The organism is Thermaerobacter sp. PB12/4term (assembly GCF_003403315.2).
Classification (GTDB): domain Bacteria; phylum Bacillota; class Sulfobacillia; order Thermaerobacterales; family Thermaerobacteraceae; genus Thermaerobacter.
The window spans coordinates 864,824-921,443 of sequence record NZ_CP048407.1; the positions used below are offsets into that span (position 1 = coordinate 864,824).

Sequence of the window (56,620 nt, forward strand, 5' to 3'; positions counted from 1 at the left end):
TCCCGTTGCAGGGTCGCGTAGAAACTCTCCGCCATCGCGTTGTCCAGCGCATCGCCCACGGAACCCATTGATCCGGCGATGCCCAGGACCTCCAAGCGGCGGGTGAATGCCAGCGAGGTGTATTGCACGCCATGGTCCGAGTGGTGGATCAGACCGGGCCCCGGCCGGCGACGCCGTACCGCCATGGTGACGGCGTCGACCACCAACTCCGCCACGGGCCGGTCCCCCATGGCCCAGCCCACCACGGCGCGGGAGAAGGCATCCACCACCGTGGCCAGGTACAGCCAGCCTTCCTCCGTGCGATGCTGCGTGAGGTCCGCCACCCACACCCGGTTGGGGGCATCGGGCACAAACTGCCGACCCAGCCGATCAGGGTAGACGGGGCGGCGGGGATCCCGGAGTGATCCCCGGGTCCGGCGCCGGTGCACGCCGGCCAGCCCCATAGCCCGCATCAGCCGGGCGACCCGCTTCCGACCACAGCGGACCCCATGCGTCAACCGCAGCTCTGCATGGATGCGGGGCGCGCCATACGTGCCCCGGCTGCCAGCATGGATGAGCCGGATCCGCTGGCTCAAATCCGCGTCCTCCTGGGACCGTCTGGAGGCACCCGTTGCCGCCATGCGTAATAGCCACTCGTCGAGACGCCCAGGACACGGCACAGCGTGGCCACCGGATGGTGGGCCTTCTCCTGCTCGATGAACCGAAACACGGTCACCGGTTCCGTCGGCTCTCCTGGGCAAAAAAGGCTGCGGCTTTTTTTAGGATTTCACGCTCCTCCCGCAGGATCCGGTTCTCCCGCCGCAGCCGGTTGAGTTCCTCCCGTTCGGCGGTCGTCAACCCGGGGCGCTGCCCCGCGTCGATCCCGGCTTGCCGAACCCACTTCCGCAGGCTGGCCTCCGAGACGCCGAGGTCGGCGGCAATCTGCTGGAGCTTCTTCCCACTCTCCCGGACGAGGCGGACGGCTTCGGCCCGGAACTCGGGAGGATACGGCGGCTTGGTAGCCGGCATGGGGATCACCCTTTCCGGGGCTTACGCCCCAAGTATCGGGGTGTCCACTAAACCGGGGCAAGTCCAGCCTCGTGGTGCTGGGCGGGTTCATCCCCTCGGTGATCTCGGCGACTACACCCCTGACCTACCAGCAGACGGTCACCGTGGAGGGCCAGACGGTCACGCAGACGGTCAAGCTCCAGGAGCAGCTGGACAGCTTGCTGCCGGGGCTGATCCCCATCCTCCTGACCGGCCTGGCCTACTACCTGTTGAAGAAGCGGGGCTGGAGCCCACAAGCGGTGTTGGCCGTTCTCTTTGTCCTGGGCCTGGTGTTCGGGGCCCTGGGCTGGCTGGCTTGAAAGTAGGCGGCCTCACGGCCGCCGCACGAAGTGCCTGGCTGGAGGCGGGCTCGAAGGCTGCTGTGTGAAGGCCGCCGAGCCAGGCCGGTGGGACCGGCAGGAGCGGTGTATGAAGGACGGCGCGGGGGCGGGGGGCGCCCCGTCCCCGCTTGGGGAGGTTAGGCATGTCCAAGTATCTCGACACCATTCTACAGCTTCTGGCGCAGGTTGCCCGCCGCAATGAAGAGGCCATCGGTCGGGCTGCAGCGGTGGTAGCCAGCGTGATCGAACAGGACGGGCTGGTCTACGTCTTCGGCTCGGGCCACTCACAGCTGCTGGCGGCAGAATTGCACATGCGGGCGGGGGGCCTGGTGCCTATTCAGGCCATCTGGGACCCGGGCTTCGGCCGGGCGGAACGGGTCGAGGGCTACGCCCTGTCCCTTCTGGAAGACTACGAGTTCCGCCCCGGCGAGGCCATGATCGTGATCAGCAACTCCGGCCGCAATCCCGCCCCCGTGGAAGTGGCCCTGCGGGCCAAAGAGCTGGGGCTTACGGTCATCGCGGTCACGGCGGTGGAGTACAGCCTGGGCCAGCCGTCCCGACACCGGTCGGGTCGGCGGCTGTGCGAGGTGGCCGACATCGTCCTGGACACCATGGGGGTCCCCGGCGACGCCCTGGTGCCGCTGCCGGGGGGTGGTGCCGCCGGCCCGGCGTCGACGGTGGTCGGCGCGGCCCTGCTCAACGCCGTGGTGGTGGCGGCGGCAGAGGAACTGCAACGGCGCGGCCAGGTGCCGCCCCTCCTGCAGTCCGTCAACCTGGACGGGACGTCCAATGAGGCGGTGCTGCAGCGGTACCGCGGCCGCCTCAGGCGGGTGCTTTAGCATGACGGTGATTCTTGTGGGACACGGCAGCCTGCCGCAGGGCATGCTGGCTGCGGCGGAACTGATCCTGGGCCCGCAGGAGCAGGTCCACGCCCTGGGCCTGGAGCCGGGCGACAGCCCGGAGGTCCTGGCCGGCCGCCTGGAGTCCCTGGTCGCCGGTGCCGAGCGTGGGGTTCTAGTCCTAGCCGACCTCTTTGGAGGAAGTCCGGCCAATGCCGCAGCACGGGTGCTCATGGGCGGCAGCCGGGGGGTGCAGGTGGTGGCAGGCCTCAACCTACCCATGCTTCTTGAGGTGCTCATGGCGCGCCTGCAGGGTGTGGCTGATGCGGCCGAACTGGCCCGCCGGGCCGCCGAGGCGGGGCGGGACGGCGTACGTGACATGCGGCCAATCTTCGGCGGGTGAGCGTGGTGACATCAAATGCCGGTGTTACACGTCCGGATCGATAACCGTCTAATCCATGGCCAGGTGGCCGTGGCTTGGTCCAAGCATATCGGCGCCAAGACGCTCATCGTCAGCAGCGACGAGGTGGCTCGGGATGAATTCCAGGTCGCCATTCTGAAGGCGGTGGCGCCGCCCGGCCTCAAGGTGGAAATCTTGGACGCCGCCGCCACGGTAGCCTACGCAAAGGCTCATCCCGGCGAGGGTCTGTTCCTCCTATGTAAGGGGCCCGGTGACGTGCTAGCTCTGGTGGACCGCGGGCTCGATATTCGGGAGGTCAACATCGGGAACATGGCCTTCGTGGTGGGCGCCAAGGCCGTGACCCGATCCGTTTATGTCACGCCGGAGCAAGCGGCAATTTTCGCGGCCCTGGCGGGCAGGGGGGTGCGGCTGGTCAGCCAGATGATGCCGGCGGACCGGCCAGCGGACTTCATGGCGCTCCTGCGTGACGCGGGGCTGGTTCCCGGTTGATGCATCCGAACTGCGGTGGAGCTTGAGATCAGGGACGAGGAGGGCATCCCCTTGCTGGCCGACCGTTTTGCCGACGGCGTGCTGGAATTGCTTCACCGGCTTCGTGACGAGCAACTGCCCCTCATCGACCAGGCCGCGGCGATGATTGCACGGTCCATCGCGTCGGGCGGAATTGTCCGCATCTTCGGCACGGGCCATTCCCATTTGATTGCCGAGGAAGTGTTCTACCGCGCCGGCGTTCTGGCCCCGGTGGACGCCATCCTGGAGCCGAGCCTCACCGGCCAGGTTGACGTGACCAAGTCGGAGGTGGCGGAGCGCCTTGAGGGCTGGGGCCGGATCATCGTGGAGCACCGGCGGATGGGACCCGAGGACGTCCTCCTGGTGATCAGTAATTCCGGGCGCAATGCGGCGCCCGTGGAGGTGGCCATGGAGGCCAAGGAGCGGGGCATCCCGGTCGTGGCCGTCACGTCGAAGGCCTTCTCCGCCGCGGTGCCGTCCCGACACCGCTCCGGCAAGCGGCTGTTCGAGGTGGCCGACCTAGTCCTTGACAACGGCGCCCCCTTTGGCGACGCCATTTTGAACGTGCCGGGGCTCCCGGTGCCGGTGGGGCCCGTGTCAGGGATCGCGGGGATGTTCATCGTTCACTGCCTACTGGTGCAGGCGGTCGAGCACCCGCTGCGTCTGGGTGTCACCCCGCCCGTGTTGATGTCGGGGAACCGGGACGAGGGCCGCGACTACAACGAGGCGGTGCTGGCCCGGTACTGGGACCGCATTCGCGGGTGGTAATAGGAAGGGAGGCGGCGGGGATGTGGGCCGGCGTGGCAAGCCGGGTCATCACGCCCCACGGGTCCTGGGCCATGGACGGTTATATCCTGCGGGACGGGCCTTCCACCGGGGTCCTTGACGACCTGTGGGCGCAGGCACTCTGGCTGGACGACGGTCAGCGACAGGCGGTGCTGGTCACTCTGGACCTGGTGGGGGTGGACGAGCCCTTCACCGCGCAACTGCGGGCGGCCATCGCGGGGCGGTTCGGGGTGCCGGGGCACCACGTTCTGGTGGCGGCGTCCCATACCCACTCCGGGCCGTCGGGCTTTGTCTCCCTTTGGGATCCGGAGGCGCTGCGGTCACCGCTGCGGGACCTGGTGACCGGTCAGGTGGTGGAGGCGGTGGGCGATGCCCGGCACGGCGCCAGGCCGTGCCGGTGGCAGGTATGCCACGCCACGGTGCGGGGTGTGGGCGCGGGCCGGAACGATCCGGCAGAGCCTTCAGAAGGGGACGCATCCCTTTTGCTTCTCTGGGGTCGTGACGGCACGTTACTCGCGGTGGTCGTCCATTATGCCTGCCACCCCACCGTGCTGGGACCTGACAACCGCCTGATGGCTACGGACTTCGTGGGGCCTATGCGGCGGGCCCTGGCGGCCGCGTTGGCGGAAGCGGGGCTGGGCCGGCCTGCGGTCTTGTTCGTCAACGGGGCGGCGGCCGACGTCAGCACCCGTTTCACGCGCCGCACCCAGACACCAGCTGAGGCCCGCAGGCTGGGCACGCTTTTGGCCGCCCAGGTGCTGCCGGCGGTGCTGGCGGCGCGGTTCGAGGACGCGGAGGAGGCAGTGGCGTCCGGTGCCATCGGGGCATGGGAACTCCAGGTGGACCTCCCGGGGCCCACGGGCGGGGATGCGGCTGCCCAGGTTCTGGGAAGAACCGGCGCGGGTGCAGGTTCGCCCGCCCGAGGTGGGGGGGCACCAGCCGGGGATGACCCGGACATGGAACGGGAGATCGCCCGGGTGCGGGAGGAGCTCGAGGAAGCAAGCCGGTCGGGTGGGGACTCGCACCGCTTGCGACTGTTACGCGCTCGCCTGGAAGGGCTGATGGCGCGGCGTCTGTGGCTGGCGCCCGTGTCCCGGGTCCGGCTGCCCCTTCAAGTGTTGGCCGCAAGCGATCTTGCCTGGATCGCCATCCCTGCCGAGGTGGATCACCGGTTGGGGGATGCTATTCGAGCTGCAAGTCCATTCCAACATACCTTCATCGCGGGGTATGCCAACGGTTATGCCGGCTATATTCTGAACCGCCGCCTCAGTACGGCCGGTACCTACGAGGGCCTGGTGTCCCGAATGGGACCCGGTGCCGGCGAGTTGTTGCTGGGGGCGGCGGTGGACCTCCTGTGCCGGGCCTATGCGGAGCAGCAGCGGTCCGAACCCCGGGATGGGGGTGGGGTGCTGCAGCGGGAGGCGTAGCTACCGCAGAGGTCGCATGGATTTCCGGTAGGTTCTAGACTACGTTGTGATGGCTCCGCTATCCCCCGGCGCGGAGGTGCTAGAAGCCCCGTTGCCCATCGAGGAGGAAACCGTCAAGGAGGCCCTGGATCCCGGGGTCTTCGTGCGGGTCCGGCGGGTCACCGGCGGCCCGGCGCCCGAGGAGGTGCGCCGGATGCTGGCGGCCCGGGGGCAGGTGCAGGCGTCCCCCCGCGCCTGGGTGGAGGAAAGGCGGGCCGCCCTGCAGCGGGCCGAAGCGGAACTGGACCGGGCCTGCCGGGAACTGGCCGCTGACGGCGCTGGAGCCTAGCAACCGGCGGAACCTGTCACCTCCCGCAACGCCCGCCGGTCACCCTCCGGGGTGTTGGTATCGAGGACCACCCTCACCGCGCGTCACGCCCGTCGCGCGCGGCCCGTACCGCTTCCTCGATGACGTCGGGGGACAACCGGGCGGCCGCCACCGCGTTGCCGATGGCGTCGAGAGCGCGCTCGAAGGCGAGCCGGGCATAGGCCTCTTCAATGTTCTTGAGTCGCTGGAATTCCTCGGCGGAGAGCAGGACGGCCTCGCCCGTGCCACGGCACGTGAGGAGGACGGGCTCACCTGTGCGCCGGACCTCCTCCAGGAGACGGCCCAGCTCGCGCCGTGCCTCCTCGACCGTCATCAGCTTGAACATCGGGTTCACCTCTAGATTGATCTCTGGCTCAAACTTGAGATTGTCACGGGGGCGAGTCAAGGGCCTGCCCGGTGGGGCGGTGCGGGCTGGCCGCGCGCGCCGGCCAGGCAACGGGAGGTTCCCGGCCGGTTCCGTCGCACGCCCCAGCGGTCGGGTGCGACCAGCGCCCGGCCGCGCGGGTGGCGCCGAGCGGCGCGTGAGTCCGTCGACCTGGTTGACTCGATTGCGTACACCATGGTTGACGCGTCGCCGTACACTCTATACGATAGCGTCACACACCGCACACAACTCCGGGAGGGAGCCGGCATGCAGACGCTGTCCGTGCGCATCCCCGACGAGCTCAAGCGGCTCTTGGAGGCCCGGGCCAGGGGGCAGCACCGTCAGTTGTCCGACCAGGTGCGGCGGTACTTGGAGATCGCCCTGGTGGCCGAAGACAATCCCGATCTTTCCTTTGCCATGATCGAGGCCATTCTCGAAGCCAAGGCGGAGCTGGAAGCCGGTTTGGCCGAGCCGTACGTCTTCGAGGACGACCATGAACCCGTACGAGGTTGAAGCGGCGCCGCGGCTCAACCGCGACGCCAAGCGCCTTCCGCCGGCCCTCAAGCGCGCGCTGGACGCCGAGATCCGCAAGATTGCCGCCGACCCGCTCCGGGGGGATCGCAAGCGCGGTGTGTTGCGCGATGTCTATGTGGAGAAGTTCAAGGCCCAAAATGACCAGTGGCTGATTGCCTACCGCATCGACGAGAACCGGCGCGTGATCCAGCTGCTGGCCTTCGGACAGCACGAGAACTTCTATCGCGACCTGGGTCGTTATATTCGGTAAGAAGGGCGCCGGTCCCTGAAGAGACAGCCCGCGCCCCTTTCCGCTTCTTGGAGCACTTCGCGTGCTCGCTGGGGTTCCTGCTGTGACGTGATCTGTCAGGGTACGACAGGACCCGTATGGTATCATGGAAACGCCATGGGGCTTGGCTGTTCTGGCGGGATTGTTAGCTTAATTCATCCTATTCCTTCCCACCGGGTATGTGGCCCGCATGACCCGTTTCTTTGTCGACGCCGCTGGTGTCCCGCCGCGGGTAGGCTTGCGACGTGCTCACGGTGGCATACGGCGTCGTTCCGGGGGCCCGTCGGTGGCCGGCAGGGTCCGGCACCGGTGCTTCCATCGCGACGGTTCGGGGGGCGAGATGTTCGTGCACATCACGGTATTGGGCTTGGGCTATGTGGGCGCGGTGGCCGCGGCGGCGCTGGCCCGGGACGGCCATCACGTGCTCGGCGTCGATGTGGACCCCGGCAAGGTGAATCGCTTTCGCCAGGGCGAGGTGCCCTTTCACGAGCCCGGCTTGGACAACCTGGTCCGGGAAGGCGTGAGCAGCGGCCGGCTGCGCTTTGCGCTGGCCTCGGAGGTGGAGTCCGGCCAGCTGGGCGACCTGGTCCTGGTGGCGGTGGGCACGCCGTCGCGCCCCACCGGCGCCGCTGATCTCTCCCAGGTGGAGGCGGCGATGGCGTGGGTGGTCGAGCGGGCCGGTTCGTCCGACGGAGGGGCGGTGGCGGGTGGGCCGGGTGCGGCGGCCGTTTCGACAAGGCCCATCGTGGTCATGAAGAGCACCGTGCCCCCGGGCACGGGGCGGCGCCTGAGCCGGCGCTTCCTGGAGCCGGCGGGCCTGGCTTACGTCTCCAACCCCGAGTTCCTGCGGGAGGGTAGCGCGGTCCACGACTGGTTCCACCCGGACCGGATCGTCATCGGCAGCGAGTCGGCGGAGGCCGCGGCGCGGGTCCGTGCCCTGTATGAGGACTACGGGGCGCCGGTGCTGGCCACCGACATCACCACCGCCGAGATGGTCAAGTACGGGGCCAACGCCTTCCTGGCTACGAAGATTTCCTTCATCAACGAGCTGGCCAACATGTGCGACCGGGTGGGCGCCGACGTGGAGGAGGTGGCCCGGGGCATCGGGCTCGACCCGCGCATCGGGAGCCAGTTCCTCCGCGCCGGTCTCGGCTACGGTGGCTCCTGCTTCCCCAAGGACGTGGCGGCCCTGGACCACCTGGCCCGGGTCTACGACTACCCCTTCGAGCTGTTGCGGGCGGTGATCGCGGTGAACGCGCGGCAGCGGCTGCTGCCCCTTTATGCCCTGCGGGAGGCCTTCGGGTCGCTGGCGGGCGTGAGGGTGACCGTGCTGGGCCTGGCCTTCAAGCCCAGGACCGACGACGTCCGGGAGGCCCCGGCGCTGGACCTGATCCCCTTGCTGGTGGAGGAAGGAGCGGAGGTGCGGGCGGCCGACCCCCAGGCGGTGGAACGGGCCCGGCCCCTGCTGCCGGCCGCCGTGCATCTCACCCCGTCGGCTCTGGAAGCCCTGGAGGGCGCCCAGGCCGTGGTGCTGGCCACGGAATGGGATGAGTTCGTGCGGCTGGATTGGGAAGAGGCGGCCCGGCGGATGGCGGAGCCGCGGCTGGTGTTCGACGGGCGCAACGCCCTCGACCCGGAGCGCATGGCGGCCCTGGGCTTTCGCTACCGGGGCGTGGGCCGCGGGCGGTTCACCTCGCCGTGGGCGGCTGCGGTGCCGGCCGGACAGCCTGCGGTGGATGGGTTCGGCCGGGACGGTAAAGCGGCGGCTAGGGGCGGGGTGCCGGGAGCGGCGGTGCCCGGGGCCGCGGCGGGTGGATCGGCGTCCAAGGCTGCGGCCGGCGATGTGGCGGTGCACGGCGCTGTATCAGCCGATGGGGCGGGCCCGGGCGGTGCGGCACAGGGTGTGCTGGCGACCCCTGAGGCGGTGCCCGGTGTGGCGGCGGCCCGCGACCGGGATTGAGTTAGGGAACGCAGGGGGAGGGCGATCCGGCTCGTGCGGGTTCTGGTGACGGGTGCGGCAGGATTCATCGGCTCCCATGTGGTGCAGCAGCTGGTAACGGGGGCGGAGTGTGGGGGTGCGGCCGGGGGCGCAGCGGCCACGGGTGGGCCCGGCGCCTCAGCAGCTGGGGGTGAGGCTGGCCCGGCGGAGCCGGGGGGTGGATCTGGCCCGGTGGCCGGAGCAGCAGTTGGCGCGGCACCGGCCGGCGGAGGAGATGAATCCCCGGGTGCCGGCGCTCCCCAGGCCGGCATGGAAGTGGCCTCCGCCGGCGAGGCGAGGGCGGCAGCGGCTGGCGGCGATGGAGTGAGACTGGGCGGCGAAGTCGAACCCGTCGAAGTGCTGGCCGTCGACGACTTCTCCGCAGGCCGGGTCCGGCGCATTGCCGGCGTGACGGTGGAACGGCTGGACATCACCCAGGCCGGCGAGGTGGCGGCGGTCTTTCGTGACTTCCGGCCGGAGGCGGTGATCCACCTGGCCGCCCAGGTCAGCGTCGAGCGCTCCCTGGAGCGGCCGGACCAGGACGTGGACGTCAATGTATACGGCACCCTGAACCTGGTGCGGGAGGCGGTGGCCGCTGGGACGCGCCGGGTGGTGTTCGCCTCGTCGGCGGCGGTGTACGGGGATCCGCAGCGACTGCCCGTTGACGAAGACCACCCGCTCAAGCCCCTGTCCGTCTACGGCCGCTCCAAGCTGGCGGCCGAGTGGCTGATCCAGCAGTACGCCCAGGGAACGGGGCTGGAGGCCGTGATCCTCCGCCTGGGGAATGTGTACGGGCCGGGCCAGCGGCCCGAGACGGGGCCCGTGGTGGCGAGGTTCTTCCTGGATGCCTTGAGCGGCCGGGGTCCGGTGATCCACGGCGACGGCCAGCAGACCCGGGATTTCGTGTACGTGGGCGATGTGGCCCGGGCTTTTGTCCTGGCCCTGACGGGGCCGGCCGGCGTGGTGGCGAACATCGCCGGCGGCCGGGCCACGGCCATCGGCGAGCTGGCCCAGCGCATCGGCCGGCTGGTGGAGGGCTCGCCGGCGCCCCGCTACGGCCCGCCGCGGCCTGGGGACATTCGCCACAGCGTTTTGGCCAACCACCGGGCCCGCCGGCTCCTCGGCTGGGCGCCGCGGGTCAGTCTGGAGGAGGGTCTGGCCGCCACGTATCAGTGGTACCGGCGGCAGGTGGCCAAGGCCGTGCAGCCGGTGGCGGGGTGAGGTGCCGTTCCGGCCTTGCGGTTCCGGTCTTCGCTGTTCACAGCGCCCCACGAACCGTTTACCGCCGCCTTCGGTGGCAATGAACGCCTGTCGCCGGCCCACTCATCGTTCTGAATTAGGCCCACTTGCACGGCTGCCTTGTACACCTGCGTTTTCCGGAACCATTCGAGCGTCTGGCCCTTGGCCCGAAGCCACCGCATAAATTCCTCGCTCTTGTAAGGCGGCAGAAGCCACCGCTGGCGAAGCCAATCGGCGTTCTCCTGACTTGCGTCCGGGCTAAACACGCTGGTCATCCCCCTCAGGAAGTTCCTTCGCCCACGCCGGCGGTTCGCGCTTGGTCACCTTGCCCTGCCGAGCGGGCTTGGCTGCCGGTCACCGGCTGGCGGCAGGCCTTCAAATGCGACCGGTATACCAAGCCACGACGAAGCCGATCACGGCGAGCGCCAGGCCGAGGAACAGGATCAGGGTTTCGCGCATGAGTTGCCAGTTCTCTGGGTTGATCGCCGCCTCCCCCGGGGAATCGGGCGGCTCACCCACCAGGAAAACCTTCTTAAGGGACTCGACGATCACCCGCCAGACCTTCTTCATGCTCGCTCTCCTCACCATGGGGGCTCCAGGATTCGACCCGCAGCCGACCGTGTGCTGTCATCTTTTGTCGAACCCCGTCGATGGAAGACACTTCGGTGTCCCGAAGTGGATCCCTGTAGCCACAGCGGCTACAAAAGCCCGGGCCGTTGGAAGATCCCGCAGGCGGCGTGAGGGCGGGCGATGTTGGCGTGTGGTGAGGGCAGCGGCGCGGTGGTGAGGACAGTGGCAAACCGTGGCAAGGGGGCTGGGCTCGCGGGCCCACAAAAGGGACGGTGCCCCTTCAGGCCCGTCCCTCGAAGCGGGTGCCGTCTGTTTCTTGCGAGGCCTGCCGGGCTCTTTCGGCGCTTTGCTGCAACCACTCGCCAATAGCCCGAGCAGGTTCTGCTGGCAGAAACACTCGTGCAACGACGGTACGCCGCAGGCGGTCGGGTTTCTTCGCTTCCTCCCTTGCCGTTCCGTCTTCGTAAATCGTCACGGTTCCCTCGGTCGGCTGGGCCCAGCTTTCAACGTAGAAATTGACCACCACTTCCCCGCGCGGTCCCACCCCACCGTAGGCGCCATGGGCGTAGATGACTGGTGCAAGGCCCTCGTTTTCCAGAACGAATCTGAGTTCGGCTACCTTTCTCTCACGAGCGGATTCGGCCACTGTATATCACGCCTCCATGTCCATAGTCCGTAATACTCTTGGTCCGAAAGTAAACAGGCCGGCTAGATGTAGTTTCTGGTGTCGATTCGAAGTGAATATACGTTCGCGGCGCAGACTCCCGACCAATGTTGTAATGGAGCGCGTTTACGATCTGAGAGTTCAGGCTGATCCGGTTTCGCTTCGCCATCAGCGCCAAGCGACGATGCAGCGTCGGCGGCATTCTTAGCAGGACTTTTCCGCTATAGTTTTCGACGGTACTCGGCTCGGGAATCTCCTGCCCACGCTGTTTGGCCGATTCGATCCAGGCGTCAATCATTTCGGCCAGCGTTTCGATCAGTTCGTCGAGTGTTTCACCGGCCGCAGCGCATCCGGGGAGGTCGGGCACCTCCGCTTCCCAATACACGCTACCGTCCTCTTCTTCCACCTGTTCCACAATGAACGGATAGCGTATACGGATTTGCTTACTCATCAACCGTCCCTCCCCATTCCTCGAGCCATTCTTGTGGAATCAAATCATAGATGAGTTCGGCAAACTGTCGAACATAAACTCTCTTGATTTGCCTGGTTGTTGGAATCGTCACCTCGCCGAACCGGTTCGGACGGTAAAAAGCCATTGCATGTTTGGATAACTCACGGTACTGAACTTCGGGCGCGAAATAGTTTGCCACGGCGACAAGCTCCTCAAGGCGGGTGATGGCCTGAGGGTTCCGAAGCATCTTAAGGACCAGCTTCTTCACCCTCATGGGGGCCATCCCGCAACCCTAGTATAGTGCGCCAGTATCATATGTGATACCACGGCTGGCCTGGTTCTCCTTCCCACAGCAGCCCCGCGCGCAAGGGTTCTCGAGTCGTAACCCGCAGGCCGCGCACAATGGGTCCCCAAGGCCGCAGCCACCGCGTCAGAAATGCAGCCGGAAGAACAGGCCCTCGTCCCGCATTCCCACCGCACGGTAGAGCTGGTGGGCCACCTTGCGGTGGTGGCCGGATTCCAGGGTGATGCTCCAGCAGTTGCGCTCCCGGGCCAGTTCCATGCCGCGCTGGAGCAGGGCCTTGCCGATGCCCAAGCCGCGGGCCGATTCCGTGACGATCAGGTCGGGAATCCAGGCCTGGGGCCGCAGCTGATTCAGCCGGTCGCGGAACTCCAGGGACATGAAGCCGACCACGCGCCCGTCCAGTTCGGCCACCAGGGAGGCCGTGTCGGGGCGGTGCAGGTGGCGCAGGTAGACCTCCCGCGCCGCCGCCTCGGCCTCGGGGGGCACGGCGGGGCGGCCCAGTTCCTCCAGCAGGCGGGTGACGGCCTCAAAGTCACGGGGCTCGGCCGGGCGGACGGTCACCCGGGTGCCCTGCGGCGGCTTCGACGGCATCGAATTGACGGCCATGCTGCCATCCCTCCGTTGTTTTCTGGGCCCGGCATCGCGGGGGCGCCCCACCAGCGGGGGCGCTCCGCCGGCATGCCTGTGGCACGCGTCCGAGCTTGCGGCGGCAGCCCGCGCCTACGGCACTCATCCGCCTTCGAACCCGCGCCTCAGCTGCTCTCACCGCCGCCCTCGCCGGCAAGGGCGGCCCGGTACGCTTCCACCGGGTCGCCGGGCGGGTTCCACCCAAAGTGCCGCAGGGTGGCCGTCAGGGTCCGGACGAAGCGCTCGCCCTTCTCGGGCCGGGCGTTCTCGCCCATGTGGCCGGCACGCCAGATGCGCCCGGCGGCGTCGCCCCAGCTGCCGGCCATGAGGACGCTGTGTTCTTCCCACATGAAGCGGCGGATCTCCTGTTCCCGCGGGCGCAGGGCGCCGGGGATGAGCCAGGCGGTGACGGAGCGGGCGGCGGCCTGCGGCGCGGGGTACAGCTCGAGGCCGGCCGCCTCCCCAGCGGCCCGGATGGCGCGGGCCAGCCGCTGGTGCCGGGCCAAGCGTGCCGCCTCGCCTTCTTCCAGGGCGGCGGCGACGGCCGCGTAGAGGGCGTAGACATCGGAGGTCGAGGGGGTGTAGGGGAACTCGCCCTTGTCCAGCCAGAGGTCCTTCCACAGCCGCAGGTTCAGGTAGACGCCGCGGATGGGCGTCCGGCGGCGGGCCATGGCCTCCCAGGCGGCGGGGCTCACGCTCAGGAACGCCAGGCCGGGCGGCGCGGAGAGGGCCTTCTGCGAGCCGCCCAGGACCACGTCGGCGTGCCAGGCGTCGACCTCCAGGGGCTCGGCGGCGATGGCGGAGACGCTGTCCACCACCGTCAGGATGCCGTGCTCGTGGAGCACGGGCAGGATCCGGTCCACGGGGTTGGTGAGCCCGGTGGGCGTCTCGCAGTGGACCAGCGTGGCCACCTTGAAGGGCTTCTGGTCCCGGAGGAACCGGCGCAGGGCGTCCGGATCCAGGGGCTGGCGGTCGGGGGCCTCGAAGACGGTGACCTCGGCGCCGTAGTCCCGGGCGAAGTCGGCGAAGCCGTGACCGTAGAGGCCGTTGGCCAGGGCGAGGACGCGGTCGCCGGGTTCGACCAGCGAGGCGATGGCGGCCTCCAGGCCCAGCAGGCCTTCGCCGGCCAGGATCAGCACGTCGCTCCGGGTGTGCAGGAGCTCCTGCAGCCCGGCGCAGGTGGCGCGGTAGAGGGCGGCGAAGTCCGGGTCGAGGTCCGAGTTGGCCACGGGCAGGGCCATGGCCTCCCGGACGCGGGGCGAGACCTCCGTGGGGCCGGGGGTGAAGACGAGCCGCTCTTCCAGGCGGCGGGCGAAGGCGAGCAGGTTCGGGTCCATGGCGAGCCCTCCTTGTCCTGGCCCCGGCGGGGCGGGAGAGGATCCGGCCCCCGGGGCCGGTCCGGTGGTCCCCATCGAACCCATGTTAGCGCAGAAGATGGGTTGCGGGGGGTATGGGCGCCAGAGCGCGGGGGACTGGCCCCGGGGGGCTTGGGGGCGGCGACTTGCCGGGCCCGTTCCAGGACGTGCCCGGTCCGATCAGGAGGTGCCGGGCCGGCTCAAGGACATGTCCGGTCTGCTCAGGGACTTGTCCGGTCCGATCAAGGGGCCGTCTGACCTGCCCGGTCCCTGCGGCTGGCCCGGCTCGTTCGGTCGCGGGGGAGGTGAGGGGGATGCGGCGCTGGCTGGCGTGTGAGAGCGGGTGGTACTGGCTTTACGCGGCGGCGGCTGCGGGGGTCATCCTGCTGCTGTTGTCCTAACATGTGTCCTAACATGCCACGTTCCTGCACCATGGGGTGTTCCGCGCGCAAGGGGAAGGGCGCACCGGGGAGCCGGGAGATCTCGGGTCCGTGATCCAACCGGGTTCAGGGCGCCGGCGGCCGGTTCGTCCTCGATCCCGCGCCCCTGTGACGGTGAGAGGGGTGGTGCGGCGGTGACGACCTTCGACCGGCTGGCATCCCGGGTGTTCGATCTCTACGAGCGCCAGCAATACCGGCAGGCCCTGGATCTCCTTGACAGGGAGGGGGCCGCTCACCCGGAACAGGCCTGGCACATCGGGTATTGGCGGGTTTGTCTGCTGACGCGCCTGAGCGACGGGGAGGCCGCGTTGACCCATTTGGAGCAACTGCTCGACCAGGGCCTGTGGATTCCCGTGACATGGTTGCGCACCGACCCCGACCTGGCCGGGCTTCAGGGCCACCCGCGCTTCGAGCGGGCGGTGGCGGTGTGCGAGCAACGTCAGATCGAAGCGCAACGAATGGTCGTGCTGCGGCGCGTCCTCCTGTGCCCCGAGGGAACCGCTCTACGTCCCGAAGATGCCGCGCTGAGCCAGGGCAGCGGGTCCGCCCCGCCGGGCAGGAGTTCCGCTCCGGTCCTCATCGCGCTGCACGGCAACGCCGAGAACGCCGCCAGGGCGGCGGGTTGCTGGCGCTTCGTGGCCTCCCGGGGATGGGCCCTTCTGGTCCCCCAGTCGACCCAGGTCATGGGTCCGGATGCCTATCACTGGGACGATCTCGACCGAGGTGCACAGGATGTCCTGTACCATTACCGGTCGATGCTCGACGATGCGGCTGCACCGGGGACTTCCCTCGATCCCGAGCGGCTGGTGCTGGCGGGGTTCTCCCGAGGTGCAGCCCTTGCCCTCCACCTCGCCCTGTCGGGGGTCCTGCCTGCCCGGGGTGTCATCGCCCTTGCGCCTCACCTGAGGGATTGGAGCTACATGGAAGGACTTCTGGAGCCAAGCCCTCGCAACCCACGCCTCCGGGCCTACTTCTGGGCCGGGTCTCGGGACGAACGGGCCGTCCGCATGATTGAGGACGTGACCAGGTGGATGGAGGCGGCGGGCCTCACGGTACAGGTCGAGATCGTCCAGGGGGACGGGCACTTCTATCCACCCGATCTGGAGGCGCGCATCGGACCGCTGCTCGCCACATGGCGGTAAAAAAGACCTGGCCCTTTTCCGGCTGGCAGGGGACCTGGGAGCAGGGACCGCGACCTCAGGCCCGTGAGTCGAACACGTCAAGGAGTGCACCCGCACCCGAGCATGGACAGGAACAGCAACGGGAACCGGAACCCGAACCCGAACCCAAACCCAAACCCAAACCCAAACCCGAACCCGAACCGGAACCAGAATCCGAACCCTGGATGAACCCGGCTAGGGGGCCCGCGAAGAACCCCTGGCGCGAAGGACCCCCGGGAAGGGTGACCCGCCGTAGGCCCGGGGAAGGGGCGCCCGGTGAAGGTAACGAATCGTAACGGGTGCTGCAACCTTCGACCAGTGCAGCGGGCCGCGGGGCGCTCCCCGCCGGCCCGTGAGGAGGTATTTCCCTTGGCAGGCCTGGACTACTACCGCGTCGCCGACCTCTTCTCCCCCGAGGAGCGCCTGATCCAGGAGGAGGCCCGCCGCTTCCTGGAGGCCGAGGCGGCGCCCCACATCGCCCGCTGGTGGGAGGAGGGGACCTTCCCCCGCCACCTGATCCCCCGCTTCGGGGAGCTCGGGTTCCTCGGGTCGAACCTGCCCGAAGAGTACGGCGGTGCCGGGGCCGGCAACGTGGCCTACGGCCTCATCATGTACGAACTGGAGCGCATCGACTCGGGCCTGCGCAGCTTCGTCAGCGTGCAGAGCTCGCTGGTGATGTACCCCATCTACCGCTACGGCTCCGAGGAACAGAAGCGGGAGTACCTGCCCCGGCTGGCGCGGGGGGAGATCGTCGGCTGCTTCGGGCTGACGGAGCCCGACGGCGGCTCGGACCCCGGCTCCATGAAGACCCGGGCGCGGAAGGACGGTTCGTCCTACGTGATCACCGGGCGCAAGATGTGGATCACCAACGGCAACATCGCCGACATCGCCGTGATCTGGGCCCGGGACGACGAGGGCGTGATCCGGGGCTTCATTGTGCCCACGGACACCCCGGGCTTCCGGGCGCGGGAGATCCAGCACAAGATGAGCCTCCGGGCTTCGGTGACCTCGGAGCTCATTCTCGATGAGGTACGGGTCGACGCCGCCCAGATGCTGCCCGAGGCCCGGGGCCTGGGCGCCGCCCTGAGCTGCCTGACCCAGGCCCGGTACGGCATCACCTGGGGCGCGGCGGGGGTGATCGACGCCGTCTTCCACGAGGCGCTGGAGTTCGCCCGGCACCGGGTCACCTTCGGCCGGCCCATCGCCGAGCGGCAGCTGGTGCAGGCCAAGCTGGTGGAGATGGTCCAGGCCCACACCCAGGCGCTCCTCATGTCCTGGCGGCTCGGCAAGCTCAAGGACGAGGACAAGCTGACCTACGCCCAGGTGTCCCTGGCCAAGCGCAGCAACGTGCGGGCGGCGCTGCAGGCGGCCCGCTCGGCCCGCGAGATCCTGGGCGGCAGCGGCATCACCCTGGAGTACGCGGCGATCCGCCACATGCTGAACCTGGAGACGGTGGACACCTACGAGGGCACCTACGACATCCACACGCTGATCGTGGGGCGCGACGTGACGGGCCTGGGGGCCTTCTGAGGCTGGGCCTTCTGAGGCTGGATGGAAGTGCGAGCTGCCGGTGATGGCCCGGCAGGGCGGAGGCGCGTTGGTCAAATGCCGGCGGCGGTCACTCGTCCCCGATGAGGCCGAAACTGCCTTCCCAGCGCCGGATCAGGCCGATGGGGCAGCGGCGGTCGCCCTGGCCCAGGGGGTTGTCCCGCAGGATGGCCAGCAGGAGCCGCCAGGGGAAGGGGTGGGAGCTGGCCCGGATGGTGCCGCCGTTGTCATTGATGTCCACGATGTGCACCGGCGCGCCCAGGGCTGCGGCCAGCTCGCGGGCAATGGCCAGGGCCTCGGCCCGGCGCAGGGGGGGCAGCACGTAGCCCTCGTACGGGCTTCCCGCCCGCATGCCGTCCAAGGATCGGGCCCCGGGGCCCGCCACGTGGTAGAACACGCCCCGGATGCCCAGGGGGCGGGTGAGGGCCGCCGCCGCGGCCGCCGCCAGGATGCGGAGCCGGCCCGTCTCCTCGATGGCCACCTGCATCTTGTGGGGGATGGAGAGGCCCTGGCCCCACCCGGTGGGGCGGACGTAGCGGGCCAGCAGGGTGGCCATCCGGCCGGGCTGGACCTGGTGGGCCGGGACCATCCGGCCGCGCACGGCGATGACGGCGGTCTCGCTGATGATGGCGTGGTCGCCCGGCCGCAGGTGCGGTGCCAGGTAGCGGCGCAGGGTGGCGGCCAGGTCTTCCCCGCGCTCGAACCAGTGGGTCCGGATCACCACCCGCTCAAAGGCGTGGGGACCGACCCGCACCCGGGTGATGAACACTTCGCCCGGGGCGGCGGCCAGCGGCCCGGTCTCCGCGGGGCCGGTTCCGGTGTGCCCCGCGGGCGCAGGTTCCTCCCGGGCACCGGCAGGGCCGCCGGTACCGGCGGTTTCGGGCTCGCGGCCAGGATCCCGCACGGGCTGGGCCGGCGTTTCCGGCTCCGGGCGCGGGTACACCGCCGGTTCGACCACTTCGGTGGGTGCCACGATGGTGTCGGGCTCCTCCCGCGGCCAGCGGTCGGGTTCCACGTCGGGCCGCGGCAGGGTGGCGGGCTCGTGCCCCGGGAAGGTGAAGGGTTCACCGGGGAGGCGGCTCTGGGGGACGGTCGCGGTGCCCCTGGCCGCGATGGGGGCGCCGGGACCGCCGGCAGCCGGACGCCTGCCGGGTTCATCCATTGTACGGGCCGTGCTACCCGTGGGTTCGCTGCGCAAGCTCGTTGACCTCCCCCGCCGGTGGCGAAGACCTCCTGCCGGGGGCGCGAGGGGGTGCCCGTCGCGCCCTCCCGGGACCCCGTGGCGCTCTTCATACCCGTGGCGCCCGTCGCGCCCTTTGGGCGCTCCGTTTCCCGGTCGTTGGCCTGGGCCGTGTTTTCCTGGCAGTAGTCTGGGCAGCGTTGCCGGTGGGCATTCGGCCGCCGGCCGGGGCCGGGTGGGGCGCGGCGGGCTTGGGGGACCGGAGGCGGGAGCCCGAGGATGCCGGGAGGCACGAGCCGTGCAGGGTGAGGCACAAGTCCCGCAGGGCACAGGGAGGGCACAGGGCACAAGGGGCGCAGGGTGGAGGGCCCGAGCTGCAGGCCGGAAGGGTGGGGGCCCTCCCGTACGGAGGCATGGGCTATACTGCCAGGAAGAGGTTTTCGTTCCGAACCGGACCTTGGAACGAAAGGAGGACAGGCTCTTGGCCGACGTCGACCCCGTGGTGCAGCCGGCAGGGCCGGTCCGGGCCCGGGCGGACGCCGCCCGGGCGGCGTCCGCGCCCCTGACCCCGGCGGACCCGGCCCCGGATCCGGAGGATCCGGCCCGGCGGGAGGCGGGCAGGCCCCGGCCCGCGGCGGGTGCGGTCCTGACCCCGGGGGAGGCTCCGCCGGTGGCGGGCACGGCCCGGGATTCCGCGGGCGCGGCCCCGGAGGGTGCTCCGGCCGCTCAGGTCCTCGAGGGCCCGGGCGGCCCCATCGAGGCGGTGCTGTTCGACCTGGACGGCACGCTCCTGGAACTGGACATGGACCGCTTCCTCCCGGTCTACCTGCAGCGGCTGGCGGCCTGGGTGGCGGATCTGTTCGACCCGGAAGACTTCCTGCGCCAGCTGGTGCGCGCCACCACCGCGGTGATGCAGAACCGGGACCGCTCGCAGCGCAATCAGGACCTGCTCTGGGAGGTGCTGTGGGCCGGGCTCGACCCGGCGCGCCATCCGGGGGCGCGGCCGGAACGGCGGGACGAGGCCCTGGCGCGTTTCGAGCAGTTCTACCGGGAGCAGTTTCCCCAGCTGCAGTTCATGGCGCGGAGGCGGCCCGAGGCGGCCGCGGTGGTCGAAGCGGCCCGCGCCCGCGGGTGGAAGGTGGTCCTGGCCACCAGCCCCATCTTCCCCATGGTGGCCATCGCCGAGCGCCTGCGCTGGGCGGGGCTCAGCGCGGACCGGTTCGACCTGGTGACGGTGCTGGAGAACATGCACAGCTGCAAGCCCCAGCCGGACTACTATCTGGAGGTGGCACGGCGCATCGGGGTCGAACCCGGCCGCTGCCTGATGGTGGGCAACGACCTGCGCGACGACATCGCGCCCGCGCGGGTGGCGGGCATGGCCGTGTACGTGGTGGAAGGGCTCGTCCTTCACGAGGGCGAGCCGGGGGCCGCGGGCGCGCCCCGGGGCACCCTGGCCCAGCTGCTGCAACTGTTTGTCAAAAACGGAGCAAACGGTAACATTTTTGCAAAGCCCGAGACCTTGCACGGCAACAACGCCGCACTAGAGTAGGAATTGGCCGGACCGGCCGGGTGGCAATGGCCTCATCGCCCTGGTTGTTCGTCATGATCCACCCGTTGCACCCGGCCTCGATCCTGACCAGGTGAACGCCACGGTGCGGCGGTCGGAACCCCCGCCGCGCGGCGCGCGGGCCGGACATGAGCGGAACTGCCCATCCGCTGCCCTCCCCGGGAACCCACCCGGCCCGCCGCACACCCGCCCTCCCCGGAACCCACCGGTGTGCGGCGCCGCGAGTGACCGTCGGCACCTGGTACGAAAGCCCCGCGGGATCCCGCGGGGCTTTTCTCTTCTCGTGTCGTTTTTCCCGCCCGGGGAGAATCCTAGGACCAGCACCGGATCGCGGCACCGGACACCGGCTCCGGCGGGCCGGCGCCCACCCGGGTTGTTCCGGGCGCACGGCCGGGCCCCCCTCCCTGCCCCCTGGCTCGCCACCCGATGGCGGGGACGGGGCTCCCTGGATACGGTGGAGGAGAGGGCCCGAACTCCGGCGGGCCCGGTCCGGGAGGCCCGGGAACATGCCGTGACCCGGGATCGAAAGGGGGCCGGACGGTGGATTCCCTGCTGGCTGCCCGGCTGCAGATGGCCATCTCCCTGGGATTCCACATGATCTTCGCGTCCCTGGCCCTGGGCATGCCGGTGCTCATGCTCATGGCCGAGGGGTTGTACCTGCGGCGGGGCGACCCGCGCTACCTGGAGCTGGCGCGCACCTGGGCCAAGGTGACGGCCATCACCTTTGCCATCGGGGCAGTGAGCGGCACCGCCCTGTCCTTCGAGCTGGGCCTGCTCTGGCCGCGCTTCATGGAACTGGCCGGACCGGCCACGGGCCCGGCCTTCACCCTGGAAGGCTTCGCCTTCTTCACCGAGGCGATCTTCCTGGGCCTGTACCTCTACGGGTGGAACCGGCTCTCGCCCCGGGCCCACTGGCTGGCGGGCATCCCCGTGGCGCTGAGCAGCGCCGCCTCCAGCGTGATGGTGGTGGCGTCCAACGCCTGGATGCAGAACCCGGTGGGTGTCCAAACCCTGCTTGAAGAACCCCACCGCTTCGATCCGGTGGCGGCCCTCTTCGGCAACCCCGCCTGGCCGGTGATGGCGCTGCATTCCACCCTGGCCTGCTATGCGGCGACGGCCTTCATGGTGGCCGCCGTGTATGCCTGGGCGGCCCTGAAAGGCTACCGGGACCCCATGCGGCGCAGCGCCCTGCGCATGGCCATGGCCATGGGCACCGTGGCCGCGCTGTTGATGCCCGTCACCGGCGACGTCAGCGCCAAGTTCGTCGCCCAGAACCAGCCCGTCAAGCTGGCGGCCATGGAGGCCCAGTTCGAGACGGAGGCCGGGGCGCCTCTGCGCATCGGCGGCCTGCCCGATCCGGAGACGGGCCGGGTGGCGTATGCCCTGGAGATTCCCGGCATGCTCAGCTGGCTGGCCTACGGGGACACGGGGGCCGTGGTGGAGGGGCTCGACCGGGTGCCCCGCGACCGCTGGCCCAACGTGCCCCTGACCCACATCGCCTTTCAGGTCATGGTGGTGGCGGGGATCCTGATGGTGCTGGTTTCGGCCTGGTACTGGTGGGCCGTCTGGCGCCACGAACGCGGGGCCCGGGCCGGGACCGCCGTCCGGGCCGGCGCAGCCCACGGCGACGCGACGGCAACCGGCTCCGGAGGAGCGGCGGGGGTGCTGGCCGACCGGCGCCTCATGCGAGGCCTGGTGGCGGCCGGGCCCCTGGGCATCGTGGCCCTGGAGGCCGGGTGGATCGTTACCGAGGTGGGCCGGCAGCCCTGGATCATCCGGGACGTGATGCTCACGGCGGACGCGGTGACGCCGGCCCCCGGGGTGGTGACCACCCTGGTGGCCTTCACGCTGCTCTATGTGCTGTTGAGCGTTACCCTGGTCTGGCTGCTGCGCCGGATCGGCCACAAGGACGTCCCCGGGGAGACGGCCGGGATCCACCCGGCCGGCGCCGGCGATCCGGCCCATCCCGCCGGCCCGGGCGGTCCGGGCGGCCGCCGGCCGGCCACTGCGGAGGCAGGTGGTGCGGGTGCCGGCGGCGGCAGGTGATCCCTTGCCCGAAACGGTGGTGGCGGTGGTCCTGATGCTGGCGCTGACGGCCTACGCGGTCCTGGGCGGGGCCGACTTCGGCGGCGGCGTCTGGGACCTTTTGGCCCGGGGGCCGCGGGCGGAGGCCCAGCGCCAGGCCATCGCCCGGGCCATGGGGCCGGTGTGGGAAGCGAACCACGTGTGGCTGATTTTTGCCCTGGTGCTGCTGTTCACCGCCTTCCCCCGGGCGTACAGCAGCCTGGGGGTGGCTCTCTTCGTCCCCTTTCACCTGGTGCTGGCGGGCATCGTGCTGCGGGGCGCCGCCTTCGTCTTCCGGGCGCCCGCGGCCACGGCGGCCGGTCCCCAGCGGGCCTGGGCCAGCGTCTTCGGTGCGGCCAGCACCATCACGCCCTTTCTCCTGGGCGCCACCCTGGCGGCCGTCTCCTCGGGCGGCATTCGGGTGGCGCCCGACGGCAGCGTGTCGACCAATGCCCTCCACGCCTGGTTCAGCCCTTTCTCCCTGCTGGTGGGGGCGCTGGCGGTGGCCCTGTTCGCCTATCTGGCCGCGGTCTACCTGGCGGTGGAGACCCGGGGTGCGCTCCAGGAAGATTTCCGCCGGCGCGCCCTCGGGGCCGGCATCGCCGTGGCCGTCCTGGCCGGCGCCCTGCTGCCCCTGGCGCCCCGGACGGCCCCCCACCTCTGGGAGCTGGTCTCCGAGCGGGGCCGGGTGCTGGTGGCGACGGGTGCGGCCCTGGCGTTGCTCTCGGGCTGGCTCGTGTGGCGGCGCTACTTCCTGCTGGCGCGGGTGACCGCGGTGGCGGAGGTGGTGGTGCTGCTCTGGGGCTGGGCCCTGGGCCAGTGGCCGTATCTGATCTATCCCGATGTGACGGTGTTCAACGCGGCGGCGCCCGACCCCATCCTGCGCTTCGCCCTGTGGGCCACGCCCGCCGGCCTCCTCATCCTGATCCCGTCCCTGTGGCTGCTGTTTGCCGTCTTCAAGGGGGAGAACCCGCAGGCGGGCGAGCCGCCGGGGGCCTTGGACCCGCGGACGAACCCCGCCCGGCCTGGGGCAGGAATCGCGGCGGGGAGCCCCGCGGCCGGCGCGGCCACGGCCGGGCAGCCTACCGCCGGCCCCGTCCGGGGGGATGGCGGCGGCAGGGGCCGTCCGGCGGGCCCGGCTGGCCCCAGACCCCTCGGGCAGGACGGGGGGCCTGACGGCGCGCGGGGAACCTGAGCGCAGGGGGCGGGACGCGCGGTGGCCGGCGGGCTGCCGGGCAGCACGCCGAGTGGGGGCCGCGGCCCTTGCGGCGGGCGCTGGGGCCGCAGGTCGCGTGGGGGCCGCGGCCTGCGCGGCCGGGCGGCGGGGTAGCATATCGAGTGGGGCCGCGGCCCGCGCGGCGGGGCAGCGGGGCAGCAGGTCGAGTGCGGGCAGCGGCCCGCGCGGCGGGGCAGCCTGGGCGGCCAGGTGGAGGCGCCCTTGGTGGCGGGGGCGTGGCGGCGGCGCACCAGCCAGTACGGCGGGGTCGCGGCGCGCGCGGCGGGACAGCCCGAGGGGCCGGGCGCCCCAGGATGCGGGGCGGCACCGGCGCGGGGCTGGCCGCTCAAATCCAATCAAAGGGCGCTACTGCTCAGGAAGCCCTGCTGCTTAGGGCCCCGCTGCTTGCCGGTGGAACGGCGCCTGGCCGTTGGCCCCGTACGATGCGGGCGGTCCTGGGGCCGGCCCTCCGCGGCGTCCTGGGATCGGCGGCTACGGCCCGGCCGGAGAGCCGGGGGCGGCGCCGGCGGCGTCCCGGGCTTCGTGGGACGAGCTCGGGCCCGGGGCCGGGGCCGGGTTCGTCCCGCCGGGCAGGGAGCCTGGGGCGGTGGCCCGGGCCGTGGTCTCCGCGGGCTCTTTGATGCCCAGCTCGTACAGGACCTGGTTCGTGGCGGGCCAGTCCACCTCGTAGTAATAGATCCCCTTCAGCATGATGCCGTGCCCTTTGACCATCCCCCGGCGGATGCCGTCCAGGTCGGTGTTCCAGGCCAGCCGTGCCAGGGCGACGGCGTCGCGCAGGCCCATGTCCGTCTCCACGTACCGGTTGATGATGGCCAGGGTCCGGGGCACGTCCAGCAGGGTCATGCGCGCCTTCAGCTGCCTGGCCACGTCGATCAGGAACTGCTGCTGGCGGTCGGCCCGGCCGAAGTCCCCGTCGGGGTCGTTGTACCGTTCCCGCAGGTAGGCCAGGGCCAGCCGGCTGTCCATGGTGTGGCGCCCCTTCTCGAGGAACGTCCCGTCTTGCAGGCGGAGATCGTAAGGGACGTCGACCTCCACGGGGCCCAGCACGTCGATGAGCTGCAGGAAGCCCGGCATGTCGATCCGCGCCCAGTGATGGACGGGGATGCCGAAGTTCTCCGCCACGGTGCGGGTGGCCAGCTCCACCCCGCCGAAGGCATGGGCGTGGGTGATCTTGTCCAGGCCCCGGCCCGGGATTTCCACCCGGCTGTCGCGGGGGATGGAGAGCATGGCCACCTCCCGGGTGTCCGGGTCGATGGAGACCAGGATCATCGTGTCGGAGCGGGTCTGGGCGCCCTGTTCGCGGGCGTCAATGCCCAGGAGCAGGATGTTGATCCGCTCCGAACGGGCCGGCCGGCTCGGGGCCGGCTCGCCGGTCGGCGAGGCCGGTGCCGGAGCCGCCGGTTCGGCGGGAGCGGTCAATTCGTAGCCAGCCAGGTAAGCGGCGGCCAGGGCGACGGCCAGCAAGCCGGCGCCGGCCACCCAGGCCAGCCAGCGCCATCCCCGGCGCCGCCGGGTGCTTCCAGGACGAACCATAACCATCCCTCGCTGCCGGCCCTGCAGGAAGCCGGAACCGGCGTCACGAATCTATTCCGGACACTTTTCCCGTCGCAGGCGTTGCAGACGTCCATGGACTTTGTCATTCCTGTGCCTTCCAAACGCCCGGTGGGCATCACAACGGGCTCCGCTGCCTGTCCCGTTGCGCTACGTTTTCGATTGTAACCCATCCAGGCCGCAGTGCGGGTTTGTGCCGGCGGAAGGACGCGCCGGGTGAGCACGTCCAGCGGTTGAGAAGGCGGACCGGAGGCAGCCGGAGGTGCCGGCGGCCGGCGGGTGGGGGGCCTGCCGCCGCGGCGGTTCCGGCAGGGCGGGGCCCGCCTGCGGGCGGGTGGGGAAGCCGCACGGCAAGTGTTGCGCGGGATTCTGGATGTCGGGGGAGTCGCTGCAAGGGGTGGGGTGGCCGGTCAGGGGTCGGACCGGCCGCGCCACCCGACGGCCGGTGGGGAGTTGGGGGGCATGAGGCTGCAAGGCGGGGGGATGGGACCGCGGGGGGATGGTCCCGTCGTCACCCCGGCGGGTGACCGGCAGCGGCCCTGGCAGGGGCCGGTCTGGCCGGCGTTGATTCTCGTTTGGCTGGCTGCGGTGCTGGCGGTGTATGCCGCGGCCGGATGGGTGGAGGTGTGGGTTCTAGCGCCCGTGGCCGGTGTGGCGGCGGCGCGCCGCTGGGGGATCAGGCGGGGAGGTGCGGTGGCGGCGGCGGGCCTTTTGCTGATGGCGGTGGCGCTGCTGGCCCGGCCCGCGGGAGCCACCGGCTGGCGCCTGCTGGCAGCCGAGGCGGCGGCCCTGGCCGGTGCCTGCCTGGTGGCGGCCCGTGGCCGGCCTGCGCCGGCGGCGGCGGCGGTGTCCTGCGGAAGGCCGGCGGCCTGGAGGGAGGCGGCGGCCGCGGAGGCGCTCCTGGGGAAAGCGGTCCCAGGTGACCGGGCGGACCCGGCGGCGCCCGCTCCCGGCGCCGCCGCGGCGGAGTCCGCCCTGACCGAATCCGAGCTGCAGGCGCTGTACGCCTGCACCCATACCCTGAACAAGGTCACCAGCTTGGACGATCTCATCCGGGAGTTCAACAGCCTGCTCTCGGCCCGCCTGGGCTATCCGTACCTAGCCCTGTTGCTGGTGCAGCCCGACGGGTCTTTGCAGCTGGCCTCGGCGCCCCTGTATCCGCCCGAGGTGCAGGGGGTGGTTCTGCCGGCGGGCAAGGGCATTTGCAGCGCCGTCGTGGAGACGGGGGAACCGGTGATCGTCGACGACGTGACCCGGGACCCGCGCTATTACCCCGGCCTCAACGAGGCGCGGTCGCAGATCGCCGTGCCCGTCCTGCACGGGGACCGGGTGGTGGGTGTCCTCAGCGTGGAATCGCCCCTGCCGGCCGCCTTTACGCGCCGGGACCTGCGCCTTCTTCAGGCCATCGCCGACGAGGTGGCCGTCGCCCTGGAGCGGGCCTGGCTGATGGAGCGGGTGGAGCAGCAGGCCATCACCGATCCCCTCACCGGCCTCTACAACAGAAGCTACCTGGTCCAGCGCCTGAGGGAGGAGGGCGAGCGGGCCGCGCGTTACGGTCGTCCGCTGTCCCTGCTCTTCATCGACCTGGACGATCTCAAGCTGGTCAACGACCGGTTCGGCCACGAAGCGGGGGATCAGGTGCTGGTGTGGGTGGCCCGGGTGCTCAAGGAGGCCTGCCGGAGCGTCGACTACGTGGTCCGCTACGGGGGCGACGAGTTCGTGGTGGTCCTGCCGGAAACGGGACCGGAGGGGGCCCGGGCCGTGGCCGCCCGGATCCAGCAGCGCCTGCTGGAAGAACCCAGCCCGGCCGGCTGGGCCTGGGGCAGGCTGGGGGTAGGGGCGAGCATCGGCATTGCCGCGTATCCTGCCCATGCCCGGGACTGGACCGACCTGCTGCGCCTGGCCGACCAGGCGATGTACGGCGCCAAGCGCCGGGCCAAGGCCCGAAGAGGCACGGCCGGTGACGCGCCCGGCCGCGACCGGGGGGGCGGGGACCCGGCGGGTCAGAAGGGCGGTGCGGAGCCGGCGGGAGACGCCGCATCCCACGGGGCCGGGGACGCCGGGACAGTCCGGCCGGGGCAGGGGCTCCGGCCGGACTCCGAGGCGGAGCGGTACCGGGGCATCGAAACGGCCATCGAAACGGCCGAGGAGGGCGATCCGGGGGATCCCCCGGCCGGCGATGAGGAGGAGGTGGGCCCATGATCGTGGCCCTGCAGTCGATGGCGGAGCTCGAACAGGCGCTACGCGGTCCCGCGCCCGTGCTGATCTTCAAGCACAGCACCGCCTGTCCCATCAGCGCCGCTGCCTACCAGGCCTTTCAGCGGTTCGTGGCCGCGCACCCTGCCGGAGCCCGCTACTACCTGGTGAAGGTGATCGAGCAGCGGGCCCTTTCAGGCGAGATCGCCCGGCGGCTGGGGGTGCCTCACGCCTCCCCCCAGGCGCTGCTCTGGCACCGGGGCGGAGTGCGGTGGCATGCCTCCCACTGGGCCATCACGGAACAGTCGCTGGCTGCAGCCCTGGCGGGATTGCGGGTGGGAGGCCGGGCGCCTGCCGCGGCGCCGGGGGCCCGGGCGGCGGGAACCCCAACGGCCGGGGCCACTTCCCCGGCGAGGCCTGCCACGCGATGGGGCGGCCGCCCGGCCGCCCATCAGGAGGCCCTCGCTGGCGGCCGCGCGCCCGCGGACGCCACCGGCCGCCCGGAGGCGGGCCGCGGTGCCCCGGGTGGCCCGGGGAACTGGGGCGCTTCCGGGGCGGGGGGTTGACAAGCCACGCCCGAGGGCTCCGGCGGTGCCGGCGCCTGACCTCCCCAGGCACCGGGGCCCTCACCGGGGCCTTGAAAGGATATAAGCCCGCTCAGGGCGAAGGCGGGCTTATATCGGAACCATACGGTGGTGGCCAGCGGCCGGTGCAGAGCACCTTGAGGGGCGTGGCCGCCTTTGCACCGCCCGCATGGTGGGGCAGTTATTGAAAGCAATTAGACGGGCGGGGACCAATCCCTGCCGTCCGGCGGAAATTCTCTCAAAATTCCAGTCGACCCCGGGCGGGTCCTGCGGCGATGCAGGCCGGCCCGGGGTCGGCCGGAAGCCTGGCGCGGGGGTGGGGCCTTTGGAGCTGGGCTTGCAGGGCAAGGTGGCGCTGGTGACGGCGGCCAGCCAGGGGCTGGGCCGGGCCATCGCCGGGCGGCTGGCCGAAGAGGGGATGCACGTGGCCCTCTGCAGCCGCTCGGCGGAGCGGGTCCGGGAGGCCGCCGAGGAGGTGGCCCGCCGCGGCGCCGGCCGCGATGTGCGGGTGGAGGCCTGGGAGGCCGACGTGGCCGTACCCGAGCAGGTGGTGACCCTGTCCCGGCGGGTGGAACAGGCCTTCGGCCGTCTGGACGTGCTGGTGTGCAACGCCGGCGGCCCGCCGCCGGGCGATTTCTTCGACGTGGAGGAAGCGGACTGGGAGAAGGCTTTCCAGCAGAACCTGATGTCCGTGGTCCGGCTGGTGCGCACCTGCGTGCCGCTGATGGAGCGGTCGGGCGGCGGCACCATCGTGACCATCACCTCGACCTCCATCAAGGTACCGCTGCCGCGGCTGATCCTCTCCAACGTCATGCGGGCGGGCGTCTACGCCCTGGTGAAGAGCCTGGTCCCCGAGCTGGCGGCCCGCAACATCCGGATCCACACGGTGGCACCGGGGCGCATCGACACCGGCCGGGTACGCAGCCTGGACCAGGACCTGGCCCGGCACACGGGGCGCAGCGTGGAGGAGGTCCGGGAGAGCTTTTACCGCCAGATCCCCCTGGGCCGGTACGGCGACCCGGAGGAGTTCGCGCAGGTGGTGGCCTTCCTGGTGTCCGATGCCGCCCGCTACCTGACCGGCCAGGCGGTGTTCGTCGACGGCGGGATGATGCGGGCCCTGTGAGGTCCCGGGCGGGCAGGCCATCCTGATAAGGGGGCCTGGACCCGCTGCCGCCCGGCGGCAGCGGGCGGCCCTCCGGCGGGTGCCGGGTCTTGGCGGGTGCCGGGTGGGATGGCGACTTGACCTGGCCGGGCTGGGCCGAAGCGGCCCTCTGGGCGCTGGTGGCATCCAGCAGCGGGCTGTGCGGTTGCCTGGGTGGCCTGTTCGTCCCCCTGGGGCGCAGGGTGCTGGCGGCGGTGATGGCCTTTGGTGCCGGCGCTCTGCTGGGAGCCGTGGCCTTTGACGTGCTGCCGGCCGCCCGGGACCGGGGCGGGCCGGGGCCGGCGGTGGCGGGCTTTCTGGCCGGAGCCCTGATCTTCACCATCATCGACTTTCTCCTGGACCGGCGCGGTGCCGTGGGGCGCAAGCACAGCGGTGACCCGGACGAACCGGCGGGCCGCGGGCCGGTGCCGGGAGCCGGTACGGCGGCGCCCCGGGGCACGGCTTCCCGCGGTCCTCGGCCGGGGGCGGCCTGGGCGATCCTGGCGGGAGCCGTCCTGGACGGCGTGCCCGAAGCCTTCGCGCTGGGGGTCGACCTTTTTGCCGGCCACGGGCTGAGCTGGGCGCTGGTGGCCGGGATCTTCCTCAGCACCCTGCCGGAAGGCCTTTCTGGTTCCGTGGGCCTGAAGCGGGCCGGGTATCGCCGCGCCTTCATCGTGCTGCTGTGGGCCGCGGTGGCTGGGGTGGCCGCACCGGCGGCGGCGGCCGGGTTCCTCCTGGCGGAACGGTTGGCCGGCGTGACCGAGGCGGTCATCCTGGCTCTGGCCGGCGGGGCCGTGGTGGCCATGGCGGCCGACACCCTGACCCCCGAGGCGTACCGGGAAGGCGGCAATCTGGTCGGCCTGATCACGGCCCTGGGGATGATCCTGACTTTTATCCTGGCGGTCGAGGTCTGAGTCCCGCAGCGGCGGTGGAAGGGCCTGCTGGCGAGCCTGGCCCGGCCCCTGGATTCGGCAGGCAATCGCCCCCATGAAATGCAGCCCAAGGAAAACTTCTGAACTCGCAACGAAAAGGAGCAGGAATTGCGAGTCCTTTGAAAGAAAACAACCAGCACAACGGGATTCCTTCTGCTAAGGCCTGTCCCTGGCCCGCCGCCTTGCGTGTCTCGGTGGAGTTCGAGCGTCGCACGCCCGTTCCCGGCCCCGAACCTGCCGGGAGTCCAGCTCCAGTTTCGTGTGTGCGGGCCGCCTTCTGGCACCGCTGACCGGGAGCGCCGGCCGGTCGGGGGCTGCCTTGCCCCCGGCCCAGGGGCCCGCGCGCCAGACCCGGCTTCCCTTGGGGAGGGATGGTGATTGCAGGGTTTTCTTGACGGCCTGGCGGCCCTGCTCGGTACCGCCAGCGACATCGTCTGGGGGCCTCCCATGCTGGTCCTCATCGTGGGCACCGGCCTGTTCCTCACTATCCGGCTGCGGGGGCTCCAGTTCCGCGAGCTGGGATATGCCCTGCGCCTGGCCTTCAGCCGGCGGCAGGATCAGACTTCCGAAGGCGACGTCAACCACTTCCAGGCCCTCATGACGGCCCTGGCGGCAACCGTCGGCACGGGCAACATCGCCGGCGTGGCGGCGGCCGTGACCCTGGGCGGACCCGGTGCGGTTTTCTGGATGTGGGTGACGGCGCTGTTCGGGATGGCCACCAAGTACGCGGAAGCCATCCTGGCGGTGACCTACCGGGTGCGCAACGCCCGGGGCGAGATGGCCGGCGGCCCGATGTACGTGCTGGAACGGGGGCTCGGCCAGAAGTGGCTGGCCGTTCTGTTCGCCGTTTTCGGCGCCGTGGCCGGTTTTGGCATCGGCAACACCGTCCAGGCGTACGAGGTCTCCAACAACATCCAGCAGTACTGGGGCGTGCCCAGCTGGATCGTGGGTCTGGTCCTGGCCGTCTTGACGGGCCTGGTGATCCTGGGGGGCATCAAGTCCATCGGGCGGGTGACCGCCTTCCTGGTACCGTTCATGGCCTTGTTCTACGTGATCGGGGGGCTTGTCATCCTGGGCCGGCACATCGAGGCGGTGCCGGGCGCCATCGCCCTTATCCTGAACCACGCCCTGACCGGCGAAGCCCTGGGCGGTGGGGTCGCCGGCGCGGGCGTGCGGGAGGCCATTCGCTGGGGCGTGGCGCGGGGGGTCTTCTCCAACGAGGCCGGCCTGGGTAGCGCGCCCATTGCCGCCGCGGCAGCCCGGACGGACCTCCCAGCGCGGCAGGCCCTGGTCTCCATGACCGGTACCTTCATCGACACCATCGTGGTGTGCTCCATCACGGGGCTGGTGATCGTGGCCACAGGGATGTGGCAGCAGGCGGATCCCGAGACCCTGACAGGGGCGCAGCTGACGACCCGGGCCTTCGAAGCGGGGCTCCCCGGGCCGGGCGGCATGATCGTGGTGATCGGCCTGATTCTCTTCGCCTACTCGACCATCCTGGGCTGGGCGTATTACGGCGAGAAGTGTTTCGAGTACCTCTTCGGTACCCGGGCCGTCACACTGTACCGGGCTTTGTGGACCGTGGCCGTCTTTGCCGGGTCGGTGGCCACCTTCGGAATCGTCTGGGACTTTGCCGACGTGATGAACGGTCTGATGGCGGTACCCAACCTCATCAGCCTGCTGGCCCTCAGTGGCGTGGTGGTGCGGGAGACCCGGCGCTTCTTCGCCGTGGGGCGCCAGCTCCAGCCGCCCGCGGCGCGGCGGGCTGCGGCCGGCAGCGCCCCGGCCGGCTGAGCCGGCCCGTCGCGGCCTCCGGGCCGGGACGGCGCCCGTCCGGGAGGGTGCTCCTGAAGGGAATCCGGCGGTGTACCGCAGGGAACCCACCGGTGTACCTTGGCAACCGAGCGGCCCCGCCTTTCGGGCCCCGGCCGCGGGTGATCGCCCGCTTCCGGCGGGCAACTTTCCCCGCCGGCGGCGTATCGATGGAATGAGGCCGGGGCGGCCTTGGGGAGCCAGGCCGCCCCGGCCGGTCCGGGCACGGCCGCACGCCTACGGTGGTTGGAGGGGGTGGCCCGGATGGCGGCGGCAACGGCCACGGAGCCGTCAAGTACGGGGTTCGCCGGCACCTGGGCCCCTGACCAGCGCGGGAAGGGGCCGGTCAGGGGGGCGAGACTGCTTCCCACGCCGCCGGCCGCGCCGGTGGCCGCGCCGGGCAGCCTTCCGTCCCGCCGGCCGGCCAGGAAGGGGGTGGAGGGTTCTTCGGCCGGTGACCGGCCGGTGGGGGCGCCGGGAGCCGGCGGCACGTTCCGGTCCCGGCTGCGCAAGCTGTCCAGTCCCGGCCGTCCAGAATCATCCTGCCCCGTCCCGGCGTCTCCGGACGGGGTTTGTCGTTTCTGGGGCGGGGTGGCCATCGCCCAAGGCGGCGGCTGCCGGACCAACGCGCACCTGAGGGGTGACCTGCGATGACGACCGGCACCGGTGTGCGCCGGAGAGAGGGGCGGCTGCGGGAAGAGGTGCGGCTGCTGGCGCCCACCGGGCACCTGGGGTTTACGCCCCTGGAGAAGGAGAGCTTCCTGGCGGGGCTCGAGCGGGACCCGGACTTCGTGGTGGCCGATTCCGGGAGCTGCGACATCGGCCCTTACCCGCTGGGCGCCGACGAGTCGGCCAGCCCGCCGGCCTGGCAGTACCACGACCTGGAGATCCTGCTGGTGGAAACCCGCCGGCGAGGGATCCCGCTGATTATCGGCTCGGCGTCGGATACGGGCACCCGGCGCGGGGTCGACCAGTTCGCCGGGATGATGGAAGACATCGCAGCCCGGCATGGCCTGCCGCCCTTCCGGCTGGCGCGGATCTATTCGGACGTTCCCCTGGAACGGTTGCGCCGTCTCCTGGAACAGGGCGTTGCCATCCGCGGGCTGGACGGCCGGCCCGATCTGACCCTGGCCGATCTGGACCGGACCTCCCGGGCGGTCGCGGTCATGGGGGCGGAGCCCATCGTCGCGGCCTTGGACGCGGGGGCCGACGTGGTGATCTGCGGCCGGTCCAGCGATGCGGCCATCTTCGCGGCGGCCGCCCTCTGGTGCGGCATGCCCCCGGCCACCGCCTACTACGCCGGCAAGGTGCTGGAATGCGCCTCCTTCTGTGCCGAGCCCTTCATGGCCAAGGAGTCGGTGCTGGGCACCCTGCGCCCCGGCGAGGTGGTGGTGGAGCCCATGCACCCGGACCAGCGGTGCACGCCGGCCTCGCTGGCCGGGCATGCCCTGTACGAGCGGGCTACGCCCTTCTTCGAGCACGTGCCCGCAGGCGTCCTGGACATGCGCGGGTGCGTCTACCAGGCGCTGGACGACCGCCGCACCCGGGTCACCGGCTTCCAGTTCCGGGCCGCCGGCACCTACGCCGTGAAGATCGAGGGGGCGGGCCCGGCCGGCGCCCGCTTCCTCGCCCTGGCCGGCTTGCGCGATCCCGAGCTGGTGGCCCGGGTGGACGAGGCCATCGCCTGGGCGCGGCGGAAGGTGGCGGAGCGTTACGGGACCACCGGTTACGAACTGTTCTACCACGTGTACGGCCGCAACGGCGTCATGGGGGAGCTGGAGCCCCATTCCCGCCCCGGGCACGAGCTGGGGCTGGTGGTCGAGGTGGTCTGTCCCGACCGGCACCGGGGCCGCGAGATCTGCACCATGGCGGCCCGCCAGCTCTTCTACGCCCGCATCGGGGGCCGGACCGGGACCGCCGGCCGGGCCGCCCTGATGACCGACGAGGTCCTGGAGGCCCGGCCCGCCTACCGCTGGACGCTGAACCACGTGGTGCCCGTGGACGATCCCCTGAGCTGGTTCCCCACGGTGCTGGAGCAGGTGGGGTTCAGCAGCCCTGACCCCCACCCTGCCCCTGATCCGCTGGCGGCTCCCGCCGGTGGGCGGGAACCCGTGGGGGCGGGAGCGGCAAGCCGCCCGGCCGCGGCCGGGCGCCCGGGAGCCCGCCCGGGGCACCGGCCGGCGGGCCGGGGGGAGGGATCCCGTCATGCGCCTGCGTGAGCTGGCCAGCACCATCCGGAGCAAGAATGCCGGCGTCGACCTGATCACCTTCGACATCCTCTTCCCGTCGGAGGAGGCGTACCGGCGGGCCTGCCGGAGCCCCGTGCTGACCCCGGAGGCCCTCTGCCGGTTGCTGGGCATCGGCCCCGACAGCCTGTACTGTTTCGTCCATTTTGACCCCGCCCGGGCCATCAAGTTCACGGTCCGGCGGCGCCGCCCGGCGGGAAGCCCGGGAGAGACCGATGTCTTCGGCACCCAGCAGTACGGGCCTCTGCTGGATCTGGAGGTCGAACCGGCCGGGGCACCGCCCGCGGCAATGTCGGAGGTAGCGCCCCCGGCTCCGGCGGCGGCAGCTCCGGCTGCGGTGCGGCCGCTGGGCTGCGGGGCCCGGGCCGGCCGCGGCGGGAGTTCACATGGTGACGGCCACTCCGGTTTGGAGTGACGGTGGGAAAGGCAAACCGGTCCGGGGGCGGGCGCCGCCCGCCCCCGGGGAAAGGGGGAGGCGTATGGACGGCGGGTGCAGGCCGGCGGGCCGGCGGGGCCGGCGGCCGGAGACCCTGGTGCAGGGAGGCGGGATGCGGGGGGTGCACCGCCAAGGGCGAAGGTTGCGGGCGGCTCCCAACCGCCTGGGCCGGCTCGTCCCGCTGGCGGTGGCCCTGGTCCTGGCCCTGGCCGCCGCCGGTTGCACCGGCGGCGGCCGGGAGCAGGCGGGCGGCGAGGCCGGTTCGTCCCAGGGGCAGGTGCTGAGCATCACCCTGGACGGGGCGAAGAACCGGGAGGCGGAGCTGCAGGTCATCGCCCAGTACCTCAAGCAGGTGGGCATCGACGCCCAGGTGCGGGTGTGGGAGTACCAGACCCTGGTGGCGGAGGCCCAGAAGGGCACCCGCCAGGCCTACGCCACCGACTGGGGGAGCGCCACCTTCACCCCGGTGGACCTGGCGGTGCCCAAGCTGGAGACGGGCGGGCGCGGCAACTACTCCTTCTATTCCAACCCGGACCTGGACGCCCTCTTCAAGGAGGCGGCGGCCGCTACCGACGAGGCGAAGGCGCTGGAGGCCTACAAGAAGGCGCAGGCCATCCTTTTCGAAGACGCCCCCTGGATCTTCGGTTACTACCTGGATGCCATCGAGGCGGCCTCGACCCGGGTGAAGAACTGGCAGCCCTCCATGGACAGCCGGATCAACCTGCACGACGTGGAGCTGGAGGGCGGCGACACCCTGGTGGTGGGGTTGCGGGCCGACCGGATCCTGTCCCTGGACCCGGCCGCCTACCGCGACCGCGACACCGAGACGGTGATCCGCAACATCTATGACGGCCTGGTCACCCGGACGCCCGACGGCAAGGTGGTGCCCGAGATCGCCGAGTCGTGGGAGCAGCCCGACCCGACCACCTACGTCTTCAAGCTGCGCCGCGGCATCAAGTTCCACAACGGCGAGGACCTGACGGCCGACGACGTGGTCTTCACCTTCGAGCGGATCCTGGCCGAAGACGGCCTGGACGGCCAGCCGTCGCCGCGCAAGGGGCTGTTGGAGCCGCTCGAGTCCATCGAGAAGGTCGACGATTACACGGTGCGGATGAAGCTGGCCAACCCGTCGGCGGCGTTCCTCCAGCTGCTGGTGCACACGCAGATCGTGCCCAAGGACTATGTTGAGGAAGTGGGCAGTGCCGGCCTGTCGGCCAAGCCCGTCGGGGCGGGGCCCTTCCGCTTCGTCGAGGGCAGCCTGGACGGGCAGGTCGTCCTGGAGCGGTTCGACGACTACTACGGCGGTTCGCCGGACCTGCCGCCCGTGGGGCCGGCCAAGCTCCAGCGGGTGGTCTTCCGCATGATGCCCGAGCCGGCCACCCGCATCGCCGCCCTGCAGAACGGCGAGGTCCACATCATCCAGGAGGTGCCGCCGGACCTGGTGGCCCAGCTGGAGAAGGACCCCAACGTGCAGGTCAAGGTGACCCAGGGCACGCGGCTTTACATGATCGAGCTGAACAACAAGCTGTTCACCGATCCCCGGGTGCGGCAGGCGCTGAACTACGCCATCGACTGGGATGCGATCCTCAAGGAGCTCTACAAGGACCACGCCCACCGGGTGGCCACGGCCATGCTGCCCAGCGGCTTCGGCTACGACGAGACCCTCAAGCCCTACCCCTACGATCCCGAGAAGGCGAAGCAGCTGCTGCGGGAGGCGGGGTACAGGGTCGACTGACGGGCGGGGGCGGCAATCGCCGGGCCGTGGCCTGACCCACGGCGCGTGCGCGGACAAACCGGCGAGCGGGCGGTGCAGGAGGGGCATGGGAAGGACCCCGGGGAGGTGACCGGATGCGCGGCGGGTGGGTGTTGCGCAGGGTGCTGATGGCCCTGCCCCTGGCGGTGGGGATCGTGCTGGTGAGCTTCATCCTCCTGCGGGTGATGCCGGGCGATCCCGTGGACATCATGCTGCGGGGCGGGGGCACCTCCAGCGAGGCGGAGGCCCGGGCCCTGGCCCGCCAGCTGGGCCTGGACCAGCCCCTGCCCGTCCAGCTGGCCCGGTTCGTAGGGGATCTGGCCCGGGGCGACCTGGGCGAGTCCATCCGCAGCCGGCAGCCCGTGGGCCAGGTGCTGCTGGCCACCCTGCCGGCCACGGTGGAGCTGGCCCTGGCTGCGCTGGGCTTCGCCGTGGCAACGGGGGTGGCGCTGGGGGTGCTGGCCGCCACCCGCCGCGGCTCCTGGCTCGACCGGGCGGTCATGGTCAGCGCCTCCCTGGGGATCTCCATGCCGGCCTTCTGGCTCGGCATCGTGCTGATCCTGCTGCTGGCGGTGGGGACGGGATGGCTGCCCACCTCGGGCCGCATCGCCTCCCAGTACGCCGGCACGGTCCCCTGGCACACCGGCTTCCTGCTCGTCGACACCCTGCTGGCCGGCAACCTGGCGGCCTTCCGCTCGGCGCTGGCCCACCTGGTGCTGCCGGCGGTCACCCTGGGGGCCGAGCTGGCGGCGGTGGTGGCGCGGGTCACCCGCTCCAGCATGCTGGAGGTGATGGGGGCCGAGTTCGTCCGCACGGCGCGGGCCAAGGGCCTCCCCGAAGGGCGGGTGGTCCTGCGCCATGCCCTGCGCAACGCCCTGATTCCCACCGCCAGCGTGGTCGGCCTGCAGGCCGGCGTGCTGCTGGGCGGCAACATGATCGTGGAGACGGTGTTCAGCTGGCCGGGTTTGGGCCGGCTGGTGGTCGAGGCGATCTTCGCCCGGGACTACCCGGTGGTCCAGGGGGCGGTGATGGTCTACGCCCTGACCTTCCTGGTGATGAACCTCCTGGTCGACCTGGCCTACACCTGGCTGGATCCGCGGATCCGGGAGGCCTAGGCGGCCCGGGCGGGGCCGGCGGCCTGCGTGCAAAGGAGGGGAGCGGATGCACGGTCCGTGGGAAAGGCGGCCCGCGCTACAGTGGGACGAACCGGCGGCGGCCCGGGAGCCGGAGGGCGTTCCCGGCCGCGCTGCGCCCGGGTCGCCCGCCCGGCCGGGCCCCGGGCCCGGGCTCGATCCCGGGGCCGGCCTGGGGAGGGGGCGAGGGGCGGGGGATGGAGCGCCGGGCACCGAGCCTGCTGCCGTGGCCGCTCCCCTGCCTGGCACCCGGGACACCTGGCGGCGGGCATTGCGCCACCCGCAGGTGGCCGTGGGCCTAGCGGTGGTGGCCCTGTTCGTCCTCGTAGCGGTGGCCGCCCCGTGGCTGGCGCCCTACGACCCCGAGGACTTCACCTTGAGCGCCCGCCTGGCCCCGCCGGCCTTCCTGCCGGGAGGCCACCCCGAGCACCTCCTGGGCACCGACCGGGTGGGGCGCGACCTTCTGACCCGGCTGCTCTACGGTGCCCGGGTGTCGTTGCTGGTCGGTGCCACGGCGGTCACCGTGGCGGGGGTGGTGGGGTCGGTACTGGGGGCCGTGGCGGGCTACGCGGGAGGCCTGGTGGACCAGGTGCTCTCCCGGGCGGCCGACCTCTTGATGGCCTTCCCGTACCTGCTCTTCACCATCCTGATGATGGGCATCCTGGGACCGGGCATCGGCAACCTGATCCTGGCCCTGACCTTCAAAGCCTGGGTGGAGTTCTACCGGGTGGCCCGGGGCCAGGTCCTGGCGGAAAAGGCGAAACCCTACGTGGAAGCGGCCCGGGCCATCGGCCGCAGCCACGCCGGCATCCTGGCGCGGGAGATCCTGCCCAACATCCTGCACGCCCTGCTGGTGGTGGCGACCCTGCGGGCCGGTCACATGATCCTGATGGAGGCGTCCCTGAGCTTTCTGGGCATCGGGGTGCCGCCCGACGTGCCGGCCTGGGGGTCCATGGTGGCCGAGGGCCGGGACTACCTGAGCACCGCCTGGTGGGTGTCGACCCTGCCGGGGCTGGCGGTGCTGGTGCTGGTGCTGGCGATCAACACCCTGGGCGACGGGCTCAGGGAACTCTTGGACCCGCGGCTGCGGGTGTGAGGCCGGGCGGCCCATCCGTGGGGTGGCGACGGCCGGCCATCCTGGGAGATGATGCAGCCATGACGAGGCCCGTCATCGGCATCGCGGCCTCGGTGGACTTCATGGCCCCCGCCCGTTCCGGCGGGGGCATCCTGCCTTCGGGACCTGGCGCAGGGGGGCACGGGCCCTGCGGGACCGGGGACCAGCCCCCGCGGCTGGTGGCCGTTCTGCCCATGACGTACGTGGAGGCCGTGGCCGCCGCGGGCGGCCTCCCGGTGATCCTGCCGGTGGCGCGGCCGGGCGAGGCCGTGGACCCCTGGCTGGAGCACATCGACGCCCTGGTGGTACCCGGGAATTATCCGTACCTTCCTGCCGGACTGCGGGCGCTGCCGGGGCTGCGCGAGCAGGCCCCCTACCGCTATGATTCCGATGTGGTCTGGCTCCGGGGCGCCCTGGGGCGGGGCATGCCCGTGCTGGCCATCTGCCGCGGCATGCAGACGCTGAACGAGCTCCTGGGCGGGACCCTGACGCGCCGGGTCCACCCGCCGGGGTCCCACCTGCAGGTGGAACCGGGCGCCGGGCGGGGCCACGGCCTTTGGGTCGAACCCGGCTCCCGGCTGGCCGCCTGCCTGGGGGGCCGCACCCGGGTGCACGTCAACAGCTTCCACGTGGCGGCGGTGCGCCAGCCCGGCCGGGGGCTGCGGGTCAGCGGCCGGGCCCAGGACGGGGTGGTGGAGGCCGTGGAGGGCGAAGGGGAGGCCTTCATCCTGGGTGTCCAGTTCCACCCCGAGCTGCTGTGGCGGGACGAACCGGCCCTGGCGGGGATCTTCACCGGGCTCGTCGAGGCGGCCTGGGTCTACCGGCAAGGCCGCGCCGGCCGGACGGTCACCCCGGCGGCCGTCACCGCAGCAGCGGCGGGCGAGGGGGCCGGTGCGGGCGCGGATGCGGGCGCGGGCGGTTCCGCGCCGCCCAGGGCGGCCCCGGCTGGGGCCGCGGTGAAGGTCGAGCCGGGGCCTGCGGCCGTCCATTGCTGTGATCCTTTGATGTTGTGACCAAGGAAAGGGAGCGGATTCGTGACCACTGCAACGCCCGTCATCACGCTGAACAACGGCGTCACCATGCCGCTGCTGGGGCTCGGCGTCTACCTCGCGCCACCTGACCAGGCGGCTGCCGCGGTCGCAGCGGCCGTCGCCTGCGGCTACCGGCTGATCGACACCGCGGCCGCGTACAACAACGAGCGGCAGGTCGGCGAGGGGATCCGTCGCAGCGGAATCGACCGGTCCGCCATCTTCCTCACCACGAAGCTGTGGATCGCCGACTACGGCTACGACTCGGCCCTGCGGGCCTTTGAAGCCAGCCTGCGCAGGCTGGGAGTGGACTACGTCGACCTGTACCTCTTGCACTGGCCGGTGCCCATGCGGTTCGATGACACGGTCGCCGCTTACCGCGCGGCCATCCGCCTGCTGGAGGAGGGGCGGGTGCGGGCCATCGGGGTGAGCAACTTCGGCCCCCGGCACCTGGAGGAGCTGATCGCCCGCACCGGCGTGGTCCCGGCGGTGAACCAGGTGGAGCTGCATCCCTTCTTCACCCAGGTGGAACTGCGCCGGTTTCACGACCGGCTGGGCATCGTCACCCAGGCGTGGTCGCCCATCGGCGGCGTCCTGCGGCGAAGGGGTGAGGGCAGCGGGGGCGACGTGCTGGATCATCCCGTGGTCGCCGGCCTGGCCCGCAAGTACGGCAAGACGCCGGCCCAGGTGGTGCTGCGCTGGCACCTGGAACACGGCATTGCGGCGATCCCGAAGTCGGTGCGGCCGGAGCGCATCCGGGAGAACATCGACATCTTCGACTTCCGGCTGGCGCCGGAAGAGGTGGCGGCCATCGACGCCCTGGACCGGGGCGTCCGGGCGGGGCGCGACCCGGAGACGGCGGACGCGGCCGACTTCAGCATCCGGGTCGAGGGCGACTGAAAGGACGGAAACAGGACGGAAGGACCGCCGGCGGGGCCGGACCGTCCCGCGCCGGGACGCCCCGCGCTGGCCCAAGGTCATGGTGGGACTCGATGGATCTGCTCACCAGCGGAGCAGCTGGCGGTTCACGGGCCGGGGGGCGGTGCACGGGCCGGGGGCGAGTGCTCAGGAGCCGGGCGGCGGGCCGCTCACGAAGCGGCCGGCGGGCCGCCCCCTCTGCGCCGGCGGGACAGGCCCGCCAGCACTGCCGGGGCGGCGGTGCCGGCCATCACGGCCGCCAGCGCCGCGGGCCAGGTCAGGCCGGCCCGGGCCAGCAGGTCGCCCGCCCAGGCGGGAGGACCAGGCACGCCAGCCGCACCGCCGGCGGGACCTGCGCTCCCGGGCGCGTTGCCGCTATTGGCTTCACCGCTGGTCCTCCCGTATCCGGAAGGGAGCCGGCTGGGGGCGGAGGGTGCAGTCTGAAGCCACCAGGCACCCGGCCAGTGGCCCGGGAAGCTGGCGCCGGGCGGCAGCCCGGCCTCCTGGGGCGGGCTGCCTGCCGCCCCGCCCGGCGCGGAGGGGAGCCGGCCGGGATCCGGAGCGGCCGGGGCTTCCGCGGCCGGCCGGCTTCCAGGAAGCCATGTGCCTGCGGCGTAGCCCGTGGTGGCAAGCCACAGACTGCCCAGGCCGAACTCCAGCAGGAAGGCGATTACGCCGGCGGCCAGGGTGGTGCGGGCGCCGGCTGCCAGGATCGCCGCCCAGCCCAGCTTGTCGACCAGCGCGCCCGTCAGGGCAAGGCCGGCGCCGGCGGCCAGCCACAGGCCCAGTTCGGGGACGCTCAGCCTGCCCAGGGGGCCGCCTGCCACACCGGCGCCACCCCAGAGGACGGCGGCCGCAGCGGCCGCCCGGGCGAGGGCGCGGCCGAAGGCCGGGACCGGCACAGGGGCGGGCCGGGGTGTGACCTTACCTTCCACCGGCCGGCGGCCGGCCAGCAGCAGGGGCACGGCCCGCCAGGCCACCGCCGCCATGACCAGAAGCCCCAGATACCCCACCAGCGGGTAGACCCGCGTCACCAGGTTGGCGAACCCCACGAAGCTGGCGGCAAAGGCCACGGCCCCCAGCACGACCACCACCGTGCCGTAGCCGGCTTTTTGGGGGGAGCGCAGCCGGGCCGCCACCCCGTAGAGGGAGGTCACGGCGGTGGTGTACACCTCCAGCCACAGGATCGCCGCGTAGATCATCCCCAGCAGGGGACCGAAGCCGCGGGCCAGCACCAGCATGGGCACCTCGAACCGGGCGGTGGCGGGCAAGCCGGCCCATACGGCCAGGTGCAGGGCCAGGGCGGCCAGCCCCAGGCCGGCGCCACCCAAAAGCCCGCCGGCGTTCAGGGTGGCGGGCCGCCGCACTTCCGCGCCCAGGGGTGCCAGCACCGGCAGGGCCAGCACCAGGTTGAAGCTGGTATAGAGCAGCGCGGCCAGGGGCCAGAAGGGCGCCGCGCCAGCTACGCCGGTGCCGCCCGGCGGGGTGGCGGGCCAGCCTTCCCGCCAGAGCACGCCGGCGCTGACGCCCAGGGCACCTGCCACCAGGACCGGCGCCACCAGGGAGGTGACGGCCGTCACCCCCCGCAGCCGGAAGAGCACGGTCACCGTGGCGGCGGCGGCCATGACCAGCCCGCCCAGCCAGCCCGGCAAGCCCAGCTGCTCCCGGAAGATGGCGCTAGAGCCGGCGATCATCACGGCCGTACCTGCGAACAGGAATCCCGTGATCACCCAGTCGGCCAGGGTGCCGAGCCACCGCCCGCCCACGGCCCGGACCAGCTCCCGGTGGGATTCGGCGCCCGTCGCCGCCCCCAGCCGCATCACGGCCGCGCCGAAGGCCGCCAGGAGGGCCGTCACGCCCAGCAGGCCCAGGGTGCCCCAGCCGTCGTATGCGGTGAAGAAACGCAGGATCTCCTGGCCCGAGGCAAACCCGGCGCCCACCACGGTGCCGATGTAGGTAGCCGCCACCCGCCAGGGGCCCAGGGCCAGAGCCGGCCGCGTTCGTCCGGACGAACCGGCTTCGCGCCGCTGCTGGACCTTCCCCACCATGGACCCGCCCCCCAACCTGCACTGCTCCACCAGGATGACCGCTCGCCGGCGGTGAAATGAGACCTCCGAGACCGCGATGGCACGGGCCGGGGGCCGCACGGGGCACCGCACGGGAAGGGTGCCCGTCCGGGCCCGGTAGCACACGGGCCAAGCACTTCACGGGCCCGGCACTGCAACACGAGCCGGCCCATACGGGCGCCGCCACGGCGCCCGTCAGGTCGCCGGGCGGACCGGGGCCAGCCGTTCAGGGGATTGAGAGTGCGGCCTGCCACGGCCGCCGGCGCCATGCCGTGGGCCGTGCCGCCATGCCGTGGGCCGCGCCGTGGCCCGTGCCGGCACGCCTCACCGGCGGGGCGCGGCCCCACAGGCCGTGCCGCTCGCCCCGTCCAAGGAGGGAGTACCGTGGCGGAGTTGCCCGCCCCCTGGGGCCCGCGCCTTAAGGCCCTGTTCGGCACTATGGTGGCCTGGCGGCGCCATCTCCATCAGCATCCCGAACTGTCCTTCCAGGAGGTGGAGACGCCGCGCTTTATCGCCGAGCGGCTGCGGGAGGCGGGCATCCCCGCCCGCACCGGCGTCGGCGGGCGGGGGGTGGTGGGGGTGATTGAGGGCGCCCGGCCGGGCCCGACGGTGGCCCTGCGGGCCGACTTCGACGCCCTGCCCATCCAGGACGAGAAGGACGTGCCCTATCGCTCCCAGGTGCCTGGGGTCATGCATGCCTGCGGCCACGACGCCCATACGGCGACCCTGCTGGCGGTGGCGCGGGTCCTGGCGGATGAACGCCACCGCCTCCGGGGCCGCGTCGTGCTGATCCACCAGTTCGCCGAGGAGGTGGCGCCGGGCGGCGCCAAGCCCATGATCGAGGACGGGTGCCTGGACGGGGTCGACGTGATCTTCGGCACCCACCTCTGGACCCCGCTGCCCGTGGGGCGGGTCGGCTACTGCCCGGGTTACGCCATGGCCGCCGCCGACCGGTTCGAGATCGAGATCGTGGGCCAGGGCTGCCACGCGGCCGCCCCCCACCAGGGGGTCGACCCCATCCTGGTGGCGGCCCAGGTGGTCACCCAGCTGCAGCACGTGGTGGGGCGGATGGTCGACCCGCTGGAGCCGGCGGTGGTGTCGGTGGGGACCCTGCACGCCGGTACGGCCTTCAACGTGATCCCCGAGACGGCCACCCTGACCGGCACCGTTCGGACCCTGAGCCCGGTGGTGCGGGACCGGATGGAGGTCCTCCTGGAGCGTCTGGTGCGGGGGACCTGCGAGGCCCACGGGGCCGGTTACCGGTTCCGCTACGAGCGGGGCTACCCGGCCCTGTTCAACCACGAGGACATGACGGCCTTCGCCGCCGAGGCCATCGCGCGCTACGCCGGCGCGGAGGCGGTCGAGCGGGTGGCGCCGGTGATGGGCGGCGAGGACTTCGCCTACTACCTGCAGAAGGTGCCGGGCTGTTTCTTCTTCACCGGGGCGGGCAACCCGGAAGTGGGCGCGTCGTATCCCCACCATCACCCGCGCTTCGACATCGACGAGCGGGCCATGCTGGTGGCCGGCCGGGCGCTCTTGGCGGTGACGCTGCGGTATCTGCTGGGCGATGAGGAGCTGGAGCGGGAGATGGCCACCGCCTAGCCCTGCGGAGCCTTGGAGTGCCGCCGACCCGCACCGGCTAGGAAACCTCGGTATGCGCTCAGGAGGGTCCCGGCGTGAGGAACAGGGCGTGGGGGCAGAGGCTCGCCTCCATCACGGCCGCCGGGGCCGGTTCCACCCGCTCGAAGGTGCAGGCGCCCTGGCGGTTGTAGTGGCAGGCCCGGGCGATGCAGAGGGGCTTGCGAGTCCCCGTTCGGGCCTGGCGGCTGCGGACGAACGCGGCCACGTAGCGCTGCCAGGGCAGCCACAGGCCGGGCAGCGGCGCGGGCGCCGGCTCGAGGCGCAGGGCGGCTTCCATGCCCTCCGGCGTGTCGCCCTCCGGGGTGCCGGCCCGCCGGGAAGGCGGCGCGATAACCGGGTCATGGCCCGGGGCGGCGGAGTCGAGGCGCCGGGCGACCTCCCACTCCAGCCCCGGGGCGGCGGCCGGGTTGGGACGCGAGATAGGCGGCGGGCCCGCGAGCGGGACCGGACCGGGTGCCCCCGCGTCCGCCTCAGGCCTCATGGGCCACCCCGATGCGGCGGACCTTGTCCTGAAGTTTCAAGATGGCGTGGACCAGTGCCTCCGGCCGCGGCGGGCAGCCGGCCACGTAGACGTCCACCGGAATGATCTTGTCCACGCCGTCCACCACGTTGTAACCCTGGTAGTACGGCCCCCCGTTAGTGGCGCAGGCGCCCATGGAGATGACGAACTTCGGCTCGGCCATCTGGTCGTAGAGGGTCTTGACCACCGGCGCCATCTTCTCCGTCACGGTGCCGGAGACGATCATCAGGTCCGCCTGGCGGGGCGAGGCACGGAAGACCGACCCGATCCGGTCCAGGTCGGTGCGGGTGCCGCCGGCGGCCATCATCTCGATGGCGCAGCAGGCCAGGCCGAAGAGCAGGTACCACATGGAGTTGGCCCGGCCCCAGTTGACCAGCTCCTGCAGGCGGGTGGTCAGGATGCCCGGCAGCCACTGCCACACGCCGGGGATGCGCATGGAGGGGTGGGCGTCGAGCCGGCGGACGATGTCGGGTTCCAGCTCGTCGAGCTGGGAGAAGCGGGGCCCCTCGCCGGCCGGGGCGCCGGTGATCTCCGGCTCGGGGCTCTGGGCCGTGATGGCCCGCGCCCGGGCCTGGCGCTCGCGGGTTTCCGCCGAGGCAGCCGGGTTGGCTCCCTGCCCGCTGACGGGCGTCGGGTAGGGCCGGGATTCGGCCCGGCGCACCGCAGCCCGCAGCGCGCCCGGCTCGGTAGGGGTTGGGCCGGCCTGGTTGGGCGGATTTTCTGCCCCGGCCGGCGGGGAAGCGGCGCTTGCGGGCGCGGAAGGGCGGCCCGCCTCGCCATCGAGCGCCGGTTGATCCTTTCGCTCATCCTGCATCGGATCACCGCCTACGGGACCGGTCCGCCCGGCACGGGCGCTGACCCGGTTTTGTCCTGAGTAGTATGACCCAGGTCCGGCGCCGGTGAACCGGCGGGGGTCCAGGCGATCGATCTTCTAGCCGGCCGTTTTTCTTGGTTTCCCGGGACGGATGAGGATGGGGGGATGGGCGTGATCGAGGACCGGGAGTACTTCTACACCTGGCGTACGCGCCAGGAAACGGATCCCCTGTGGAACTGGATCCTGAAAGAGGGGATCCTCCTGGCCACCCACTTCGAAGCTCACTTTCCAGATGACCCCGATCTGGGCCAGGGGAGAGAGGCGTTCTCCCGCCTGCCCGGGGTCACGGAGGAACCGTGGGAGGGCATGGAGGGCGCCATCAAGATCCGGGGGGAGATGAGCCCGGACGCGCGCTCGCTGTTCCTGGCCATCGCGGGCGGCGGGGACGTGCGGCTGTGGGACTTCATCCTGTTTGAGGGCGAAAGAAAGCTGCTGGCCGTTGACGATTTCAGCGACCGCTTCGTGACCGGCTATTTTGCCCGCAAGTTCATGAAGAAGCTGTTCGATCACTGGTTCGAACCCATCCCAGAGGGTCCGGCCGAGGGAGATCTCCAGGTCGAGGCGATGAGCCATGATGAAGCGCGCGACGTGTTGAACGCCGTCCGTGACGTGGTGCAAACGGCATTGCGGGATCTCGAACGGGATCGGGAGCCCGCCTGGCCCGAGCACCGGGCGGACGTGGAAGGGGATCGCATCAATGGTCAACGGCATTGACCCGCCTGCCCCGGCAGGGGAGAGGGGCGCCCGTCGAGCATCCCATCATGAGTCCCTAGGTCCGCGGCCCTTCTCCTCCTACGCCGGCCCCGGCACCGCGGGGGACGGGAGTCCCTTCGCCGGCCTCCGCGCGGCCGTCGCGGCCCGGGCCGGTCCCGGCGTCAACCTCACCTTCGCCGTCGTCGCTCTTCCGCAGCGCCTTCCGCACCGCCGGCGCCACTTTGGTGCCCAACAGCTCGATGGCCCGCAGGACCTTCTTGTGGGGCAGCGTGCCCACCGTGAGCTGCAGCAGGAAGCGGTCGTGGTGGAACAGCTCGTGCTGGTAGAGGATCTTCTCGATGACCTCCTCCGGGTTGCCGACGAAGTCGGCGCCGTGCAGCGATCGCGACCACTCGAACTGCTCCCGGGTCAGCGGTCCCCAGCCCCGCTCGCGGCCCAGCCGGTCCATGACCTCCTTGAAGGCGGGGAAGGCGGTGTCCGCCGCCTCCTTGGAGGTGTCGGCGATGAACCCGTGGGAGTTGATGCTCAGCCGCGGCACCGGATGCCCCGCCTCCCGCGCCGCCTGCCGGAAGATCTCCACCAGCGGCCGGAAGCGCGCGGGGATGCCGCCGATGATCCCCAGCGCCATGGGCAGGCCGAGGCGCCCCGCCCGCACCGCCGACTCCGGCGTACCGCCCACGGCGATCCACACCGGGATCGGGTTCTGGATCGGGCGCGGGTACACGCCCCGGTCGCGGATGGGTGGCCGGAACTTCCCCGACCAGGTCACCCGCTCCGCCTCCCGCAGCTTGAGCAGGAGGTCGAGCTTTTCCTCGAACAGGGCGTCGTAGTCCCGCAGGTCGTAACCGAAGAGGGGGAAGGACTCGATGAAGGAGCCGCGCCCCACCATGATCTCGGCCCGGCCGCCGGAGATCAGGTCCAGGGTGGCGAACTGCTGGAACACCCGCACGGGGTCGTCGGAGCTGAGCACGTTGACGGCGCTGGTCAGGCGGATCTGGCGGGTGCGGGCCGCCGCCGCGGCCAGCACCACGGCGGGTGCCGAGACCACGTAGTCCGGGCGGTGGTGCTCGCCGACGCCGAAGACGTCGAGCCCCACCTGATCGGCCAGCTCGATCTCCTCCAGGAGGCGCCGGATGCGCTCGGCGGGGCTGATCAAGTGCCCGGTCTCGGGGTCGGTGTTGCGGTCGCCGAAGCTGTAGATGCCGATCTCCAAGGATGGCCCTCCCTTGCTGGCGGCGCGTCCGGGCCCGCCGAGCGGGGGCGTCTCGGTGCCGGACGAACCGGCCGGGTCGCCGAGATCGTTGCCCGTGGCCGTTGCGGACCCTGCGCGAACGGGGCCCTGCCCGATGGCGGTACCCGCCGGGGGGCTGTGGCGCCGCCTGCCCCGGGGGTGCGCGGTGCGGTTCCAGTCTGCCCCGGGGGCTGGGTCTTCCGAATATCAAGTTACTTTAAAAAAGTTAGGTTAGGCAAGGCCGATTTGGCCCGCCTGGCGGGGGCCTGCCGGGGCGCGGGGTGCGGCACCTGGGCACCGGCGCGCCGCTCCCAGGTGTCTTGCCCTGCAGGTGATCGAGGGCCGCATGCGAACACTTGCAACAACGGCTTGGAACCACGGCAAGCACCCACCGGCACGAACGCCACCGGCCGGCCGAGAGGAGGAGAGCAGGGTGAACAGCGCCCTGGCCGCCACGGATCCTGAGATCCTGCGCTGGATCCGGGAAGAACACCGCCGCCAGCGCGAGACCCTGGAGCTCATCGCCTCAGAGAACTTCACCAGCGCCGCCGTCTTGGAGGCCATGGGCTCCGCCCTGACCAACAAGTACGCCGAGGGCTACCCGGGCCGCCGCTACTACGGCGGCTGCCAGTTCGTCGACCAGGTGGAGGAACTGGCCCGCCGGCGGGCCTGCGCCCTCTTCGGCGCCGAGCACGCCAACGTCCAGCCCCACTCGGGCGCCCAGGCCAACATGGCCGTCTACTTCGCCACCCTCGAGCCTGGGGACACGATCCTGGGGATGAACCTGGCCCACGGCGGCCACCTGACCCACGGCAGCCCCGTCAACTTCTCGGGCCAGCTGTACCGGGTGGTGGCCTACGGCGTCCATCCCGAGACCGAGCGCATCGACTACGACGAGGTGGCGCGCCTGGCCCGCGAGCACCGCCCCAAGCTCATTGTGGTGGGGGCGTCGGCCTACCCGCGGATCATCGACTTCGCCCGGTTCCGCGCCATCGCCGACGAGGTGGGGGCCAAGGTGATGGTCGACATGGCCCACATCGCCGGCCTGGTGGCGGGCGGCGAGCACCCCAACCCGGTGCCTTATGCCGAGTTCGTCACCTCCACCACCCACAAGACCCTGCGCGGGCCGCGGGGCGGGTTCGTCCTGTGCCGGGAGGCCGAGGCCAAGGTCCTGGACAAGGCGGTCTTCCCCGGCATGCAGGGCGGGCCGCTGATGCACGTCATCGCGGCGAAGGCCGTGTGCTTCCACGAGGCGGCCCAGCCCGCCTTCCGCGAGTACGCCCGTCAGGTGGTGGCCAACGCCCGGGCGTTGGCCGAGACCCTGGCCGCCGAGGGGCTCCGCCTGGTCAGCGGCGGCACCGACAACCACCTGATGCTGGTCGACCTGCGCTCCCTGGGCGTGACGGGCCGCGAGGCGGAGCAGGTGCTGGAGCGGGTCGGCATCACGGTCAACAAGAACGCCATCCCCTTCGATCCGCAGCCCCCCATGGTGACCAGCGGCATCCGCCTAGGCACGCCGGCCTTGACCACGCGGGGGATGCGCGAAGCGGAGATGCGGGAGATCGGGCACCTGATTGCTGCGGCCCTGCGCCACCGGGACGAACCGGCCGAGCTCGACCGCATCGCGGACCGCGTACGGGAGCTGGCGGCGGCCTTCCCGCACCCGTCGGGCGCCACGGCGGCGGAGGCGGGTGCTCCGGCTTCCGCGTAGGCGCGGGCCGGATGGCCCCCGGGTGCTCCGCCTGCTCCGCCCGGCGTTCCGCAGGTACGCCGGAGCGCGGAAGGCGGGTGCGCCCGTTCGAGCCGGGGATGGGCGCGGGGTGCCCCGCATAACCGGGAAGGATGCGGGCGGCGGGCGACCGGGAAGGCAACGGGGTTCCTGAAAAGATGCGCTCATCGATGCGCGCACCGGTGGCGGATGCAGGAGGGACACGGTGACCGCGGGAGCACGCGTAGACGTCCACAGCCACCTGCTGCCGGGCCTCGACGACGGCGCTGCGGACTGGGACGAGTCCCTGGCCCTGGCTCGCGCTGCCGTGGCCGACGGCACGGCGGAGCTGATCCTGACGCCTCACATCGACCCCGAGGTCTACGACAACCGCCCCGAGACCATCCGCGCCCTGACGGCGGAGTTCCAGCGCCGCCTCGACGCGGCCGGCGTTCCGCTCAAGGTGCGGCCGGGCAGCGAGATCTTCCTCATGCCCCAGACGGCCATGCAGTGGCGGCGGGGCGAGGTGGTGCCCCTGGGCGGGGAGGGACCGTACGTCCTGGTGGAGTGGAACATGATCGCCCTGCCGCCCTACGTCGAAGGGGTGCTCTTCGATCTGCAGGCGGCGGGGGCGGTCCCGGTCATCGCCCACCCTGAGCGCTACCTGCCCGTGCAGCGGCGCCCGCAGTGGCTGGTGCCGCTGGTGGAGCGGGGGGTGTGGCTGCAGATCACGGCGTCCAGCCTGCTGCGGCCGCGCAAGGATCCGGCGCGGCGGGTGGTCGAGTGGCTGGTGCGGCGGGGCATGGTGCACCTGGTCGGCTCGGACGCCCACAACGCCCAGCGCCCGCCGCGACTGGCGGAGGCGTACCGGGTGCTGGAGCGCCTGCCCGGCGGCGCCCAGACTCTGGTCACGGTTGAACGGGCCACGGCCGCCGTGCTGGCGGGGGAGCGCATCCATCTGCCGCGGCCGGCGGCGCCGCGGCGGCGACGGTTCTGGTTGTGAGGTCACAGCACGGCGGGCTGCTCCCGTACCTCCAGGATGCGGTTGCCCTCGCCCAGGATCACGACGCGGCCCCGGAAGCCGGGGATCTCGTCGGGCGCGAGCTGCGCGTAGGCGATCACGATCACCTGGTCCCCCGGATGAACCAGCCGGGCAGCGCCGCCGTTGGCACTCAGCACGCCGGAGCCCGCCGGACCGGGGATCACGTAGGTCTCGAAACGGGCGCCGGTCGTGACGTTGATGACCTGGACCAGCTCGCCGGGCAGGATGTCCGCCGCGGCCAGGAGGTCCCGGTCCACCGTCAGACTGCCCACATAGTGCAGGTTCGCCTCGGTGATGGTGCCGCGGTGCAGTTTGGCGCGCATGAAGGTGCGGAGCACGGCCTTGCCCCCTTGGCCACACGGTCCTGGACAGATTGCCGGAGGTTGCCCGGTCACCGTGTTACCAAGGCAACACTGTAGCAGAAGAGCGCGGCGACGGCACGGCACCTGCGGGGACCAGGGCGAGCGCCGGCACGAAGGACTCGGCTGGAGGAAAGGAGTCGATGGCCGCAGTGGCCTACTGGCTTGTCAAGACCGAACCGTCGGTGTACAGCTACGCCGACCTTGAGCGCGAGGGGACCGATTACTGGGACGGCGTCCGCAACAACCTGGCGCAGAAGCACATGAAGGCGATGCAGCCCGGGGATCTGGTGCTGGTGTACCACACGGGCAGCGAGAAGCAGGCGGTGGGGGTGGCCGAGGTTGTGCGCGGGGCCTACCCGGACCCCACCGACCCGACCGGGCGCTGGGTGGCCGTGGACCTCAAGGCGCGCCTGCGCCTGCCGCGGCCGGTGGCCCTGGTGCAGATCAAGGCGGACCCGGCCTTCAAGGACTGGGAGCTGGTACGCAACTCGCGCCTGTCGGTCATGCCGGTGCCGGAGCCGCTGTGGGAGCGCATCATGCGCATGGCGGGGCTGGGGTCGGTGTAGGGCACGGCAGCAGGCCGGCTCCCAGGCGCCCGCCCTTCTTCATCCCGGCAGCCCACCCCTGCGCCGGCAGCCCACCGCCTGCCCAACCGGTCGGGGGCAGGAGCGGGTTCCACCGGTGAGGCGGGTTGCACAGGCGGGTGCCAATCAGCCAGCGTGTTCGGGCACCACGGGCTCCGGCGCCTCCACTTGCGGCGCCGTGCCGGCGGCCCGAGCCCGATCGCCCGCCCCGGCCGGTTCGTCCGGCTCGTAGGCTTCCAGCCACTCGATCACCTTGCGGGTGATCTGGCTCGGCGTCGATGAACCGGCGGTGACGCCGACCCGCCGCGCGCCCCTGAGCCAGGCGGGGTCGATCTGCTCCACGCTGTCGACCAGGTATGCCGGCCGGCGGGCGATCTCCCGTACCACCTGCACCAGCCGGTTGGAGTTGTTGCTCCGCCGGTCGCCCACCACGATGACCACGTCGGCTTCCCGCGCCTGGCGCACCGCCGCTTCCTGCCGCAGCTGGGTGGCCAGGCAGATCTCGTTGTGCACCTCGGCGTGGGGGTAGCGCTTCAGCACTTCGCGGATCAGGGCCTCGGTGTCCCACTTGCTCAGGGTGGTCTGGGTCACCACGGCCACCTTGGGCGTGCTGGCGGGGTCCAGGGGCAGGGTGTCCAGGTCGTCGGCCGTTTCGATCAGGTGGACGTGGCCCGGTGCCTCGCCTATGGCGCCCTCGGGCTCGGGGTGGCCCTTCTTGCCGATGTAGATGATCTCGAACCCCTTGGCCACGCGGTCCTTGATCAGCTCGTGGGTCCGGGTCACATCCGGGCAGGTGGCGTCGATCCAGGTCAGCCCCTTTTCGATGGCCCGGCGGCGCACCTGGGGGGAGATGCCGTGGGCGGTGAAGATCACCGTGCCGCCTTCGACCTTCTCCAGCAGGGAGAGCCGGTCCTCGCCGTCCAGGGTGTGAATGCCTTCCCGCGCCAGTTCTTCGACCACGTGATGGTTGTGGACGATCATGCCGAGGATGTAGATCGGCCGGGGGAGAGTGGGGTCGGCCGCTGCCCGGCGGGCCAGGGCGATGGCGTCCACCACGCCGTAGCAGTAGCCGCGGGGCGAGATCTTGATGACTTCCACGGTGCTGGCCTCCTCTGGAGCCGGCCGGCGCCCGGCGCCCTGGCGGGACAGGGTGCCGCCGGCCTTTTGACACCCATCCCTCACCGGGGATCGGCGGGCCCGCCCGGCATCCGCTTCCGCCCCCAGTATAGAGGAACGAACCGGCAGCCGATAGGCGATCCGGAGCGAATGGTCGATCCAGACTGGAAAGCACGCCGCGTGGGGCTCATTAGGGACGCTGGATTGACATAATATGGGGCGCAAAAACCTCTTTACCTTGAATTGAACGAAAAATTGTGATATCAACAAGAAGGATGCAGTTCCCAAATTAACGGCTGCTGGCTGACAACCGGACCGGCTTCCGCGACAGGCCGGTTTTTTGTTTCCCTCGCGCAGCCCGCATCGGGTCCCCGCTTGACGGGAAGCTGTTTAGCGTGAAAGGGAGGTGAGGACGCGCGTGGCTCGTCTCGTCGTCGACGACGTTTACAAGATTTTTGGCCCGCGGCCCCGGGAGGCGCTGGAGCTGGCCCGCGCCGGCCGATCCAAGGACGAGATCCTGAAGCGCTCCGGCCACACCCTGGCCGTGGCCGGCGCCAGCCTGACGGTCGATGCCGGTGAGATATTCGTCATCATGGGCCTCTCGGGCAGCGGCAAGTCCACCCTGCTGCGGTGTCTCAACCGCTTGGTGGAACCCACCGCCGGCCGGATCCTTCTGGACGGCCAGGACATCACCGCCCTGGGCCCGCGGGAACTTCTGCAGGTGCGCCGGCAGCGCTTCGCCATGGTCTTTCAGCACTTCGCCCTGCTGCCCCACCGCACGGTGCTGGGCAATGTGGAGTACGGGCTGGAGATCCGTGGGGTCGAACCGGCCCAGCGCCGCCGGCGCGCCCTGGAGGCTCTCGAAACGGTGGGCCTTGCCCAGTGGGCGTCCAGCTACCCCGGGGAGCTTTCAGGTGGCATGCAGCAGCGCGTGGGCCTGGCCCGCGCCCTGGCCACCGACGCCGACATCCTCTTGATGGATGAGGCCTTCAGCGCCCTGGACCCCCTGATCCGGCGGGAGATGCAGGATGAGCTGCTGCAGCTGCAGGCCGAGCTTCACCGCACCATCATCTTCATCACCCATGACCTGAGCGAGGCGCTGAAGCTGGGCGACCGCATCGCCATCATGCGCGACGGCCGCATCGTCCAGGTGGACACGCCGGAGGGCATTCTGGCCCGGCCGGCCGACGACTACGTGGCGTCCTTCACCGAGGACGTGGACCGCAGCAAGGTCTTCACCGCGCGGAACGTCATGCGGCGCCCGGAGACGGTGCGGGAAACCGACGGCCCCCGGGTGGCCCTGCGCAAGATGGAGGAGCTGCAGCTTTCCTCGGTGTTCGTGGTCGACCGCGAGCGCCGGTTGCGGGGCCTGGTGACCGCCGACGACGCCCTGGCGGCGGCGCGGCGGGGCGACCGGACCCTGGCGGGGGTGGTCCGCCCGGAGGTGCCCACCTGCCAGCCCGACACCACCCTGCACGAGCTGATCCCCACCATTGCCCGGAGCCCCTGGCCCGTGGCCGTGACGGACGATCGTGGCCGCCTGGTGGGGCTGGTGGCCCGGGTCCAGGTCCTGGCCGGGATGGCCGGCCACGTGCGGGTGGAGGACCGCGGGACCGGTGACGGGGCCGCGCCCGGCGGCGCTCCCGAGGATCCGGGCCGCCCGGTCCCGGCCCCCGGCCCCGCGGCTGCGGCCGGTCAGAACCGGACCGGCCCGCCGGATGCGGAAGCGGCGGTGGAAGGAGGTGAGCTGTCCGTTGCCGGGGATGGTTGAGATCGACATTCCCCTGGGAGAAGGGGCCGAAGCGCTGATCTACTGGTTGCTCCGGGCCTTCGACCCCCTCTGGGACGGCCTGGCGGCCGGCGTGTCTGCTCTCGTCGAGGCCGTTACCTCGCTGTTGCTGGCGGGCCCGGCGCTGGCCGTGATGGCCGTCCTGGCGGCGCTGGCCTGGTGGTTGCGGGGCCGGGGGTTCGGGCTGTTCGCGGCGGCCGCGTTCGTCCTGGTCTGGGCCATGGGCGAGTGGGAACCGGCCATGCAGACCCTGGCCCTGGTGCTGGCGGCGACGGTGATCGCGGTGGGCGTCGGCATCCCCCTGGGGATCGCCGCCAGCCGGTCGGCCATGCTGCGGGCCGTGCTGCGGCCGGTGCTGGACCTGATGCAGACCCTGCCGGCCTTCGTCCACCTGCTGCCGGCGGTGCTGTTCTTCGGCGCGGGGGTGGTGCCCGGGCTGCTGGCCACGGTGGTCTTCGCGGTGCCGCCGGCCATCCGGCTGACCGACCTGGGCATCCGCCAGGTACCCGCCGATGTGGTCGAAGCCGGCCGCGCCTTCGGTTCGACCCCCAACCAGATCCTGCGCAAGATCCAGCTGCCGCTGGCCCTGCCCACCATCATGGCGGGCGTCAACCAGGTGATCATGCTGGCGCTGTCCATGGTGGTCATCGCCGGCATGGCCGGCGCGCCCGGCCTGGGCGCGGAGGTGGTCCGCGGCCTGACGGCCCTGGACATCCCGCTGGGGGTTGAGTCGGGCCTCGCGGTGGTGTTGCTGGCGGTGTACCTGGACCGGGTGACCGAGGGCCTGGCCGGCCGGGTCTCCCGGCGTCGCCCCCGGTCCCGGGAAGGGGCGGGCGGCGCGGCCCAGGCGGCGTGACGGCCCAGGCGGGGTGATGGGTCTGGCCTGGTGGAACCCGCCAGGGAAGGGCGCGGCCAGGTCGCCGCAGGACGGATACGGGACCTGGGCCGGTGGCCGCCGGCCCGCAGCGGAAGTGAACCGGAAATGAAGCGAACCAGGAATCTCATGCGGAGGTGAAGGCATGGGCAAGGGAGCGGCCCGCGGGCGAGGACTGCACAAGGTGGTGGCGGTGCTCGCCACCCTGTCGGCGCTGGTGCTGGCGGCATGCGGCGGCGCCGGAGGGACGGGCGCAGGGAACGGCAACAGCAGTGGGGACAAGGGGTCCATCGAGATCGGCTACATCCCCTGGGACGAGGACATCGCCGTCTCCTACCTGTGGAAGCAGCTGCTGGAGGAAGAGGGTTACCGGGTGACCCTGACGCAGGTGGAGGTGGCGCCGCTCTTCGCGGCGGTGGCCAACGGCAGCATCGACCTGTTCATGGACGTGTGGATGCCGTCGACCCACGGCCAGTACATGGACCGGTTCGAGGACCAGGTGGAGGTCCTGGGCACCTGGTACGACCAGGCGGACCTGGGGCTGGCCGTGCCGGACTACGTGGAGGCGCGGAGCATCGAAGACCTGAAGCAGTATGCCGACCGCTTCGGCAAGCGCATCGTCGGCATCGAGGCGGGCGCCGGCCTGATGCGGGTGACCCGGGAGAGCGCCATCCCGGGTTACGGGTTCGACGACTGGGAGCTGGTGCAGAGCAGCACGCCGACCATGCTGGCCGAGCTGGACCGGGCGATCCAGAACCGGGAGTGGATCGTCGTCACCCTGTGGCGGCCCCACTGGGCCTTCGCGAAGTACGACATCCGCTACCTGGAGGACCCCAAGGGGCTGATGAACCCCACGGGGGCCGAGGAGATCCAGATGATCGCACGCCAGGGGTTCAGTGAGGACTTTGCCGAAGTGGCGGAGTGGCTTGGCCGCTTCAAGCTGACCGGGGAGCAGCTGGCGGAGCTTGAGGCCGCCATCCAGGACCACGGCGCGGACCAGCCGGAAAAGGGCGTGCAGGCCTGGCTGGAGGAAAACCGCGACGTCGTGGAGGCGTGGCTCCGGTAAGGCTGGGTCGCCGGGCCCGGCGGTGTTCTGGCGGCCCAGGATGGGGCCGGCCGGCGGCAGGCCGGCCCCATCCTGGGTCCGGCGGGCGCAGCCTCCGGGTTGGGTCTCTGGCGCGCTGGCGGCCGGGCGATGGAGCCGGGTGGGGCCGGACGGCAGCCCAGGGGTGGTGCCGGGATCTTCAGCGCGGTGCCGGGATCTTCCCGGCGCCGCTCCCTGTTTTTTATGGGCCCGCCCCATCTGGTGGCTCTTTTGGGCTTTTTGCCTGAGGCCGTTCGGCCGGAGGGCGGGCTTCCGCCCGAGACCGTTCGGTGGGGGGCGGCGCCACGGCCGCGTCCGGGGTGCCCAGGCGCTGTTCTGGTTACGGACCCGCCGTCCCGGTTGCGGACCCAAGGCAAGAGACCTGCTGGTTATGCTAACGTGGCCTGGGAGGCGGGAACAGCCATGGATCAAAACCTGCGCCAGAAGCCGGGCCATTCCGATCCGGGGCAGGGCGCGCCGGCGGCCGGCCCTGGACGGAAGGACCTGGTGGCCCTGCTGGTCATGGCCTACGGCACACCCCAGAGCCTGGACCAGGTCGAACCGTACTACACCCACATCCGGCACGGGCGGCCGCCTACGCCCGAGCTCTTGCAAGAGCTGATCGACCGCTACAAGGCCATCGGCGGGAAATCGCCCCTGCATGAGATCACGGAAGAACAGGCTCGCCAGGTAGCGGCGGTGGTGGCCGAGCGGCTGGGGCGCCCGGTGGAGGCCTTTGTCGGCTACCTGCACATCGCGCCCTTCATCGCCGAGGCCGTGGAACGTCTGGTGGCGGCCCGGCCCCAGGAGGCTGTGGGGCTGGTACTGGCGCCCCAGTATTCCGCGGCCAGCGTGGCTCTGTACCACCGGGCCGCCCAGGAGGCCCTGGCCCGGCATCCCGGGGCGC

52 protein-coding genes and 1 pseudogene (2 of these 53 cut by a window edge) are annotated in these 56,620 nt (G+C 71.5%); 37 read left to right on the forward strand and 16 right to left on the reverse strand.

Annotated features, from left to right (window positions below; all coding sequences use genetic code 11):
* Positions 1 to 1,008: pseudogene (locus DYI95_RS03510) on the reverse strand (IS3 family transposase) (it extends 184 nt beyond the left edge of the window).
* Between the two features lie 71 nt (positions 1,009 to 1,079).
* Between DYI95_RS03510 and DYI95_RS03515 the strand changes: the two are divergent.
* The 7 genes from DYI95_RS03515 to DYI95_RS03545 all read left to right on the forward strand — a co-directional run bounded on the left by DYI95_RS03515 (position 1,080) and on the right by DYI95_RS03545 (position 5,675).
* On the forward strand, positions 1,080 to 1,346 hold the full coding sequence (locus tag DYI95_RS03515; protein WP_116900791.1) for a PTS system mannose/fructose/sorbose family transporter subunit IID: 267 nt from the start codon (positions 1,080 to 1,082) through the stop codon (positions 1,344 to 1,346).
* 164 nt (positions 1,347 to 1,510) lie between these two features.
* Positions 1,511 to 2,206: a sugar isomerase domain-containing protein gene (locus tag DYI95_RS03520; protein ID WP_116900790.1), complete on the forward strand. Its 696-nt coding sequence runs from the start codon at positions 1,511 to 1,513 to the stop codon at positions 2,204 to 2,206.
* 1 nt (position 2,207) lies between these two features.
* On the forward strand, positions 2,208 to 2,609 hold the full coding sequence (locus DYI95_RS03525) for a PTS sugar transporter subunit IIA (RefSeq protein WP_203530697.1): 402 nt from the start codon (positions 2,208 to 2,210) through the stop codon (positions 2,607 to 2,609).
* Between the two features lie 15 nt (positions 2,610 to 2,624).
* Entirely contained in the window at positions 2,625 to 3,116 is a 492-nt protein-coding gene (locus tag DYI95_RS03530; RefSeq protein WP_116900788.1) for a PTS sugar transporter subunit IIB, read from the forward strand.
* A gap of 51 nt (positions 3,117 to 3,167) precedes the next feature.
* Positions 3,168 to 3,902 (forward strand): sugar isomerase domain-containing protein, encoded by a 735-nt coding sequence (locus tag DYI95_RS03535; protein ID WP_158556050.1) that lies wholly within the window; start codon positions 3,168 to 3,170, stop codon positions 3,900 to 3,902.
* 20 nt (positions 3,903 to 3,922) lie between these two features.
* A complete protein-coding gene (locus DYI95_RS03540) occupies positions 3,923 to 5,347 on the forward strand; it encodes a neutral/alkaline non-lysosomal ceramidase N-terminal domain-containing protein (protein ID WP_116900786.1) in 1,425 nt (474 codons plus the stop codon).
* Between the two features lie 91 nt (positions 5,348 to 5,438).
* On the forward strand, positions 5,439 to 5,675 hold the full coding sequence (locus DYI95_RS03545; RefSeq protein ID WP_203530700.1) for a hypothetical protein: 237 nt from the start codon (positions 5,439 to 5,441) through the stop codon (positions 5,673 to 5,675).
* A gap of 73 nt (positions 5,676 to 5,748) precedes the next feature.
* Here DYI95_RS03545 and DYI95_RS03550 read toward each other — a convergent pair whose 3' ends face one another.
* Positions 5,749 to 6,099: a type II toxin-antitoxin system Phd/YefM family antitoxin gene (locus DYI95_RS03550; RefSeq protein ID WP_147308110.1), complete on the reverse strand. Its 351-nt coding sequence runs from the start codon at positions 6,097 to 6,099 to the stop codon at positions 5,749 to 5,751.
* Positions 6,100 to 6,345: 246 nt separating this feature from the next.
* Between DYI95_RS03550 and DYI95_RS03555 the strand changes: the two genes are divergently transcribed.
* The 4 genes from DYI95_RS03555 (at position 6,346) to DYI95_RS03570 (ending at position 10,079) form a co-directional block, all read left to right on the forward strand.
* The gene (locus tag DYI95_RS03555) at positions 6,346 to 6,591 is read left to right on the forward strand and encodes a hypothetical protein (protein ID WP_116900784.1); all 246 of its coding nucleotides are present in this window, start codon (positions 6,346 to 6,348) and stop codon (positions 6,589 to 6,591) included.
* Complete coding sequence (locus DYI95_RS03560) at positions 6,572 to 6,862, forward strand: type II toxin-antitoxin system RelE/ParE family toxin (protein ID WP_116900783.1); 291 nt, start codon at positions 6,572 to 6,574, stop codon at positions 6,860 to 6,862. Before DYI95_RS03555 ends, DYI95_RS03560 begins: the two co-directional genes overlap by 20 nt.
* A gap of 304 nt (positions 6,863 to 7,166) precedes the next feature.
* On the forward strand, positions 7,167 to 8,840 hold the full coding sequence (locus DYI95_RS03565; protein WP_243149847.1) for a UDP-glucose/GDP-mannose dehydrogenase family protein: 1,674 nt from the start codon (positions 7,167 to 7,169) through the stop codon (positions 8,838 to 8,840).
* A 342-nt stretch (positions 8,841 to 9,182) separates the two neighbouring features.
* Positions 9,183 to 10,079 carry an NAD-dependent epimerase/dehydratase family protein gene (locus tag DYI95_RS03570; protein WP_116900781.1) on the forward strand — a complete coding sequence of 299 codons (897 nt, stop codon included), beginning with the start codon at positions 9,183 to 9,185 and terminating at the stop codon, positions 10,077 to 10,079.
* A 393-nt stretch (positions 10,080 to 10,472) separates the two neighbouring features.
* On the opposite strand, the gene DYI95_RS03575 is transcribed toward DYI95_RS03570, so the two are convergent.
* The 6 genes from DYI95_RS03575 to DYI95_RS03600 form a co-directional block, all read right to left on the reverse strand.
* Entirely contained in the window at positions 10,473 to 10,667 is a 195-nt protein-coding gene (locus DYI95_RS03575) for a hypothetical protein (protein ID WP_116900780.1), read from the reverse strand.
* A 280-nt stretch (positions 10,668 to 10,947) separates the two neighbouring features.
* A complete protein-coding gene (locus tag DYI95_RS03580; RefSeq protein ID WP_147308109.1) occupies positions 10,948 to 11,313 on the reverse strand; it encodes a hypothetical protein in 366 nt (121 codons plus the stop codon).
* Entirely contained in the window at positions 11,294 to 11,782 is a 489-nt protein-coding gene (locus DYI95_RS03585) for a type II toxin-antitoxin system HicB family antitoxin (protein ID WP_116900779.1), read from the reverse strand. Before DYI95_RS03585 ends, DYI95_RS03580 begins: the two co-directional genes overlap by 20 nt.
* Positions 11,775 to 12,050, reverse strand: a complete 276-nt coding sequence (locus tag DYI95_RS03590; RefSeq protein WP_147308108.1) for a hypothetical protein — start codon at positions 12,048 to 12,050, stop codon at positions 11,775 to 11,777. The genes DYI95_RS03585 and DYI95_RS03590 overlap by 8 nt, the downstream gene beginning before the upstream one ends.
* Positions 12,051 to 12,212: 162 nt before the next feature.
* Complete coding sequence (locus DYI95_RS03595) at positions 12,213 to 12,692, reverse strand: GNAT family N-acetyltransferase (RefSeq protein ID WP_116900778.1); 480 nt, start codon at positions 12,690 to 12,692, stop codon at positions 12,213 to 12,215.
* Between the two features lie 146 nt (positions 12,693 to 12,838).
* A complete protein-coding gene (locus DYI95_RS03600) occupies positions 12,839 to 14,050 on the reverse strand; it encodes an alanine--glyoxylate aminotransferase family protein (protein ID WP_116900777.1) in 1,212 nt (403 codons plus the stop codon).
* A gap of 592 nt (positions 14,051 to 14,642) precedes the next feature.
* Between DYI95_RS03600 and DYI95_RS03605 the strand changes: the two genes are divergently transcribed.
* Positions 14,643 to 15,650, forward strand: coding sequence for an alpha/beta hydrolase (locus tag DYI95_RS03605; protein WP_116900776.1), 1,008 nt, complete (start codon positions 14,643 to 14,645; stop codon positions 15,648 to 15,650).
* A 387-nt stretch (positions 15,651 to 16,037) separates the two neighbouring features.
* Positions 16,038 to 17,198 carry an acyl-CoA dehydrogenase family protein gene (locus DYI95_RS03610; protein WP_116900774.1) on the forward strand — a complete coding sequence of 387 codons (1,161 nt, stop codon included), beginning with the start codon at positions 16,038 to 16,040 and terminating at the stop codon, positions 17,196 to 17,198.
* An 88-nt stretch (positions 17,199 to 17,286) separates the two neighbouring features.
* Here DYI95_RS03610 and DYI95_RS03615 read toward each other — a convergent pair whose 3' ends face one another.
* Positions 17,287 to 18,414 carry a hypothetical protein gene (locus DYI95_RS03615; RefSeq protein ID WP_116900773.1) on the reverse strand — a complete coding sequence of 376 codons (1,128 nt, stop codon included), beginning with the start codon at positions 18,412 to 18,414 and terminating at the stop codon, positions 17,287 to 17,289.
* A 463-nt stretch (positions 18,415 to 18,877) separates the two neighbouring features.
* On the opposite strand from DYI95_RS03615, the gene DYI95_RS03620 reads away from it, so the two are divergent.
* From DYI95_RS03620 to DYI95_RS03630, 3 genes are all read left to right on the forward strand, one after another.
* Entirely contained in the window at positions 18,878 to 19,945 is a 1,068-nt protein-coding gene (locus DYI95_RS03620) for an HAD family hydrolase (RefSeq protein ID WP_116900772.1), read from the forward strand.
* A gap of 558 nt (positions 19,946 to 20,503) precedes the next feature.
* Positions 20,504 to 22,009 carry a cytochrome ubiquinol oxidase subunit I gene (locus DYI95_RS03625; RefSeq protein ID WP_116900771.1) on the forward strand — a complete coding sequence of 502 codons (1,506 nt, stop codon included), beginning with the start codon at positions 20,504 to 20,506 and terminating at the stop codon, positions 22,007 to 22,009.
* 4 nt (positions 22,010 to 22,013) lie between these two features.
* A complete protein-coding gene (locus tag DYI95_RS03630; protein WP_243149848.1) occupies positions 22,014 to 23,222 on the forward strand; it encodes a cytochrome d ubiquinol oxidase subunit II in 1,209 nt (402 codons plus the stop codon).
* Positions 23,223 to 23,735: 513 nt separating this feature from the next.
* On the opposite strand, the gene DYI95_RS03635 is transcribed toward DYI95_RS03630, so the two are convergent.
* Positions 23,736 to 24,797 carry an LCP family protein gene (locus tag DYI95_RS03635; protein ID WP_116900769.1) on the reverse strand — a complete coding sequence of 354 codons (1,062 nt, stop codon included), beginning with the start codon at positions 24,795 to 24,797 and terminating at the stop codon, positions 23,736 to 23,738.
* A gap of 480 nt (positions 24,798 to 25,277) precedes the next feature.
* On the opposite strand from DYI95_RS03635, the gene DYI95_RS03640 reads away from it, so the two are divergent.
* The 12 genes from DYI95_RS03640 (at position 25,278) to DYI95_RS03695 (ending at position 40,090) form a co-directional block, all read left to right on the forward strand.
* Complete coding sequence (locus tag DYI95_RS03640) at positions 25,278 to 27,017, forward strand: sensor domain-containing diguanylate cyclase (protein ID WP_243149849.1); 1,740 nt, start codon at positions 25,278 to 25,280, stop codon at positions 27,015 to 27,017.
* Complete coding sequence (ytxJ, locus tag DYI95_RS03645) at positions 27,014 to 27,577, forward strand: bacillithiol system redox-active protein YtxJ (protein ID WP_116900767.1); 564 nt, start codon at positions 27,014 to 27,016, stop codon at positions 27,575 to 27,577. The genes DYI95_RS03640 and ytxJ overlap by 4 nt, the downstream gene beginning before the upstream one ends.
* 334 nt (positions 27,578 to 27,911) lie before the next feature.
* Positions 27,912 to 28,718, forward strand: coding sequence for an SDR family oxidoreductase (locus DYI95_RS03650; RefSeq protein ID WP_243149850.1), 807 nt, complete (start codon positions 27,912 to 27,914; stop codon positions 28,716 to 28,718).
* 116 nt (positions 28,719 to 28,834) lie between these two features.
* On the forward strand, positions 28,835 to 29,650 hold the full coding sequence (locus DYI95_RS03655; RefSeq protein WP_116900765.1) for a ZIP family metal transporter: 816 nt from the start codon (positions 28,835 to 28,837) through the stop codon (positions 29,648 to 29,650).
* A gap of 396 nt (positions 29,651 to 30,046) precedes the next feature.
* Positions 30,047 to 31,462, forward strand: coding sequence for a sodium:alanine symporter family protein (locus DYI95_RS03660; protein WP_116900764.1), 1,416 nt, complete (start codon positions 30,047 to 30,049; stop codon positions 31,460 to 31,462).
* A 668-nt stretch (positions 31,463 to 32,130) separates the two neighbouring features.
* Entirely contained in the window at positions 32,131 to 33,699 is a 1,569-nt protein-coding gene (locus tag DYI95_RS03665; RefSeq protein ID WP_116900763.1) for an acyclic terpene utilization AtuA family protein, read from the forward strand.
* Positions 33,686 to 34,141, forward strand: a complete 456-nt coding sequence (locus DYI95_RS03670; RefSeq protein WP_116900762.1) for a DUF4387 domain-containing protein — start codon at positions 33,686 to 33,688, stop codon at positions 34,139 to 34,141. Before DYI95_RS03665 ends, DYI95_RS03670 begins: the two co-directional genes overlap by 14 nt.
* Positions 34,142 to 34,274: 133 nt before the next feature.
* The gene (locus DYI95_RS03675; protein ID WP_243149851.1) at positions 34,275 to 35,897 is read left to right on the forward strand and encodes an ABC transporter substrate-binding protein; all 1,623 of its coding nucleotides are present in this window, start codon (positions 34,275 to 34,277) and stop codon (positions 35,895 to 35,897) included.
* Between the two features lie 113 nt (positions 35,898 to 36,010).
* Complete coding sequence (locus DYI95_RS03680) at positions 36,011 to 37,030, forward strand: ABC transporter permease (protein ID WP_116900760.1); 1,020 nt, start codon at positions 36,011 to 36,013, stop codon at positions 37,028 to 37,030.
* 46 nt (positions 37,031 to 37,076) lie between these two features.
* Positions 37,077 to 38,144 (forward strand): ABC transporter permease, encoded by a 1,068-nt coding sequence (locus DYI95_RS03685; RefSeq protein ID WP_116900759.1) that lies wholly within the window; start codon positions 37,077 to 37,079, stop codon positions 38,142 to 38,144.
* 59 nt (positions 38,145 to 38,203) lie between these two features.
* Positions 38,204 to 39,175, forward strand: coding sequence for a gamma-glutamyl-gamma-aminobutyrate hydrolase family protein (locus tag DYI95_RS03690; protein WP_116900758.1), 972 nt, complete (start codon positions 38,204 to 38,206; stop codon positions 39,173 to 39,175).
* A 21-nt stretch (positions 39,176 to 39,196) separates the two neighbouring features.
* Positions 39,197 to 40,090 carry an aldo/keto reductase gene (locus tag DYI95_RS03695; protein ID WP_116900757.1) on the forward strand — a complete coding sequence of 298 codons (894 nt, stop codon included), beginning with the start codon at positions 39,197 to 39,199 and terminating at the stop codon, positions 40,088 to 40,090.
* 188 nt (positions 40,091 to 40,278) lie between these two features.
* Here the strand turns inward: DYI95_RS03695 and DYI95_RS03700 are convergent, their stop codons facing one another.
* A complete protein-coding gene (locus DYI95_RS03700) occupies positions 40,279 to 42,156 on the reverse strand; it encodes a hypothetical protein (protein ID WP_147308107.1) in 1,878 nt (625 codons plus the stop codon).
* 456 nt (positions 42,157 to 42,612) lie between these two features.
* On the opposite strand from DYI95_RS03700, the gene DYI95_RS03705 reads away from it, so the two are divergent.
* Positions 42,613 to 43,776 carry an amidohydrolase gene (locus DYI95_RS03705; protein ID WP_243149927.1) on the forward strand — a complete coding sequence of 388 codons (1,164 nt, stop codon included), beginning with the start codon at positions 42,613 to 42,615 and terminating at the stop codon, positions 43,774 to 43,776.
* Positions 43,777 to 43,834: 58 nt separating this feature from the next.
* Here the strand turns inward: DYI95_RS03705 and DYI95_RS03710 are convergent, their stop codons facing one another.
* A complete protein-coding gene (locus DYI95_RS03710; protein ID WP_147308106.1) occupies positions 43,835 to 44,092 on the reverse strand; it encodes a hypothetical protein in 258 nt (85 codons plus the stop codon).
* A gap of 193 nt (positions 44,093 to 44,285) precedes the next feature.
* Entirely contained in the window at positions 44,286 to 44,771 is a 486-nt protein-coding gene (locus DYI95_RS03715; protein ID WP_116900793.1) for an NADH-quinone oxidoreductase subunit B, read from the reverse strand.
* Positions 44,772 to 45,314: 543 nt separating this feature from the next.
* On the opposite strand from DYI95_RS03715, the gene DYI95_RS03720 reads away from it, so the two are divergent.
* Positions 45,315 to 45,923, forward strand: coding sequence for a hypothetical protein (locus DYI95_RS03720; protein WP_203530702.1), 609 nt, complete (start codon positions 45,315 to 45,317; stop codon positions 45,921 to 45,923).
* Between the two features lie 55 nt (positions 45,924 to 45,978).
* On the opposite strand, the gene DYI95_RS03725 is transcribed toward DYI95_RS03720, so the two are convergent.
* The gene (locus tag DYI95_RS03725) at positions 45,979 to 47,136 is read right to left on the reverse strand and encodes an LLM class flavin-dependent oxidoreductase (RefSeq protein WP_243149852.1); all 1,158 of its coding nucleotides are present in this window, start codon (positions 47,134 to 47,136) and stop codon (positions 45,979 to 45,981) included.
* 451 nt (positions 47,137 to 47,587) lie between these two features.
* Between DYI95_RS03725 and glyA the strand changes: the two genes are divergently transcribed.
* On the forward strand, positions 47,588 to 48,865 hold the full coding sequence (gene glyA / locus DYI95_RS03730; protein WP_116900753.1) for a serine hydroxymethyltransferase: 1,278 nt from the start codon (positions 47,588 to 47,590) through the stop codon (positions 48,863 to 48,865).
* Between the two features lie 223 nt (positions 48,866 to 49,088).
* A complete protein-coding gene (locus tag DYI95_RS03735) occupies positions 49,089 to 49,865 on the forward strand; it encodes a tyrosine-protein phosphatase (RefSeq protein WP_116900752.1) in 777 nt (258 codons plus the stop codon).
* A 2-nt stretch (positions 49,866 to 49,867) separates the two neighbouring features.
* On the opposite strand, the gene panD is transcribed toward DYI95_RS03735, so the two are convergent.
* On the reverse strand, positions 49,868 to 50,227 hold the full coding sequence (gene panD / locus DYI95_RS03740) for an aspartate 1-decarboxylase (RefSeq protein ID WP_371731899.1): 360 nt from the start codon (positions 50,225 to 50,227) through the stop codon (positions 49,868 to 49,870).
* A 179-nt stretch (positions 50,228 to 50,406) separates the two neighbouring features.
* Between panD and DYI95_RS03745 the strand changes: the two genes are divergently transcribed.
* Positions 50,407 to 50,832 (forward strand): EVE domain-containing protein, encoded by a 426-nt coding sequence (locus DYI95_RS03745; protein WP_243149853.1) that lies wholly within the window; start codon positions 50,407 to 50,409, stop codon positions 50,830 to 50,832.
* Positions 50,833 to 50,976: 144 nt separating this feature from the next.
* Here DYI95_RS03745 and DYI95_RS03750 read toward each other — a convergent pair whose 3' ends face one another.
* Entirely contained in the window at positions 50,977 to 51,948 is a 972-nt protein-coding gene (locus tag DYI95_RS03750) for a 4-hydroxy-3-methylbut-2-enyl diphosphate reductase (RefSeq protein WP_116900750.1), read from the reverse strand.
* 436 nt (positions 51,949 to 52,384) lie between these two features.
* On the opposite strand from DYI95_RS03750, the gene DYI95_RS03755 reads away from it, so the two are divergent.
* The 4 genes from DYI95_RS03755 to hemH all read left to right on the forward strand — a co-directional run.
* Entirely contained in the window at positions 52,385 to 53,737 is a 1,353-nt protein-coding gene (locus DYI95_RS03755; protein WP_116900749.1) for a glycine betaine/L-proline ABC transporter ATP-binding protein, read from the forward strand.
* Positions 53,721 to 54,611, forward strand: a complete 891-nt coding sequence (locus tag DYI95_RS03760) for a proline/glycine betaine ABC transporter permease (RefSeq protein WP_116900748.1) — start codon at positions 53,721 to 53,723, stop codon at positions 54,609 to 54,611. Before DYI95_RS03755 ends, DYI95_RS03760 begins: the two co-directional genes overlap by 17 nt.
* Before the next feature lie 163 nt (positions 54,612 to 54,774).
* A complete protein-coding gene (locus DYI95_RS03765) occupies positions 54,775 to 55,695 on the forward strand; it encodes a glycine betaine ABC transporter substrate-binding protein (RefSeq protein ID WP_116900747.1) in 921 nt (306 codons plus the stop codon).
* Positions 55,696 to 56,136: 441 nt separating this feature from the next.
* Positions 56,137 to 56,620, forward strand: the 5' end (the start) of a protein-coding gene (gene hemH, locus DYI95_RS03770; protein ID WP_116900744.1) for a ferrochelatase. 569 nt of this gene lie beyond the right edge of the window; only the first 484 of its 1,053 coding nucleotides appear in the window; its start codon is at positions 56,137 to 56,139; the stop codon falls past the right edge of the window.

Bases quoted from the DNA above. Each gene is read 5' to 3' on its own strand.
- DYI95_RS03520 (WP_116900790.1), top strand. From the start codon at position 1,511: ATGTCCAAGTATCTCGACACCATTCTACAGCTTCTGGCGCAGGTTGCC.
- DYI95_RS03525 (WP_203530697.1), top strand. From the start codon at position 2,208: ATGACGGTGATTCTTGTGGGACACGGCAGCCTGCCGCAGGGCATGCTG.
- DYI95_RS03530 (WP_116900788.1), top strand. From the start codon at position 2,625: ATGCCGGTGTTACACGTCCGGATCGATAACCGTCTAATCCATGGCCAG.
- DYI95_RS03540 (WP_116900786.1), top strand. From the start codon at position 3,923: ATGTGGGCCGGCGTGGCAAGCCGGGTCATCACGCCCCACGGGTCCTGG.
- DYI95_RS03555 (WP_116900784.1), top strand. From the start codon at position 6,346: ATGCAGACGCTGTCCGTGCGCATCCCCGACGAGCTCAAGCGGCTCTTG.
- DYI95_RS03560 (WP_116900783.1), top strand. From the start codon at position 6,572: ATGAACCCGTACGAGGTTGAAGCGGCGCCGCGGCTCAACCGCGACGCC.
- DYI95_RS03575 (WP_116900780.1), bottom strand. From the start codon at position 10,667: ATGAAGAAGGTCTGGCGGGTGATCGTCGAGTCCCTTAAGAAGGTTTTC.
- DYI95_RS03585 (WP_116900779.1), bottom strand. From the start codon at position 11,782: ATGAGTAAGCAAATCCGTATACGCTATCCGTTCATTGTGGAACAGGTG.
- DYI95_RS03595 (WP_116900778.1), bottom strand. From the start codon at position 12,692: ATGGCCGTCAATTCGATGCCGTCGAAGCCGCCGCAGGGCACCCGGGTG.
- DYI95_RS03600 (WP_116900777.1), bottom strand. From the start codon at position 14,050: ATGGACCCGAACCTGCTCGCCTTCGCCCGCCGCCTGGAAGAGCGGCTC.
- DYI95_RS03635 (WP_116900769.1), bottom strand. From the start codon at position 24,797: ATGGTTCGTCCTGGAAGCACCCGGCGGCGCCGGGGATGGCGCTGGCTG.
- DYI95_RS03640 (WP_243149849.1), top strand. From the start codon at position 25,278: ATGAGGCTGCAAGGCGGGGGGATGGGACCGCGGGGGGATGGTCCCGTC.
- ytxJ (WP_116900767.1), top strand. From the start codon at position 27,014: ATGATCGTGGCCCTGCAGTCGATGGCGGAGCTCGAACAGGCGCTACGC.
- DYI95_RS03665 (WP_116900763.1), top strand. From the start codon at position 32,131: ATGACGACCGGCACCGGTGTGCGCCGGAGAGAGGGGCGGCTGCGGGAA.
- DYI95_RS03670 (WP_116900762.1), top strand. From the start codon at position 33,686: ATGCGCCTGCGTGAGCTGGCCAGCACCATCCGGAGCAAGAATGCCGGC.
- DYI95_RS03675 (WP_243149851.1), top strand. From the start codon at position 34,275: ATGCGGGGGGTGCACCGCCAAGGGCGAAGGTTGCGGGCGGCTCCCAAC.
- DYI95_RS03680 (WP_116900760.1), top strand. From the start codon at position 36,011: ATGCGCGGCGGGTGGGTGTTGCGCAGGGTGCTGATGGCCCTGCCCCTG.
- DYI95_RS03685 (WP_116900759.1), top strand. From the start codon at position 37,077: ATGCACGGTCCGTGGGAAAGGCGGCCCGCGCTACAGTGGGACGAACCG.
- DYI95_RS03690 (WP_116900758.1), top strand. From the start codon at position 38,204: ATGACGAGGCCCGTCATCGGCATCGCGGCCTCGGTGGACTTCATGGCC.
- DYI95_RS03700 (WP_147308107.1), bottom strand. From the start codon at position 42,156: ATGGTGGGGAAGGTCCAGCAGCGGCGCGAAGCCGGTTCGTCCGGACGA.
- DYI95_RS03705 (WP_243149927.1), top strand. From the start codon at position 42,613: ATGGTGGCCTGGCGGCGCCATCTCCATCAGCATCCCGAACTGTCCTTC.
- DYI95_RS03710 (WP_147308106.1), bottom strand. From the start codon at position 44,092: ATGGAAGCCGCCCTGCGCCTCGAGCCGGCGCCCGCGCCGCTGCCCGGC.
- DYI95_RS03715 (WP_116900793.1), bottom strand. From the start codon at position 44,771: ATGCGCATCCCCGGCGTGTGGCAGTGGCTGCCGGGCATCCTGACCACC.
- DYI95_RS03720 (WP_203530702.1), top strand. From the start codon at position 45,315: ATGGGCGTGATCGAGGACCGGGAGTACTTCTACACCTGGCGTACGCGC.
- panD (WP_371731899.1), bottom strand. From the start codon at position 50,227: ATGCGCGCCAAACTGCACCGCGGCACCATCACCGAGGCGAACCTGCAC.
- DYI95_RS03745 (WP_243149853.1), top strand. From the start codon at position 50,407: ATGGCCGCAGTGGCCTACTGGCTTGTCAAGACCGAACCGTCGGTGTAC.
- DYI95_RS03765 (WP_116900747.1), top strand. From the start codon at position 54,775: ATGGGCAAGGGAGCGGCCCGCGGGCGAGGACTGCACAAGGTGGTGGCG.